This is a genomic window from Couchioplanes azureus (assembly GCF_014648355.1).
In the GTDB taxonomy this organism is placed as follows: Bacteria; Actinomycetota; Actinomycetes; order Mycobacteriales; family Micromonosporaceae; genus Actinoplanes; species Actinoplanes azureus.
Genome location: NZ_BMQY01000001.1, coordinates 1,258,255 through 1,314,574, shown reverse-complemented (window position 1 = coordinate 1,314,574; position 56,320 = coordinate 1,258,255). Strand labels below are relative to the sequence as shown.

Below are 56,320 nucleotides of genomic sequence, written 5' to 3'. Positions count from 1 at the left end.
CGTGTGACCCGGACGTGCCCAGGTGACGATCTTGGTGACGAATCGGATCAGGAAGACCGCACGACGGCGGACGAACCGGGCCGCGTCATGGTGGAGAGGCGGACGGCCGCCAGGTCAGTAGCGGATCGCGGAGAAGAAGGTCAGGGAGGCCACGACCCGGCCGTTCTCCACGATCGGCGTGGCGATGGCGTCGACCGTGACGTGCCGGTCCCGGGCCGGGGGCTGGATGCGCATCAGTCCCCGGGTGAGCTGCTCCGAGGTCAGCGCCAGCAGGGGCGGGATCTTCTCGATCTCCGGTTCGGTCAGGTCGCCGCCGCCGGCGGTGAAGTCGATCAGGCGGAGGGCGCCCTCGCCGCCGAGGAGGGGGCGGCCGACCACGTCCGCGCCCTTGCCGAGGCCGAGCAGGTCACTCGCGGAGGGGGAGACGGCGACGACGGTGGCGCTGACGTCGATCACCAGGCATGGCTCGACGGCCTGCCAGACCGTTGCCGCCCACCGGTCGATGTTCGAGACGAACTCCGATTCGTCCGGCGTACGCGCCTGGGGCACGAACGCTCCCGACAGTGAGAGCTCGACGTGCGCCACCCGCACCTCCCTGATATCCGTGCCGTCCGGCGGACCTGACTCCGGCCGGATCGGCGAGGCCCGGAGACCCGCGGTCTCACACCTCGCGCGTCCGGCCGGCGTCGCTCACGTCGACCCGCGACCGCGAGCGCTGCACTGGGAGGAACGTTACCGGTGGGCTGACCGCTTGTCAGCGGCCGTTTGGTCGCCTGTGTACCAGCGATAGTCCCCCGCCGGACCGTACGGAGCGTTGGCCCAGGTGCCCGGGTGTTGCGCCACGGCGGAGAGTTTGCCCGCGGTGGCGGGCGAGATGCGGGCGCCGCCGGCGATGAGCAGGCGGTCGAGCTCCTTGTGCGTGGCGACCAGGCAGTCCTTGGGCAGGCCGTGGACGCTGATCACGCCGGAGCCGACGAAGGCCAGCACGGGTGTCACCGGCACGGTCAGGCCGACGGCGGAGCTCATGGCGCGTCCGGCCCGGCGCGCGTCCCGGCGCGCCTCCGCGACGTACGCGGGACGCTTGCCGTTGATCTGCACCACGTCGCCGGCGATGAGGACGCGGGCGCGGCCGTGGTCGGCGACCGTCACGGCGTAGACGCCACCGGGGCCGATGGCGAGGAAGCCGGCGCGGTCGTCGCTGGGGTCGTGCTCGTAGCCCGGCGAGTCGGTACGCGGCCAGTCGACGATGTGCCAGGCGGGCCCGAGGCGGTCGAGGCGGGTCAGCGCGCGGGCGCCGGCGGCCTCGAGGCGGCGGGCCTCCCGTTCGGCACGTCGGCGGCGGGCCCATTCGACGGGGCTGGGGCGGACCGGTTCGAGAGCGGCGGGCGGGATGGTGTGGCGAGGGTCGAGGGCGGGGGGATGGGGGCGATGGGGCACGGGCAGGGCGGGGCGTGCGGGGAAGACAGTCACTGCGACCTCCGGCAAAAGGTCCATCGGGCTCTCTTTCCACTACGGTAAGTGTCTGACCCGGTACTCAAGCAAGCCATCGCACCGGAAAGAAAGCGGAATGAGTGGGGATGAATGCCGCATTCACGCACAAGCTCTTTTTCCGTATGGTGCATCACGCGACCTAGGACTCCCCTGGGATCCGAAACGTCCTCAATCAAGTTAGCGTGGCCTTAGCAGCGGCGCATCCATGTCTCGGATCTTGGCGCAATGTCACAGCATGGATGCGGACGGTAAGGACAAAAGGGTCTCGCCCCGCGCCTGCTCCTCGAAGGTCATAGGCTCGACCCGTGCCTCCTTACGTCGACAGTGAAGTCGCCCGGCTCGCCACCGTCATGCTGCACCGCCCCGGCGCGGAGCTCGCCCGGCTGACTCCCCGCAACAACGACTCCCTGCTCTTCGACGGGATCCCCTGGGTCGGGCGGGCGCAGGAGGAACATGACAAGTTCGCGCAGGCCCTGCGGGACCGCGGCGTCGAGGTGCTCTATCTCGGCAAGCTGCTGGAGGAGACCCTCGCGGTCGCCGAGGCGCGCGACGAGCTGACCCGGGGCGTGCTGGAGAGCCACCGGCTCGGCGACGCCCTCCGGGAACGCGTCGCGGCGCACCTGGCCGACCTCGGCCCCGTGGAGCTGGCCCACGTCCTCATGGCCGGGCTGGCGCACGAGGAGGTCAAGCCCGGCCCCGGCCGGACCGGCGGCCTGGTCTACGAGCTCATGGACCGGCACGACTTCGTCATCGACCCGCTGCCGAACCTGCTGTTCACCCGCGACTCGTCGGTGTGGGTACGCGACCGCGTGGCCGTCACCAGCCTCGCCATGCCCGCGCGCGGCCGGGAGACCACGCTGACCCGGGCCATCTACACCCACCATCCCCGGTTCGCCGGCACGGAGCTGCTCTACACCCCCGGCCTGGAACACGTCGAGGGCGGCGACGTGCTCCTGCTCGCCCCGAACGTGCTGGCGATCGGCGTGGGCGAACGGACGACCCCGGCCGGCGCCGAGCGGCTCGCCCGCCGGGTGTTCGCGGCCGGGCTGGCCCACACCATCCTGGCGGTCCCGATCGCGCAGGAACGGGCCACGATGCACCTCGACACGGTCTGCACGATGGTCGACGTGGATGCCGTCGTGATGTACCCGAACATCGCCGACACGCTGCAGGCGTACCCGGTGACGCCGGGCTCGGACGGTGAGCCCGTGGTGGGCCCGGCCCGTCCGTTCCTGGAGGCGGCGGCGGAGGCGATGGGCATCGACCGGTTGCGCATCATCGACACCGGCCTGGACCCGGTGACCGCCGAGCGCGAGCAGTGGGACGACGGCAACAACACCCTGGCGCTCGCGCCCCGGCTCTGCGTCGCGTACGAGCGCAACGTCGAGACGAACGCCCAGCTGGAGCGGGCCGGCATCGAGGTCGTCGCGATCAGCGGCTCGGAACTGGGCTCCGGCCGCGGCGGCCCCCGTTGCATGTCCTGCCCGGTAGAGCGGTCCCCGCTGTAGGAACCGACGGCAGGTGCGTCCCCAGGGAGACGCACCTGCCGAAAATCAGCGCAACGTCAGCTGGCGGCCGACGAGGCCCTGCTTGGCGCGGCGGGCCGCGCTGTCCAGCGGGCCGGTTTCGGCCAGGGTGTCCGTGTAGCGCTTGGCGAAGTCGGCGAGCGGAGCCTCCCAGTCGGCGCCCTCCGGCTCCCCCGGCACGTCCCAGACCGGGACCAGCAGGCCGTGCGCCCGGAACATGCCGGCGAACTTGGTGTCCTTGCCCAGCAGCAGGTCACCCGCGGCGGAGAGCCGGGCGAGCGCGTCCAGGGCCGCGTCCTCCGCCTCCGGCAGGACCCAGCGGACGTGTGCCTTGTCCGGCACCCGGCACCAGTACGCCGCGTGTGCCGCCGTCAGCCGCACGGTGGGGTAGATGGACGCGTTCGCGCGTTCGAGGGAGGCCTTCACGGTGGCGTCCTCGGCCTGCTCGGCGTCGAGCCAGTATTCGAAGCCCTCGTGCATCTCGATGTCGAGCGGCCCGTCCACGAGGATGTCCTGCAGTCGGGGGCCCTCGCCGGGCAGGGCCGGCACCGCGACGGTCGCGCCCGGCGGGGTGCGCAGCGCGCACAGCACCGCCTCGGCGATGTCCCGGGAGACGTCCCCGGACTGGATGTGGCGCTGGAGGCCGACGAAGACGCGGCCGTCCTGGCGGGTCATCGCGGGCCAGGCCATCGGCAGGACCGTGGAGAGGGTGACCGGGCGGTCGCCGTACTCCTCGATGATCTCGGGCTTGAGGGTCAGCGGCGCGGAGGCGGCCGGTACCAGCTCGCGCAGGGCGATCCATTCGGTCTCGTCGGCCAGGCCCTCGAACGGCCGGGCGACGAAGATGTCACGCACCTTCTGGCGCTTGGGCGCCGCGTCGGCGGCGGCTCGGGGGTTCTTTCGACGCTTGCTCACGGCGACCCAGCCTAGGCGGTGCCCGGCTGATCCGGCGTACGCGGCCCGCCGTGTTTCGATCGATCATGGGAAGTCGATGTCCCGAGCGCGCGGGGCGGCGGCGGCTCAGGCGCGCGGGAAGCGGACCTCCGCGACGGTGCCGCCGCCGGGGCGCGGGCGCAGCGACACCCAGCCGTGCTGCCGCTCCACGATCCGGCGGACGAGGTAGAGCCCCAGGCCCGCACCCGCACCGGCGGTGCCCTGCCAGTAGCGCTCGAACGCGCGCTCGACGTGCTCGGGCCGGATGCCGATGCCCCGGTCCGCGACCCGGAACGTCACCGTGCTCTCGTCGCCCGCCGCGGTCACCGTCACCTCGGTCTCGGCCGGCGAATACTTGTCGGCGTTCGTGGCGAGCTCGGTGAGGATCGTGGCGAGCGACTCCCGGTCGCCGAACGCCTTGGGCAGGTCGCCCGGCAGGTTCTCCAGGACCAGCCGCCGGCGCAGGCGGGCGGGGAGGGCGGCGGCCGCGGCGCGCAGCGCTTCCGCCAGGTCGAAGGGGCCGGGCGGCGCGCCGCCGACCTCGCCGTCGTCGCTGGTGGCCGAGAGCAGCCGATCCACCAGCCGGGCCAGCTCGCCGGCCCGGGCGCCGATCGCGCGGACGGCGTCCTGGCGGCCCTGGTCGCCCAGGGTGTCCCAGTGGTTCGTCAGCGTGTCGGCGTACCCCTTGATCACGGTGACCGGGGTACGCAGCTCGTGGCTGGTGACCGCGACGAAGAGGTCGCGGTCCTCGTGCCGGCGGTCCTGGTCGGTGGAGTCACGGAAGGTCACGACGCGCATGGCCGGGGTGCGCGGGAGGTCGCCCGCGGTGACCGTGAGCCGGCGCCCCGAGGGCAAATGATGGATGAGGACCTGGCCCGGCGGGGGCACCGGGAACGGCAGCTCGTGGTGCAGCGCCTCGGCGGCCGTGCGTCCGGTGAGCCGCTCGGCGGCCGGGTTCCAGAGCTGGACCACGCGGTCGCGGTCGACGACCGCCAGGCCGTCGGCAAGAGCGGCCACTACCGGGCCGTCGCCGTGCACGGGAAAGCCGGCCTGCCGGCCGTAGAGGTGGCCGGCGGTCGCGGCGAGGAGCTCGAGCACGGCGTGGTGCTCCGGGTCCGGTTCGCCGCCTTCGCCGTAGGAGACGTAGAGGGCGCCGACGACCGCGTCACCCACCGCGCAGGGGGTGCCGAGCACGTACCGTACGTCCGTGCCGTCGCCCCGGCCGGCGATCGCATCGTCGAGCGCGTCGAGCGGGAGGAACTGCGTGCGGTCGGCCTCCGGCACGGTGACCCGGCGGCCGAGCGCCCCGGCGCAGCGGCCGGCGCAGGCGATGACCCGGCCGTGGCCGGGGCCGTACTCGGCGAAGCCGGCGCCGAGCGCGCCGAGGACGTCCTGGGCGAGCCGGACGAGGCGCCCGAGCATGGCGAGGCCGGTGTCGCCCGTGCCGATCCGCTCGAGGAGCGCGATCTGCCCCCGCGTCAGCGCGGCGTAGTCGGGTCTATCCGGCATGTCTGCGAGTGTGCCTCGCTTATCGCCGTTTGGGCATACCGATAGGCGTGGATCCGGGCGATTATCGGGCCACAGTGGCTGGCGTCACACATCCGGTGCGTCGGCGAGCCGGTCGATCACGAAGCGTGGCCGGTCGGTAATGATCCCGTCCGCTCCCTGCGCCAGTACGGTTTCCAGATCATGACCGTCGTTGACGGTCCACACGTAGGTCTGCAGACCCGCGGCGCGCAGCGCGGGTATCAGGTGCGGCCGGGCGCGGACCAGGCCGATGCCGGGTCCGGCGATGCGGGCGCCGAAGGGCAGCCGGCCCCGGCCCACACCCGGAGGAAGGATCTCCAGCAGATAGACGGTCGGGATGCCGGGCGCGAGGTTGCGGATCCGGCGCAGAGCCAGTGCCGCGAAGGACATGACGGTCACCTGTACCGGCAGCTCCGGCGCCGGCTTGGCGAGCCCGTGCCGGTGCAGCGCCCGCACCAGCCGGCGCTCGACCTCGGCGCCGTACCGTGAGGGGTGTTTGGTTTCGATCAGCAGCCGGACCTGGCGTCCGCAGGCGCGCAGCGCCTCCAGCAACCCGTCGAGGGTGAGCAGCCGGGTGTGGTCCTCCAGCGGCTCCTCCAGCGTCGCCGCCGACGCGTGCCAGGAGCCGAAGTCGAGGGCGTCCAGCTCGGCGAGCGTCTTGGCGCTCACGCGCCCGGTGCCGTTGCTGGTCCGGTTCAGCCGGCGGTCGTGGACGCAGACCAGATGCCCGTCGCGGGTCAGCCGGACGTCGCATTCCACGCCGTCGGCACCCTCGTCGAGTGCCCGCAGGTACGCGGCGAGCGTGTGCTCGGGGAGCGCGTCGGCGCCGCCCCGATGCGCGAAGACCAACGGCCGCCCGGGTCTCACAGCACGCGGGCCGGCTGACCGTTCTCGCTGACGACCTCGCGCCCGGCCGCGGCCCAGGCCTGCATGCCGCCGTCGAGGTTGCGGACGTTGTCCCACCCGTTGCCCATGAGGTAGGAGACGACCTGGCCGGAACGCCCGCCGGAGCGGCAGACCACCACGACCTGGGCGTCGTTCGGGATCTCGGCGACCCGCGCCGGGACCTCCATCATCGGCATGTGGTGGGCGTCCGGCGCGTGGCCGGCCTGCCATTCGTCGGGCTCGCGCACGTCGAGCAGGAAGGCCGCCGGCTCGACCTGGGACGGCGTCACGCTGGGTACCTGTGGTCCGAACACGATCCCCAGGGTAGAACTACTTCTCGTTGGCCACGACGTCCGGGTTGGCGAGGATGAACTCGGCGAGCCTGTCCCGGCGGACCGCCTCGTACATCTCCATGCTCTTGGGCGTGATGGTCTCGCGGCCGTTGCCGTCGCCGGCGAAGGTGCCGTTGTTGGTGCGCAGCAGCACCATGTCGTTCGCCGCCACGCCCTTGAGGCCGAAGATGAACTCGGCGACCGGAATATTGCCGGTGTCCAGGACGAACGCCTTGCCGGCCGCCTTGATCAGGTTGTTGACCTTGACCGGGTTGGTCAGGATGCCGCTGCTGGCCGCCTTCTTGGCCATCGCCTTGATCAGCTGCTGCTGGTGGCGCTGGCGGTCGTAGTCGCCGTTCTTGAGGCCGTACCGCTGGCGGGCGAAGTCCAGGGCCTCCCAGCCCTCCATGTCGCGGCAGCCCTTCTCGTGCCAGACCTCCTTCTTCGTGCCGCCGGCCTTGCGCGCGTCGGCGAGGTACATCGGCTTGCCGTCGACCAGCATCATGTGGCGCGACTTCACCCGCTGGTCGACACACATGCGCACGCCGCCCAGCGCGTCGATGACGCTCTTGAAGCCGTTGAAGTCGATGATCGCCGCGCCGTCGAAGGTCATCCCGGTGTTGGCCTTGATGGTCTGCGCCATGAGCTGCGCGCCGCCGGTCCAGCCGCCGCCGTTCTGGGCGCCGTGGAAGAACACCTCCGTGGCCTTCGCGGTGCCGCCCGGGTAGTTCGACATGGGGAACGGCGGCACCTTCATCGCGGTGTCCCGGGGGATCGACACGAGGTAGGCCTGGTCGTGGCTGGCCGGGATGTGCAGGGCGATGATGGTGTCGGAGCGCAGGTCGTCCACGGCCCACCGCTTGCGGGCGTCGACGCCCATGAGCAGGATGTCGACCGGGCCCCGCAGGTCGCCGCCGCCGTCGCCCCTCGACTTCTGGTTCCCGCCGAGCAGGTTGCCCTCGGTGACGTTGCTGGTGGCGCTCCGGACCAGCCAGTTGGTGCCCGCGAGGCCGGCGCCGGCGGCCATCATCAGCACCGCGCCGAAGACGATCGTCATCTTGGCCCAGAGCGGGTCCCTGCGCCTCCTGGCCGGCAGGGCCGGGGCGATCGGTCGCGGAGCGGTGCGCTGGATGCTACGGCCGCCATCCCGTTCCGGCGACGAAGGACGCCGGGTGGTCTGGACGGTCATGCGTTCTCCAAGCGCTCGGGGCAGACGGCGGAAGTCACCTTACGTTCAACTTCGCTGTCGTGCGATATCCGTTCGGTGTCGAGGGATGCACGAACCGTCAAACCACCACGGCGCGGGTGGCGAAACCGCCGACCCGCGCCGTGTGACCGAATTACGAGGACTCAGCCACCCGCCTGGCTCGACGACTTCTTGCCGTTCGCCGCCATCCACTCATCCATCTTGTCGGCAGCCATCGCCTTGTACAAAGCGAGTGCGTTCTCCTTGTCCGAGACGACGACGCTCTGTCCCTCGATGACCTCGCTGCCCTTGTTGGGGCTGGTGAGGAACTTGAGGTTGTTGCCGCGCAGGTTGCGGAACTGCAGTGCCATGTCGGTCAGCGAGAAGTCCTTGTCGGCGGTGATCGCGTTGGTGACCGCCTTGAGGAAGCTGTTCAGCTTCGCCGGGTTGGTCAGCGTCCCGGTGCTGGCGGCCTTGTCCATCAGCGCCTTGAGGAACTCCTGCTGGTGCTGCATCCGGGCGAAGTCACCGCGGGCGAACTGCTTGCGCTGGCGGACCCAGTCGAGGGCCTGGGCGCCGTCCATGTGCATGGTGCCCTTGGTGAACTTCCGGTACGGCTTGTGGATCGAGGTGATGCTCTGCTCCACCTTGAGGTCCACGCCGCCCAGTGCGTCGGTGACCTCCTTGAAGCCGCCGAAGTCGATCGCGAGCACGTGGTCCAGGTGCACGTCGGTGAAGCACTCGACGGTCCGGACCGCCCGGGGCAGCCCGCCGAAGGCGAACGCTGCATTGATCTTGGCGCGGCTGCCGGTGTTGCAGTCGGCGTTGTTGGACTCGGGCACCTGCACCCACAGGTCCCGGGGGATCGAGACCAGCTGCGCCGACTGGTGGTTCGCCGGGATGTGCATGATGATCATGGTGTCCGCGCGCCAGCCGTTGGACGAGTCCTTGATGGCGTCCGGGTCCCGCGAGTCGCTGCCCACCAGGAGCATGTTGATCGCGCCGTCGACCGTCTTGGCGGGCCGGCCGTTGGTGAGCTCGGAGAACGCGTCCGTGCGCTTGAGGTCGCTGTTGAGCCCGTTGGCGTAGCCGTAGAGCGAGACGCCCGCGACCAGGCCGATCAGGATGACCGCCGCACCGGCCACCAGGGCGATCCGGCCCCAGCGCGGCTTGCGCCGGCCCTTGTACGGCCGCCCGCCCGGCCGGCCACCCGGTCCCCGCGGCGGTCCGCCCGGTCCGCCCGGTCCGCTTCCGCCGCCGGGGTAGTCGTCGAAGCCGTCGCCGTACGTCCGCCCGGCGGGCCGGGTGGTGCCGCCGTAGGCGCGACCGCCCCCGGACCACTGGCCGCCGGCGGGCCGCTCGCCATAGGTGCGGCCGCCGCCGGGACGACTGGTGCCCACGCGGCCGGAGGAGCCGGGTACCGAAGCGCGGTTCATGGCGCCCGGCATACCCGCCGGACCCGGCGCCCAGTCCCGGCCGGCGGGGCTACCCCAAGGGGACGAGATCGCAGACATACCTTCAGGTTACGTACCCGCATCCAGGCAAAGCGTGCATCGACACCGGCTCGGCACGAACGGAGGAGACAATTACCGTTCGTAAATCGTTCACTACTGCGACGAATTCCTCATTGTCCGAAGAACTCGATCGTGCGGCGGAGCCCCTCCTCCGGCGCGATCCGCGGCTCGTAGCCGAGCAGGGTACGGGCCAGGGTGAGGTCGGGGCGGCGCTTCTCCGGGTCGTCGGCCGTCCGCGGGACCAGCTCGATCCGGGACTCGCTGCCGGAGAGCTTCACGATCAGCTCGGCCAGCTCCAGCATGGTGACCTCGTGCTCGGTGCCGCAGTTGATCGGGCCGGTCTCGCCCGAGTCGAGCAGCAGCAGGATCCCGCGCACCAGGTCGTCGACGTAGGTGATGGACCGGGTCTGCGTGCCGGTGCCGTGCACGGTGATCGGCGCGCCGCGCAGGGCCTGGGAGATGAAGGTCGGGATGGCCCGGCCGTCGTCCGGCCGCATGCGGGGACCGTACGTGTTGAAGATCCGCACGATGGCCGTGTCGAGGCCGTGGAACCGGTGGTACGCCATGGTGGCGGCCTCGGAGAAGCGCTTGGCCTCGTCGTAGACGGCGCGGACGCCGATCGGGTTGACGTTGCCCCAGTAGCTCTCCGGCTGCGGGTGCACGGCCGGATCGCCGTACGCCTCGGAGGTGGAGGCCATCAGGAAGCGGGCCGAGTCGGCGACCGCGCGGTCGAGCAGCGCCAGCGTGCCGGCCGAGCCGACCTTCAGGATCTCCACCGGGAGCTTGGCGAAGTCGGTGGGGCTCGCCGGGGACGCCATGTGCAGGATCGCGTCGAAGCGCTCGGCCAGCGCGGGATGGGCCGGCAGGCCCTCGGAGACGTCCGCCTCGACCAGCGTGAACCGCGGCTCGGCGGCGAGGTGGGCGACGTTCTCCCTGGTGCCGGTGACGAAGTTGTCCAGCGCGACGACCGTGCAGCCCCGGGCCAGCAGCGCGTCCACGACGTGCGACGGCACGAAGCCGGCCCCACCGCTGACCAGAATCCGATGTCCCTCGCCGAACCGCTGCTGCACTGACATGAGGCCACTCTAGGCGAACGGGGCCGGCACGCCGTCGCGCGCCGGTCCCTTTTCGTGCCGTGCTGGCGTCAGTGCGCGCCGTGACCGGTCAGGGACCGGACCTCCAGCTCGGCGTACTTCTCGGCGTCACTCTCCTTCGAGAGCACCGTGCCGATCCAGCCGCACAGGAAACCGAACGGGATCGACATGATGCCCGGGTTGGAGAGCGGGAACCAGTGCCAGTCCGACGCCGGGAACATGGCCGTCGGCGAGCCCGAGACCACCGGCGAGAAGAACACCAGCACCACCGCGGCGCCCAGGCCGCCGTAGATCGACCACAGCGCTCCGGACGTGTTGAACCGCTTCCAGAAGAGGCTGTAGAGGATCGCCGGCAGGTTCGCCGACGCCGCGACCGCGAAGGCCAGCGCCACGAGGAACGCCACGTTGAGGCTCTGCGCGAAGATCGACAACACGATCGCGATCGCGCCGATCACGAAGGCGGAGATGCGGGCCACCCGTACCTCGTCGCGCTCCCCCGCCTGGCCCCGCTTGATCACACTGGCGTAGAAGTCGTGCGCCACGCTCGACGACGACGCCAGGGTCAGGCCGGCCACCACCGCGAGGATGGTGGCGAAGGCGACCGCCGCGATGATCGCCAGCAGCACCGCGCCGCCGGTCTCGCCGCCGAGGTAGTCGATGCCGAGCGCCTGAGCCAGCTGCGGCGCGGCCGTGTTGCCCGCCTTGTCCTGCGCGGTGATCGCCGAGCCGCCGACCAGGGCCGCCGCGCCGAAGCCCAGTGCCAGGGTGAACAGATAGAAGGTGCCGATGATGCCGATCGCCCAGAGCACGCTCTTGCGGGCGATGCGGCTGGTCGGCACCGTGTAGAAGCGGGTGAGGATGTGCGGCAGGCCGGCCGTGCCCAGCACCAGCGCGATACCCAGCGAGAGCAGGTCCATCTTGCTGTAGAAGGTGGTCGAGGCACTGGCCGTCTCGACGCCGTAGCGCAGGCCCGGCTCGAGGAACGCCGCGCCCTTGCCGGAGCGTTCGGCCGCGTCGCCGAGCAGCGCCGACAGGTTGAACTTGTAGTGCGCCAGCACCAGCAGGGTCATCACGAGGGCGCCGGTCATGAGCATGAACGCCTTGACGATCTGCACGTACGTGGTGCCCTTCATGCCGCCGACCACGACGTACACGATCATCAGCGCGCCCACCAGGATGATCGTGGCGACCTTGGCGGTGCCGGCGTCCATGCCGAGGAAGGTCGTGTCCGCCTTGATGCCCAGCAGCAGGCTCACCAGCGCGCCGGCGCCGACCATCTGGGCGATCAGGTAGAAGATCGACACGACGATGGTCGAGACGGACGCGGCCGTGCGGACCGGGCGCTGGCGCATCCGGAACGCCAGCACGTCGGCCATCGTGTAGCGGCCCGAGTTCCGCAGGAACTCCGCGACCAGCAGCAGCGCGACGAGCCACGCCACGAGGAAGCCGATCGAGTAGAGGAAGCCGTCGTAGCCGTAGAGGGCGATCAGGCCGGCGATGCCCAGGAAGGACGCCGCCGACATGTAGTCGCCGCCGATCGCCATGCCGTTCTGGAAGCCGGAGAACTGGCGGCCGCCGGCGTAGAAGTCGGTGGCCGTCTTGGTCTGGCGGCTGGCCCAGACCGTGATACCCAGCGTGATCGCGACGAAGACCAGGAAGAGCGTGATGGTGAGGGTGCGGCTCGTCGAGGTGGACGCCTCGGCCGCGAGTGGTACGTGGGACCCGATCACTTCGCCGCCTCCGTGTCCGTAGTGGTGCCCTCGGTCTCCCGAGCGGCAACGTCCTCCGGATCGCGGGTGGCGGGAACGTCCTCCGGCTCGCGGATGGCGGGGACGGCCGTGCCGGCGAGCTCGTTGCCGATCCGGTCGGCGATCGGGTCGAGTTCCCTCGCGGCGTAGCGCGAGTAGTACCAGGCGATCACGAAGGTCGAGACGAACTGCAGCAGGCCGAGCAGCAGCGCGACGTTCAGGTTGCCGAGGAGCTTGACGGACATGAAACCGCGGGCGTACGCGGACAGCAGCACGTACAGCGCGTACCAGAGAAAGAACGCGATCGTCATCGGGAAGACGAAGTTGCGCAGTTTCCGGCGCAGCGCGGAGAACTCGGCGGAGCGCTGGACCTCCAGGTATCTCTCGGCCGGGGTCGCATCGGTCGTCAACGGGCTCACCACCTCGGATGTGGGGGAACAGGTCTGCGAGCACCGTACGAACGGGAACCGGCCGAAAAAGGCCGCCGGTCGGCGGGGTGCGCCGAGCGGCGGCCGGGGTGCGCCTATCGGTCGAGCCGCCGGTAGCGGCCGCGGAAGTGCAGCAACGGCTCCGCGTCGGCCGTGCCGGAGAAGACGACGCTCTCGATGGTGGCCTCGACCAGCATCGCCCATCCGTACGGGCGCTCCGCGTCGAAGCGGCACGCCGCCCACGTCCCGGCCCGGGCGGGTACCGGGCCGAACGAGGTCTCGACCCAGTCGCCGCTCGCGAACAGGCCGCCCGGCGCCGGCATCAGCCCGGCGAACTTGTCGGCGAGCTGCTGGTCTCCGGGGCCCAGCGGGGTGACGGCGAACCGCTTGGCGGCCCGGACCGCCTCGAAGAGGTCGCTCTCCTCGTCGACCAGGCCGAGGACCCGTCCCGGGTCGCCGTCGGCGACGACCATGGAGGACACGGTGAGCCCGGCCGGCCCGGGAGCCGTCCAGAGGGTCACCGGAGCGGCGAGCCGTCCCCGCAGCCGCCGGATCGGCGACTTGTCCTGGTCCGGGGTGGCGAAGGGGTCGGTGGAGTGGATGCGGCCACCGGGCTCGGGATTCACGTGAAACATTCTGCCGCGGGGTACGCTGGCCGGCGTGAACACCGCGCGCGTACAGGGCTGGTGGTCGTCCTAGGGACGGCTACCCCTGCGCGCTCGGGCCGTCCGTTCGGACGGCCCGTTCTTCGTTTCCGCGGGGCCGTCCGGCAACCCCGAGGAGACAGAGATGACCACCATGACCGCCCCGCTCGAGGACCGGATCGCCGCGGCCCCGAGCGGGTTCCGCGTGCTCACCGGCGACCGGCCGACCGGCCCGCTGCACCTCGGCCACTACTTCGGCACCCTGCGCAACCGGGTCGAGCTGCAGCGATGCGGCGTCGACATGTTCGTGACCGTCGCGGACTACCAGGTGCTGACCGACCGGGACGTGGCCGACCGGCTCGTGGAGACCGTCGACGGACTGGTGCTGGACTATCTGGCCGCCGGGCTGGATCCGGAGCGGGCCACGATCTTCGCGCACAGCGCCGTGCCCGCCCTCAACCAGTTGCTGCTGCCGTTCCTCAGCCTGGTGACCGTGCCCGAGCTGCAGCGCAACCCGACCGTCAAGGACGAGATCCGGCACTCGCGGCAGCGCTCGGTCAGCGGACTGATGTTCACCTACCCGGTGCACCAGGCCGCGGACATCCTCTTCTGCAAGGGCAACCTCGTGCCGGTCGGGCAGGACCAGTTGCCGCACATCGAGGTCACGCGGACCGTCGCCCGGCGCTTCAACGAGCGGTACGGCCCGGTCTTCCCCGTGCCGGAGGGACTGCTGAGCGTTGCGCCGGTGCTGGCCGGCACCGACGGCCGCAAGATGAGCAAGAGCCGCGGCAACGCCATCGCGCTGTCCGCCACCCCGGACGAGACCGCGCGGCTGATCAGGGCGGCGACCACCGACGCCGACCGGCACATTACGTACGACCCGGAGCGCCGGCCGGGAGTCTCCGGGCTGGTGCACCTCGCCGCCCTGTGTCTGGGCCGCGACCCGCAGGACGTCGCGGCCGAGCTCGGTGGGGCCGGGGCGGCCGCCCTCAAGCGGATGGTCACCGAGGCGGTCAACGAGTTCCTGGCTCCGCTGCGGGAGCGGCGGGCGGCGTACGGGAAGGATCCGGGCTTCGTCCGCTCCGTCCTCCGTGCGGGCAACGCCCGCGCGAACGCGATCGCGGACCAGACCATGCGGGAGGTACGGGAGGCGATGGGCACGGTCTACTGAGCGGCGCTCACCGTGGCGAGCAGTTCGGGCATGCGCCGGTCCAGCATGGGGCCGGCCAGGCGCAGTCCGATCACGAAGGCCGCCGCGCCGTACGCCACTCCCACCGGGAGCCCGAGCCACAGCCAGGCGTCGCCGAGCATCGCCGAGCCCAGGTGCAGCGGCGCGGTCGCGAGCGCCGCGCCGAACAGCGCCGCGAGGCTCAGCAGGCCCTTCACCATGCCGCCGCCGGAGGACATGGCGAACGGGTTGGTGGTGTCCGGCAGTGCGTACGCCGCGCGTACCGACATGGGCAGGACGATCGCGAGCCCGACCCCGTAGGCGGCCACGAGCATCCCGAGCAGGGCCGGAACCTCCGCCGGCCGGCCGGTCACCGCGCCGACGACCAGGGTGATCGCGAGCAGGGACGGCCCGGCGTACGCGGAGAACCCGGCGGCCCGCGACGCCAGCTCGACGCGCCCGGGCACGCCGGCCACGACGTTGGCCGCGTAGGCGCTGCCCTCGAAGCCGAACTGGTTGGCCAGCGTGACCGCCGCGAGCGCGCCCACGAACGCCAGCGTGCCGGTCGGCGCCGACCTGGACTCGCTGGTCACCGTCACGAACACCGGCAGGAAGACGCCGACGACCAGGAAAGTGATCAGGCTGGCGCGCCGCCGCATCTCGCGCCACCAGTAGCGCACCTCGCGCGCCGTCAGCGCACCGAACCGGGTGGCGGGCAGCCAGCGCGGGAGGAGCTCCGCCACCGGCCCCCGCCGCGATGCCGACCGCTGCCGCGGCCGCGCGCCGTCCGCCGCGCCGAGCATGGCCCGCTCCACCGTCGCGGACCACCACCACAGCAGCAGGCCGATCGAGGCCGTCACCAGGACCGCCTTGACGGGTACGGCCCAGGCCCGGCCCGCCGCCACGTCCACACCCATGCTGTACGGCGCGCCCAGCGGCGTCCATGCGACCACGTCGGCGACCGCACCGACCCGGTCCCAGTCGGCGTACTGCGCCCCGCCGAGCGCGGCGAGCTGGAGCGGGCCGATCAGCGCCGCGAGGGCGGCGAGCAGCAGGGTCGCCAGGTCCCGGGCCCGGCGGCTGCGTAGCGCGGTGGCGAAGGCGCTGGTCACGGCCCGGCTGATCGCCGAGCACAGGAGCAGTCCGGCCGTCACCCCCGCCAGCTCGGTCAGCGCCGCGGCCGGGCCGCCGAGCCGGGCCGCCGTGTGCACCATGCCGAGGGTGGCGGCGAAGGTGCCCAGGGCGGGCACGCCGATCAGCGACGCCACCAGCAGGCCCCGGATCAGCACGGGGCGGCGCAGTGGCAGGAGCGCGAACCGGGCCGGGTCGAGCGACTCGTCCACGCCGAAGAACAGCAGCGGGAGGAACAACCAGCTCAGGACCAGCAGGGCACCGCCGAGCGGCAGGGCGATCTCGGCCGCGCGCTGTTCCTCGACCAGGCCGGGCAGGCTGAAGGCGGCGTACCCGAGCACCGCCCCGAAGACGGCGAACACGACGCCGAGCACGAACACGACCACTCGCCAGGACTGGGCGCGCAGGCCGTTGGCGGTCAGGCGCAGCTTCAGCCGGACGAAGTGGCGGACCTTCACAGCCACGCGAGTTCCGAGCCGGTCGCCGTACGCCCGCCGACCACCTCGACGAACACGTCCTCCAGCGAGCGCTCCCCGCGGACCTCGGCCAGCGTGCCGCGCACCCGGATGGCGCCCTCCGCCATGATCGCGACGTGGCTGCAGAGCCGCTCGACGACCGCCATGACGTGACTCGAGAAGACCACGGTGCCGCCGCCGGCCACGTACCGGTGCAGGATGTCGCGGATCAGGGCGGCGGAGACCGGGTCGACGGCCTCGAACGGCTCGTCCAGCACGAGCAGCCGCGGCGCGTGCAGCAGCGCGCAGGCGAGGCCGATCTTCTTCTTCATCCCGGCGGAATAGTCGACCACCAGCGTGCGGTTGCCGACGCCCAGCTCCAGGACGTCCATCAGCTCGGTGCTGCGCCGGTCGACCTCGTCGGCGTCCATGCCGCGCAGCATCCCGTGGTACGCGAGCAGCTCGGTGCCGGTGAGCCGGTCGAAGAGGCGGACGCCGTCGGGCAGCACGCCGATCCGGGCCTTGGCCGCGACCGGGTCGGCCCAGACGTCGTAGCCGAGGATCCGCACCTGGCCCGCGTCGGGCCGCAGCAGACCGACCGCCATGGACAGCGTCGTGGTCTTGCCGGCGCCGTTCGGACCGAGCAGGCCGAAGAAGGATCCGGCCGGGACCTCGACATCAATTCCGGCAACCGCGACCTTTGTGTCGAATCGCTTCATCAGGCCGTGCACCGCCAGCGCCGGTTCGGAGTTCGAGCGCTGATGGGGGACGGTCATAGCCGGAGAACCTAATAGGAGAAGGCGGGCCGGGCTACCCCTGCGGGTGGCCCGGGCCGATTCCTCACAGCGTTACCGCGTTCAGCCCACGCGTTCGATCACGGCGCGGCGAATGAGGAACTTGCCCGCCTCGCGAACCTGCTCGAAGGCGGCGTTGTTCAGCAGGACGCAGCTGCCGGAGGTGCTGGCGACCTTGACCGTGGTGCTCTTGTTGTTGTCCAGGTTGGTCACCTTGAGGGTGGTGCCGATCGGGAAGGTGCCGCTGGATGCGGCCGGGGCGCCGCCCTCGCCGGAGAGAGTGACCGTCGAGCCCTTGCAGACCACCTCGCCGGCGCCGCCCTGGCCCTGACCCTGGCCCTGGTTGCCGCCCTGGCCCTGGTTCTGGCCCTGGCCCTGGCCCTGGTTGCCGCCCTGGCCCTGGTTCTGACCCTGGCCCTGGTTACCGCCCTGGTTCTGACCCTGGCCCTGGGCGTTGCCGCCCACGCGCTCGATGACGGCGCGGCGAATGAGGTTCTTGCCCTGCTCGCGAACCTGCTCGAAGGCGGCGTTGTTCAGCAGGACGCAGCTGCCGGAGGTGCTGGCGACCTTGACCGTGGTGCTCTTGTTGTTGTCCAGGTTGGTCACCTTGAGGGTGGTGCCGATCGGGAAGGTGCCGCTGGATGCGGCCGGGGCGCCGCCCTCGCCGGAGAGGGTGACCGTCGAGCCCTTGCAGACGACCTCGCCGGCGCCGCCCTGACCCTGACCCTGCCCGTTGCCCTGGCCCTGGCCCTGGCCCTGGCCCTGGCCCTGGCCTTGGCCTTGGCCTTGACCCTGGCCCTGGCCTTGCCCGTTGCCCTGCTGGGGCTGGGCCTGCACGTCGCCGGTGCAGCCCGCGGTCGCGCGGCGCTGGTTGATCAGGTCGACCACCGCCTGCCGGTTCGCGATCCGCGCCTCGGACTGCGCGTCCGGGCTGGCCTTCTGCGCGGCGATGAAGTTGAGGTTGTTCTGCAGGGCGGTGTCGAGTCCGGCGCAGCTCTCTCCCGCGCTACTCAATCCCGTACTGACGGCGAAGGCGCCGCCGGCGAGGGCCGCGGCGGCGACACCGATCAGCACCTTGCGGGTCCGGCCGGTCATTCTGCTTCTCCGGTACATACACCGCTCCTTCTCGTTCGACGAACTGCCCCGTTGCAGCATCGTTATGTACGGAGGGTCGGCACCGAAGGGTTCAGAAAACTTTCCTAAAAAATCAGAGCCGCAACGACTCGGGGGCGTGCAGGCGCAGCATGGTCGCACCGACATCTGCCGGAATACGGCGCTTTGTCAGCAGTGAACCCCCCACCATGACCGCGAAAGCGAGTGGCACAGTCCACGCCGCGGGCTGTCCGATCAGCTCGCCCTGCCAGCCGCTCAGCGGCGGCCCCATCACTGTCAGTAGCACCGCCGCCATGGCCGCGCCGCCGCCGGCAACGATCCCGGCCGCCGCGCCGGCGTCGGTCAGCCCGCGCCACCAGATGCCGAGCACCAGCAGCGGGCAGAAGCTGGAGGCGGCCACGGCGAACGCCAGCCCCACGACCCGCGACACGTCCATGTCGGCCACATGGACCGAGAGCGCCAGCGGTACGACCGCCGCCAGCACCGTGGCGACGCGGAAGTCCCGCACCGACCCACCCCGCTCGGCGTGCAGGATGTCGGTGAAGACCACCCCGGCGACGCTGGTCAGCAGGCCCGACGACGTGGACAGGAACGCCGCCAGCGCACCCGCGGTCACCAGGGCGCCGAGGAACTGGCCCAGATGACCCCCGCCCAGCGCCGCTTCCGGCAGCACGAGCACCACGGCGTCCGTGCGCCCGGTCATCAGCAGCTGCGGCGTGTAGATGCGGCCGAGGACTCCGTACAGGGTCGGCAGCAGGTAGAAGAGCCCCACCAGAGCCAGTACGACCAGCGTCGTGCGGCGCGCCGACGCACCGTCCGGATTGGTGTAGAAGCGCACCAGCACGTGCGGCAGTCCCATCGTGCCCAGGAACGTCGCCAGGATCAGCGAGTACGTCGCGAAGAGACCGGCCTCGCCGCCCGGCAACAGCCAGGCCGCGCCGCGGTGGTCGTCGACCGAGCTGACCCGGGGCACCGGATCGCCCGGCGCGAAGGTCAGTTCGTCGCCTTTGTGCACCCGGACCGCGCCGTCCAGGAGCGCATCCTCCTCGATCACGACGGTCGTCACCGCCGAGAAGACCGGCCCGGCCGGCGGCGTGACCGCCGGGCGTCCGTCCGACTGCCACTGCAACGCCAGGAAGACGACCGGTACGGCCAGAGCCGTCAGCTTGAGCCAGTATTGGAACGCCTGCACGAACGTGATGGCCCGCATCCCGCCCAGGGCGACGTTGGCGGTGACCACCAGCCCGACCAGCAGCGCACCCCACTCGTACCGGCCGCCGGTGACCGTCGTGAACGTGAGGCCCGCGCCCTGCAGCTGCGGCACCAGGTAGAGGCAGCCGATGAAGACGACGAAGACGGTGGCCAGGCGGCGCAGCAGCGGCGAGCGCAGCCGAACCTGGCAGAAGTCGGGCAGGGTGAAGGCGCCGGACCGGCGCAGCGGTGCCGCGACGAACAGCAGCAGGGCCAGGTAGCCGGCCGCGAAACCGACCGGATACCAGAGAACATCGACGCCGTACCGCAGGACGAGCCCGGCGACGCCCAGGAAGGAGGCGGCGGAAAGGTACTCGCCACCGATGGCGGCGGCGTTCCAGGCCGGGCTCACCGACCGGGAGGCCACCAGGAAGTCCGAGGTGGTCCGGGCGAACCGCAGCCCGTACGCGCCGATGCCGACGGTGACCAGGACGACCACGACGAGGCCCGGAACGACGTACGGGTTCACGCCTCGGGCCTGCGGATGACGGCGGTGAAGTCCTGTTCGTTGCGTTCGGCCCAGCGCACGTACGCCCAGCCCACCGCCACCAGGAAGGGGAACGAGAGGAACCCGAGCAGCAGCCACGGCAGGTGCACGCCCAGGACCTTGACCTGGCCGACGGCGGGAGCCACCGCGAACAGCAGCGGCAAGGCACCCAGGCCGGCCACGACGACCAGGCTCAGCCGGACCGCCAGCGCGAGCTGGGCCCGGACCAGCCCCTTCACCAGGGCCTCGCCCACGGGCGTCTGCTCGGCCAGATCCGCGCGGGCCGGATCATAGGCGGACCGCCGCGCCGGCTCCGCTCCCCCGCGCCGGCCCGGGTCCGCCGCCGCGGACCGGACCCGCTCCGCCGCCGCGGGCCGGTTGGGGTCCGCCGCCGGCGGCCGGACCGACTCCGCTGTCCCGGACCGGCCCGGGTCCGCTGCCGTGGGCCGGCTCGGATTCGGTGGCCCGAGCCGACCCGGGTCCGTGAGGGGCCGCCGGGCTTGTCCGGCCGCGTGGCTCGCGTTGGCGGCCGCCGCATCCCTGCGCCCGCCCGCGTCCGGCTCCGGCACGGCGTTGCGGGAGTGGTCCGGGGATGTACGGCGGGCGGAAACGGCCGACTTACGGCGGGCCGCCTCGCCGAGCACGACCCGGGTGCGGGGCGGTTTGCCCGCTGCTCCCGGGTCGTCGTTCATGACCGGCAGTCTTGCCGCTCCGGCGGCAAAGTCAAGGCAATCTCACCAGTTCGCCGGGGTGGACCCGGTGCAGCCCCGGTTCACGGTTGCCGGTTTCTTCGCCAGCGTCTCGCGAGCCTGCTGGCGGCCCAGGTTCCAGCCCCGCCAGTCGTCCGGGTCGATGTCGAGGTCCACCGCGATCGGACCGAGGGCACAGTCGCGCGAGGAGGCGGGGAGGCGGTCGAGCGCCGGCACCGCGTCGGCGGAGAGCTGCGACAGGTACGACGTGTCGATCTTTCCGGTCTTCTCGTACCGGGTGACGTTGTGGTCCGCGATGAGGCGGTCGGGGTTGGCGGCGGCGAGGCCGAGCAGGGCCAGGACACCCGCGGCCACCACGGTGCGGGGCAGCCATGCCGCCCGCAGTCGCACACCGGCGCCGAGGACGAGCAGGAAGACGACGCCCAGCCACAGTTCGCAGAGGGCCACCAGGACGCGCAGCCGGGTCAGGCCGTACGTGTCGGCGTAGAGGTCCATGCGGTGCAACGCCGACGCCACGATGACGAGGGTGAGCGCGGCCAGCGTGCCGAGGACCGCGCGGATCAGCACCCGGTCGGTACGCGTGCCGCGCGGCGCCCACCGGGCCGCGCCGGCCAGTACGGGCAGGGTCAGGCCGGTGACGACGAGGAGCTGCCAGAAGCCGCTGCGGGCGTACTCGGCGTAGGTGAGGCCCTTGGCGAGGACGTGCCCGGCGCCTCCGAAGAGGACGGTGAGCTGCACCCCCACGAAGAGCGCGAAGAGCAGGACGAGCAGGGACAACGGGATGGCCCATTCCAGCCGGGTCACCCGGCGGGCCGCGCCGCCGGCCGATCCTAGGTCGGGCGGCGCGGCCCGCAGGAACGCGGCGCCGCCGAGGGCGAAGGTCGTCACCGCGAAGACGAAGATCCACCGGGTGACCGTCCCGGCGTCGACGTCGGGCACGACCGCCGTGACGATGCGGGCGAATGCCGCGTCCGCGGAGGCGAACAGCGACCCGAAGACGATGAGCAGGAGCACCGAGACGGCGGTGGTCGCGACGAGCCGCGACCGGCCCGCGCCGCGGCGTTGCGTGGTCAGGCCGCGCGTGAGCCAGGGCAGCGCTCGCAACCCGGCGAAGGGAGCGAGGAAGACGGCCAGCGCCATGCCCCGGGCGGACCGGCCGCCCGCGACGGCGAGGATGCCGGTGAAGCACGCCGTGAACAGGCAGAGCACGAACAGCCATCCGGCGGCGCGGAAGGTGCCGACGGCGAGCAGGGCGACCGTCGCGGCCGACCACAGGAAGCGGGCGTTGCCCAGGGCCCGGGGTTGCCAGCTCACCAGCGGCCGGGGTGCGGTGGGCCCGGGCTTCGCCGCCAGCATCCGCGCGACGATCAGGGCCAGGACACCCGCCACCGCGGCGACGGACCAGCCCACACCGGCGCGGTCCAGGGGCACGGCGAGCGCCGCGACGCCGGCGGCCGCCAGGACGGCGGCACCCGCCGCGGGCGAGGCGGAGCGGCCCGGGCCGGGCCAGCGCCTGCCGAAGAGGGAGGTGTCGGCCCACGGACCGAAGAGCGGCGCTACGGCCGGACCCGGCCGCACACCCCCGGCCGGACCCGGCCGCACACCCCCGGCCGGACCCGGCCGCACACCCCCGGCCGGACCCGGCCGCACACCGCCGGCCGAACCCGGCCGCCCATCCCCGGCCGGAAGCGCCCGCTGCTGGGCAACCGCCCCCGGCTGTGCCGGCGGCCCCGGTGGGGTCGCCGGGCGGGTCCCAGCCGTTTTGTCCGGCTCGGTGGTCGGATGGTCCGGAGCCGGCTGGTCCGTCGCGGCGCCGGGGTCGGCGGGGGCTGGTTGCTGCCGGGGTGAGGGGTTCGTGGGCATGCGTCGTCTCCTGCGGATCGAGCCGGGTGGAGGGGAAAGCGAAGAGTGGATGTGTCAGCCGGGCGCGCCCGTGGATCAAGCCGGGTGGAGGGGAAGCGAAACGTGGATGTGGCAGCCGGGGCGCGCCCTTCCGGCCGGCGGCTCCGCGACGGCGATCGTGCCGTTGTGCAGCTGCACCACCCAGTGGGCGATGGCCAGCCCCAGGCCGGTGCCGCCGTCCTGGGCTCGTTCGCCCCGGGTGAAGCGTTCGAAGACCCGTTCCCGGTCGGCGGGTGGGATGCCCTCGCCCTCGTCCGTCACGGCGATCAGGACGTGGTCGTCGTGGCGCTCCGCGCGGACGGTCACCGTGCCGCCCGGCGGGCTGTGCCGGGTGGCGTTGTCGAGCAGGTTGGCGAAGACCTGGTGGAGGCGCTCGCGGTCACCGGTGAGGCGGATCCGCGGGACGGCCAGCTCGAACCGGACGTCGTGGCCGGCCCCGCCGGCGTTCACCCGCGCCTCACGGACCACGTCGTCGAGGAACTCGCGCAGCTCGATCGGGTCGTGGGCCATCGGCACCACGCCCGCGTCCAGGCGGGACAGGTCGAGCAGCTCGGCGACGAGGCGGCCCAGGCGCTCGGTCTGGCTGAGCGCCGTTCTCATCGTCTCCGGCTCCGCGCGGGAGACGCCGTCGACGATGTTCTCCAGCAGGCCGCGCAGGGCGGTGATCGGCGTCCGCAGCTCATGGGAGACATTCGCGATGAGCTCGCGCCGCTGCCGGTCGGCGGCGGCCAGGTCGGCGGCCATCTGGTTGAACGCGGCGGCCAGCTCGCCGACCTCGTCCCGCGACGTCGCGCGCACCCGGCGGGTGTAGTCGCCGCGGGCCATCGCCCGGGCGGCGGCGGTCATCTCGCGCAGCGGCACGGTGGCGCCGTGCGCCATGACCTGCAGCGTCACCAGGCCGAGCGCGACCGCGATGGCGAACCAGGAGAGCTCCACCGGCATCCAGTCGATGCTCCACCAGAAGATCAGCAGTCCCACCCCGCCGGCGAGACCCAGCGCGAGGGACAGCTTCGCCTTGATGGAACGCACCGGGTCCAGCGGCCGGGGCAGCCAGCCGAGGACCCGTCTCAGCAGGTTCATCGGCCGATCTCCAGCGCGTACCCGACGCCGTGCACGGTGCGGATGAGGTCGGCGCCGAGCTTGCGGCGCAGGCCCTTGATGTGGCTGTCCACGGTCCTGGTGCCGGAGGCGTCCGCCCAGCCCCAGACGTCGGCGAGCAGGCGCTCGCGGGGCTGGACCGCCCGCGGCCGGCCGGCCAGGTGGACCAGCAGGTCGAACTCGGTCGGGGTGAGGTGGGCCTCGGCGCCGGCCCGGTGCACCCGGCGCTCGGCGAGATTGATCTCCAGGTCCCCGACGCGCAGCATCTCGGGCTCGGGTGCCGGGGCGGCCGCCCGGGTCGCCCGCCGCAGGAGCGCGTGCACCCGGGCGGTCAGCTCGCGCATGGAGAACGGTTTGGTCAGGTAGTCGTCCGCGCCGACCGCGAGGCCGACCAGCAGGTCCGTCTCGTCGTCGCGGGCGGTCAGCATCAGGACGGGCACGGGCTGCTCCGCCTGGATGCGGCGGCACACCTCGAGACCGTCGAAGCCGGGGAGCATGACGTCGAGGACGACGGCGTCGGGCCGGATCCGCCGGGCGGCCTCGACCGCGCCGGGACCGTCGCCCGCGAGATGGACGACGAAGCCCTCGGCGCGCAGCCGGGCGGCGACGGACTCGGCGATCGTCGGCTCGTCCTCGACGACGAGCACGCGCCGCTCGGCCTGCCTCGCCGTGCTCTCCATCCCGACACCCCCTGAACCCGGCCTGCCATGCATCCTGCTGAGCGGAGGCAAGCCCGGTGCACCCCCGTGGCGCACCGGACCGACCCGCGCCCAGCAGCCTATTGACCAGGCGTGCAGGGACGGGGGTGGAGTTGTGGATACCTTGTGAAGATCCGCTGCCTGTGGATAACTCTGGGGACAACGCGGCGGGGTCTGTGGATAACGCTGTGGATTCAGCGGGTCCAGTCGTTCTTCGCGGCGCGGATGAGCTTGTCCTTGAGCTCGCGGGTGTGGCGGCGGCTCACCGGCAGCTCCGCGCCGTCGACGATCACCACATAGCCCGACGGCGTCAGCCGCAGTTCGGCGACCAGCCGCAACTGCACCAGGTACGACCTGTGGATACGCACGAAACCGGCGTCCGCCCAGCGCTCGGCGAGCGTCGCCAGGGAGACCCGGACCAGGTGCGACGCGTCGGCGGTGTGCAGCCGGGCGTAGTCGCCCTGCGCCTCCACCCAGCGCACGGAAGACCGCGGCAGCATCCGGGTGGTGCCGGCCAGCTCGACCGGAATGCTGGGCTCGTCGTGCCGCTGGCCCGGGACCGGCCGGGCCGCGCGCAGGCCGGCGACCCGGCGCAGCGACTCACCGAGGCGTTCGGCGCGGACCGGCTTGCGGACGTAGTCGGTGACACCCAGGGCGAAGGCGTCCACCGCGCCGTCGTCGTACGCCGTCACGAACACGATCGCCGGCGGCCGGGCGAAGCGGCGCAGGACGCGGGCCAGCTCCATGCCGTCCAGGCCGGGCATGCGGATGTCCAGGAAGACGGCGTCGACCTCGACGTCCCGCAGGACCCGCAGGGCCTCGGTGGCGTCCCCGGCGCGGTGCACGTACGCCACCCGGCCGTCCGCATTGAGCAGGTATGCGAGCTCGTCGAGCGCGGGCGGCTCGTCGTCCACGGCCAGCACCACGAGACTCATGCCCGCACCTCCCGGGGCCGGGGCGCCCGGTGAATCACCGCGGCCGGCAGCGCGGGGCTCATGCCCGGACCCCCGGGTGGAACTTCGGCACCCGCATGCTCACCTTCGTCCCCGCACCCGGTGCCGTCTCCACCACCAGGCCGAAATGGTCGCCGAAGACCGAGCGCAGCCGCTCGTCCACGTTGGAGAGGCCCACGTGCCGGCCCGCGTCGTCGCCGTCGCCGTTCGCGGCCTCGGCCACCCCCTCGGCCAGCGCGACCGGGTCCATGCCGACGCCGTCGTCCTCCACCGTGATGTGGCACTCGGCCCCGGCGTCCCGCGCCTCGATGCTCACCATACCGACGCCCGGCTTGCGGGACAGGCCGTGCCGCACGGCGTTCTCGACCAGGGGTTGCAGGCACAGGAACGGCAGCCCGACCGGCAGCACCTCCGGCGCGATCTGGAGCCGGACCTGCAGCCGGTCGCCGAAGCGGGCGCGCTCGATGGTCAGGTACCGGTCGATCGAGCGCAGCTCCTCCGCGAGCGTGGTGAACTCGCCGTGCGCCCGGAACGAGTAGCGCGTGAACTCGGCGAACTCCAGGATCAACTCCCGGGCCCGCTCGGGGTCGGTACGCACGAACGACGCGATCGCGGTCAGCGCGTTGTAGATGAAGTGCGGGCTGATCTGGGCGCGCAGCGCGCGTACCTCGGCGCGGGCCAGCCGCTCCCGCGACGACTCCAGCTCGGCCAGGGCGACCTGCGAGCCGGCCCACCGGGCGGTCTCCATGGTGGCCTGCACGAGCCCGGGCGCCGGCTGGTCGTCGGCCACCGCCACCAGCGCGCCCAGCGCCTGCCCGTCGGTGCCGGTCAGCGGCGTCACGACGGCGCCGCGCACCACGCAGTCGATCCGGTCGCAGGGCAGGTCCTTGGTCGCCAGGACGATGGACCGGTTGGCGGTGACCGCCCGGGCGGCCGCGGCCACGAACTGGCCGGTGTGGTGGCTTCCGCGGCCATCGAAGGCCAGGCAGCCGTCGCCGTCGCTGACGACCAGCCCCGGTGCGCCGACGAGCCGGCGCAGGTGCCGTACGGCCTTTCCGGCCGACGCGGCGGTGAGGCCGCTGCGCAGGGGTTCGGCGGCGAGGGAGGCGGCGTGGAGCACCTCGTACGTGGCCCGCTGCCCGGCCGTGGCGATCCCCCGCCGGGCCCGCAGCCGCAGCACCGCCGCGACGGCGCCGATCAGGGCGGCGAGCACGACGACGACCGCGAGGATGCTTCCGGCCTGACCGCTCACGCACGCATCCTGACCGCAACCGAGGCGGAACGCCAGGTGAGGGCGTGACTAATAGGCGCCCTTGCGCTTGAGGACCACGCCGATCGTGCGCCACAGGATGCTCAGGTCGTAGGTGAGCGACCAGTTGTCGACGTAGTAGAGGTCGAGCCGCACCGCCTCGTCCCACGACAGGTCGGAGCGCCCCGACACCTGCCAGAGGCCGGTTATCCCGGGCCGGACCAGCAGCCGGCGGCGGACGTCGCCGAGGTAGTCGCCGTCGTCGGCGGGCAGCGGCCGCGGCCCGACGAGCGACATCTCGCCCTTCAGCACGTTGATCAGCTGGGGCAGCTCGTCCAGCGACGTGGCGCGCAGCTTGTTGCCGAAGGAGAAGATGCGCGGGTCGTTCTTCATCTTGAAGAGCATGCCGTCGGAGTCGTTCAGCTCCTCCAGGCTGGCCTTGCGCTCCTCGGCGTCGACGTACATCGTGCGGAACTTCCAGACCCGGAACGTGCGGCCCTCGTGGCCGACCCGCGGCTGGCGGAAGAACACCGGACCGGGATCGGACATCCGGATGCCGATCGCGATCACGGCCAGCACCGGGGAGAGCAGCAGCAGGCCGAAGAACGCGGCCACGCGGTCCAGCAGGTTCTTCGCCAGCCAGCCCGGGCCGGAGAGGGTGGGCTCCTCCACGTGCAGCAGCGGCAGGCCCTCGATCGGGCGGATGTGCACGCGCGGACCGGCGATGTCGGTGAGCTGCGGCGCGACGACCAGGTCGACGCCGGTGCCCTCGAGCTGCCAGGCCAGGCGGCGCAGCTCGCCGGGCTCCGCGCTGGCCGAGCCGCAGACCGCGATCGTGTCCGCACCGACCTCCCGCACGAGGGTGAGCACGTCGCGGGCGGCGTACACGGGGACCGGGGTCTCGATCCCCCGGCTGGCCGCGAAGCCGTCGGTGATGTGGATGGCGACCGGGATCAGGCCGGCGGCGGGGCTGCGGGTGACCGCGGTGTAGACCTCGAGGGCCTCGGGCAGGGTGCCCATCAGGATCATCCGGTGCGCGCCGTGGCCGGTCTTGCGCCGGGCCACGTGCAGGATCTGCCGGGCCGAGTAGCGGCAGAACAGGATGAAGATCAGCGACGCGGTGGTGACGTACGCGATGGTGACGCGGGAAAGCTCGGTCTTCGTGCCGAAGGCCAGCAGCGACACGCTGGCCACCACCGTGACGAAGGCGCGGACGACCCGCTTGAACTCCTCGCTGCCCAGCCCGAGGTAACGGCGGTCGTAGCTGCCGTGGCCCCAGAGGATGACCAGCCAGCCGAGCGGCAGGGCGGCGAAGGCGACGGCGTAGAAGACTTCCTCCCGGCCCTGGAAACCGGAGCCGGCCTGCTCGATGAAGGTGACGGCGAGCGAGCTGGCGAGCATCGCCGAGAGAAGATCGAGCACGACCAGGATCGCCGTGTACGGCCGATGCCAGCGCGACAGCCTGCGGTGCGTGCGGGTCCACACGGACCGGGGCACGCCGTTGTTCGGCGGCTCCTGCTGCCACTCAAAGCTGTCGTACGGCATGCCGCTCCGGCTCTTGCTGGGGCTTGTCGCCGGGCGTTGGAGGCTCGTGGTCACCTCGCTTCTGTCCTCCCGCATCACGTACCGCCCACACCGAGAACATTACGCACCGCCACGGCCCCGTGGGAATTCCGGCGGGCCGGTCCCCGTCGCATCGCGGACGAAGCGTGGGACCGGGCCACTATACCGATGGAACGACGGAGCAGAAGGGGACGTTGTGGTCGCTTTCCCCCTGGAAACCATCCGCTTACGGTGCGTTACTACCGAATCAACCTGGAGAGCCGGCGATCGGCCAGTGGCTTACCACCCGTCTGGCAGGTGGGGCAGTACTGAAGGCTCTTGTCCGCGAAGGAGACCTCCCGCACCGTGTCGCCGCAGACCGGGCAGGGCAGACCGGTGCGGGCGTGCACCCGCATCCCCGCCCGCTTCTCGCCCTTCAGCTCGGCCGCCTTCTGCCCCACCGACCGCGCCACGGCGTCGGTCTCGACCTGCCGGGTCGCCTCGTACAGCGTGGTGATCTGCTCGTCGGTCAGCTTGCCGGTCAGCGCGAACGGCGACATCTTCGCCACGTGCAGGATCTCGTCGGAGTAGGCGTTGCCGATCCCGGCGAGCACCTCCTGGTCGGTGAGCACGCCCTTGATCTGCCCGTTGCGCCCGCGGATGCGCTCGGCGAACTCGTCGCGGCTCACCGCCAGGGCGTCCGGGCCCAGCCGCGCCACGCCGGGCACCTCGGCCGGGTCGCGCACGAGATAGGCGGCCAGCGACTTCTGCGTGCCGGCCTCGGTCAGGTCGAAGCCGGAACCGTCGTCGAGGCGCACCCGCAGCGCGATCGGCCCGCTGCCGGGCTTGAGCGGCGCGGGCGACTTGAAGGAGTCGCGGTAGTGCAACCACCCCGCCCGGGCGAGGTGCACGACCAGATGCAGGTCGGCGCCGAGCGACACGTCGAGGAACTTGCCGTGCCGGCCGGCGCCGGTGACCGGCAGACCCGCGACCGCGCCCGGCGCCGGGTCGTACGTCTTCAGAGCGCTGAACGAGGAGACCTCGAAGCGCTCCACGATATGGCCGACCGCACGCTCCCGCAGGTATGCGGCGAGCGCCTCGACCTCGGGCAACTCAGGCACGTCACCACGGTAGCGTTTGTCGCCGTGAAGGTCGTCGTTGCGCACAACCGGTATCGCGAGGCCATCCCCTCGGGGGAGAACGTCATCGTCGACACCGAGATCGCCCAGCTCACCGCGGCGGGCGTCGACGTGCTGCCGTTCCAGCGCGCCTCCGACTCGATCGGCGACCTGCCGGCCCTGAAGAAGGCGCTGCTGCCGGTGTCGCCCATCTACGGCCGGGCGGCGCAGCGGGACCTTGCCGAGCTGCTGCGGCGGGAGAAGCCGGACCTGATCCACCTGCACAATCCGTACCCCCTGCTGTCGCCCTGGGTGGTGCGCACCGCCCACGCGCACGGCGTTCCCGTCGTGCAGACCGTCCACAACTACCGGCAGGTCTGCGCCTCGGGGCTGTACTTCCGCGACGGGCACAACTGCACCGACTGCCGGGGCAAGGCGCTCGGCTGGCCGGCGATCCGGCACCGGTGCTACCGGGGGTCGGCGGCGCAGAGCGCGCTGATGGCGACCACGCTGGCGGTGCACCGCCCGACGTGGAAATCCGTGGACCGCTACATCGCGCTCACCGGGCGGATAGCCGCGCACCTGGTCGACTACGGCATTCCGGACGAGCGCATCGTGGTCAAGCCCAACGGCCTGCCGGACCCGGGCGAGCCGGCACCGCTGGGCGACGGTTTCCTGTACGCCGCCCGGCTGTCGCCGGAGAAGGGTCTCGCCCTGCTCCTCGACGCCTGGCGGCGGCATCCCGACGGCGCTCTGGGCCCGCTGCGCATCGCCGGCGACGGCGACCTGCGGCCGCTGGCGGAACGCGCCGCCGCCGAGCGCGCCGACGTGACCTACCTCGGCGCCCTCGACGCCGGCGGCATGGCGGCCGCCCGGCGCGACGCCGCGGTGATCGTGGCCGTGCCCACCTGGAACGACGTGCTGCCCACGGTCATCCTCGAGGCGATGGCGGCCGGCCGCCCGGTGCTCGGCACCGAGGTCGGCGGCATCCCCTACCTGCTCGGCCTCGCCGGCGTCGGTGGCGGGCTTCCTGGCGGCGAGGGCCCGATGGCTCCTGCCGGGTGGGCGGTGCGGCCGGAGCCCGAGGCGCTGGCCGCGGCGCTGCCGGTCGCGAGGGCGCAGGCGAGGTCCTTCGCCGCGGCGGCCCGGGAGCGCTACCTGCGAGCCTTCCACCCCGATGTGGTCACCCAGCAGCTCATCGCCGTCTACCAGGGCGTGGTCCGGTAGCGAAATGCTCCGGTGGCGAGTGTGCTCAGCCGCGCAGGGACTCGCGGCCGGAGAAGGCGATGCTGGCCGCCAGGAAGGCCCCGTTGACCAGGGTGAAGGCGCCGACGACCCAGATGCTCGCCTGGGGCGCGACGGTGAGGACCACCCCGGCCAGGGCGATCACGGCGCCGTAGTCGCGGACCAGCTTGACCAGGCGTACGGGCAGCGACCGGCTGGTGACCATGCTGGCCGCCTGCGACCCGGTCTGCATGACCGAGGTGACCAGGTTGACCATCCAGGTGCCCGCGAACGCCGCGAGGAGCCACGCCGGGGTCGCCGGCACCTGCGCCTCGGCGGTCGCGGACAGGGCCGCTACCAGGGCGACCTGCGCCGCCACGTCGCAGAGCACGTCGACCCTTCCACCGGCCGGGCTGGCCTGCCCGGTGACGCGGGCCAGCTGGCCGTCCGCGCAGTCCAGGGCGTAGGCGAACTGCCAGCCCACCAGGGCGAGCAGGCCGACCGGCCAGGCCCACACCCGGTCCTCGGCCACCGGGCCCGCCGCCGCGACGACGACGAACGACACGAGGCAGCTCAACCCGAGGTTGGCCACCGTGAGCACGGTGGGCGCGAGCCGGCGCTTGTGGGCGAAGACGGCGATCCGGGCGCCGATGCGCTGGCTGATCGCCTCACTGAACAGCCCGCCGCCGCGGTTGACGGCGTAGTAGTCCGCGGCGGTCGGCGTCGCGCCCGGCGCCGTGGTCGCATGCGGACCGTCCCCGGTCGGGACGGGACCCGCGCCGCCCGCGAGACGCGTCGGGTCTGCGCCACCCGCCACCCGGGTCGCGTCCGGGCCGCCCGGTGGTGCGCCGCCGGCTCCGGCGGATCCTCCGGTGGCGCCGGGACCGCCGGCCCCGCCGGGGCGGCCGGAATGCTGGCGGCTGACCCCGGATCCGCCCGCGGCCGGTCCCTGGCCGGGGAACGGCGCGGAGCCCGGGGGGTCAGCGGTCGGCGACGGCGTCGACATATTCGGCCAGCTTCCTGCTGATCTCGTCCGCGGACAGGGCGAGGTGCTCCAGAATCGTGTACCGGTCCGGCCTGGTCTTCGGGGCGAACTGCACGACCTCGACGAACTGCCGGGCCTCCAGGCCCACGTCGGCCGGGACGCGGGGCAGCTGGTGTCGAGCCAGGCAGTCCGACATCTGCGCGAAGCGCCGCTCGTCCCCCCGCAGGAACGTGCAGAACAGCGCCCCCAACCCGGCCAGCTCCCCATGCGACGCAGTACCCGGGAACAGGGTGTCCGTGGCGTGGATGATCTCGTGGCATCCGCCGCTGCACGGCCGGCTGCTGCCGCACACCGCCATGGCCAGGCCGCTCGAGATCAGGGTCTCCGCGAGAACCGTGACGAACGCGTCGTCCTGCATGTCGCCCGGCATGGTCAGGATCGCCTCGGCGCCGACGCGGGACAGCGAGGCCGCCAGGCCGTCGACCGGCTCGCCGCGCACCTCGCGGCCCAGGTCCCAGTCGGCCAGGGCGCTGATGTTGCTGATCACGTCGCCGATGCCGGCGCGGTTGACGCGTTCCGGTCCGTTGTCGACGAAGTCCAGGTCGACGATGACGGCGTAGGGGATGTGCACCCCGTAGGAGCCCTTGATGCCGTCGTTGATCAGGCTCGCGACCGGGGACGCGATGCCGTCGTGCGCGAGGCTGGTCCCCACCGAGACCATCGGCATGCCCCAGCGGTTCGCCGCGTACTTCGCCGCGTCGATCGTCTTGCCGCCGCCGATGCCGACGACCGCGTCGTAGGAGCGGCTCCGCAGCTTGGCGCTCAGCTCCAGCGCGGCGTCCAACGTTCCGCCGCTGGTGGTGAAGACGTCGGCCGAGCCCAGCGACGGCCGGATCAGGTCGGCGATCTTCTCGCCCTGGCCGGGCCCGACCACCACCGCGACGTCGCCGCCGGAGGAGATGCGCCCGTCGGCCAGGATGGTGCCCAGATCCGCGACGGCTCCCCGGCGTACGTCGATGTGCAGGGGGGTCTGGACGCTGCGGGCTAGTAACGGCATGCGATGTCCCGGGCCTTGGCCAGGTCCTCGTGGTTGTCCACCTCGACCCACGGGACGTCGCCGATGGTGGCCGCGCGGATCTCGCCGCCGCGGTTGGCGTACTCCTGGTAGCCGTCCTCGTAGTAGAGGTCGGGGTCGCGCTCCCAGGTGGCCTTGAGCGAGTCGGCCAGCTCGGCGGCCGCGGAGGCCTCGATGACCGTGGCGCCGATGTACTCGCCGAAGGCGTCGGCCGGGTCCATCAGCTTCGTGATCTTCGTGAGCCGGCCGTCGGCCGAGAAGACCGTCTTCATCTCCTCGTCGGCCAGCTTCTTGACGTTGTCGACGGCCAGCAGGATGCCGGGACCACGCTGGGCCAGCAGGGTGTGCTCGACGCTCACCGGGTGCACGGTGTCGCCGTTGACCAGCAGCGCGCCCTGGGCGAAGTGGTCACGCGCCAGCCACAGCGAGTAGGCGTTGTTCCACTCCTCGGCCTTGTCGTTGTGCACGAGGCTGATCTTGACGCCGTACTTCCGCTCGAAGGCGTCCTTGCGCTCCTCGACCGCGCCGGCGCAGTAGCCGACGACGACGGTCACGTCGGTGAGCCCCGCGGCCGCGAGGTTGCGCAGCGATATGTCCATGATCGTGGTCTCCCCGTCCACGGGGACGAGCGCCTTCGGCAGCGTGTCGGTGTACGGACGCAGCCTGCGTCCGGCGCCGGCGGCGAGTACCAGACCGATCATTGGTGGTCCTTCCGGGTCGAGGGGGTGCCTGCCGAGGATAGCCGTGCGCTCATCTACCGAGAGTGTGCAGGACGGCGAAGCCGTCCTCGGCGATCCGGCGGATCATCCCGTCGTCGAGCTCGCGGTTCTCGTCCAGCACCGCCAGCTCGCCCGGGCCGAGCCAGCGGAACTCCGTGTGTTTGCCCTCCTCCAGTCTCGGCTGGGAGAGGTCTCCGTCGACGCGGACGAGGAAATCCGTTTCGTGGCGGTCGAGCCCGTCGTCGCCGGTCCACGTGTGTTCGCCGGCGACACCCAGTACGGCGGCGAGGCGCCACCCGGTTTCCTCGTGCACCTCCCGCGCCAGCGCCTCCGTGACCGTTTCGCCCGGTTCCACGTGGCCGCCGACGATGTCCCAGGTGTTCGGGAAAAGCTTGCGTTCAGCGGACCGCCGCTGAAAGAACATGCGGCCGTCGGCGTCCACGACGAGAGCACCGGCGACCCGCAACGGCTCATGGGACATGGCAAAAGATGATATAGAGCCTGCTCGTAAGCTGGTGGGCATGACCGCTGAGCAGCTGATCTCATTCGCCCGGGGTGCCCCCTCGCTGGACATCGTCGACGTGGCCGGACTGAAGGCCGCCGCCGCGCGGGCCTTCGACGCCGATCCGGCCGGGGTGACCGCCTACGGCACGTCCGTCGGTTACGTGCCGCTGCGGAAGTGGATCGCGGAGAAGCACGGGGTCGCCCCGGAACAGGTCATCGTCACCAACGGCTCGCTGCAGGCCGACGCCTTCCTCTTCACCCACCTGGTCCAGGCCGGTGACGACGTGGTGGTCGAGAAGCCGACGTACGACCGCACTCTGCTGAACCTGCAGAACCTCGGCGGCAAGGTGCACCAGGTGACCATCCAGCCGGACGGCATCGACGTGGACGAGCTGCGCGGCCTGCTGGAGAACGGCCTGCGCCCCAAGCTCGCGCACATCATTCCGAACTACCAGAACCCCGCGGGTGTCACCCTTTCGCTGGACAAGCGGCGCGCGTTGCTCGCCCTCGCCGCCGAGTACGGCTTCGTGATCTTCGAGGACGACCCGTACGTGGACATCCGGTTCCGTGGCGAGGCGCTGCCCTCGATGCTCTCGATGGACGAGAACAACTCCGTCGTGCACGCGTCGAGCTTCACCAAGACCGTGTGCCCGGGGGTGCGCGTCGGCTACCTGGTCGGCCCGGCCGCGCTCATCGACGCGATCGCCAAGAAGGCCACCAACCTGTACATCTCGCCCGGCATGGTCTCCGAGGCGATCGTGCACCAGTTCTGCGTCTCCGGCGACATCGACCGCTCGATCCAGACGGTTAGCGCGGCCCTCGCCGAGCGGGCGCAGGTGCTGGCCGCCTCGATCCGCACGCACATCCCGGGCGCGACCTTCACCGAGCCGGACGGCGGCTACTTCCTCTGGGTGGATCTGCCCGAGGACGTGGACGTGGACGCGCTGTTCCCGGTGGCCATGAAGAAGGGCGTGGCCATCGTCAAGGGCAGCGACTTCCTGCTCGACGGCGGCAAGCACTCCGTACGCCTGGCCTTCTCCGCGGTGACCGTCGACCAGATCGACGAGGGTGTCCGGCGGCTGGCCGAGGCGATCGCCGAGGTCCGCGCCTGATACCTGCCTCACTGTCGGCTTTCCGACAGTTGGGCCTTTCTGCCGGTTCCGGGTTTCCCCCGGGACCGGCATTCGGCCCACAATGCTTGCGGCGTCAAACGCGTGAGCTGCGGTGTGACGCGATGACCTCCACCCCGCCCCCGGCGCCGGGCGGGCCGCTCGCACCCTCACCCCCCGGAATGCGGCCGGTCCGCCCGGCGCCATCGTCCGCCCGCCGGTCCTTGCGGCGGATTCCGCGAAGCGGCCCATCGGGCCACCGCGACCTACCGGTCGGCCGGCGGCCCGCCGCTCGACCAGCCCGAGCGGCCCGCGGCCTGCCGGGCGGCCCGTTCGGACGCGCGGCGTAAGCGGGCGGAGAACTGGGCACGTTCGCGGCGTAACCTCGGGCGGGCCCGTCGCCGAGGTTCGGGCCGATCACCCTGGGGGAGGCAGTCATGAGCGAGAGCAACCTGCGCCGTATCCGGACGAACGGCGTGAACAGGTCGCTGTCGCGGGCATGGACCGCACCCGTCAGGGCGATGAACCGCTTCCTCGGCACGACCGACGAGCCGGACACCACCCCGGGCGAGCAATTCCCCGGCAGCGCGGTGGTCGACTGCGGCGTGTACGTCGACGGCAAGCGCGAGCCCGGCGAGTTCTCCCCCGACGAGGCCCTGCGCGAGGCCTGCAGCCGCGACAACGCGTTCGTCTGGCTCGGGCTGCACGAGCCCACGCAGGCCGAGATGTCCGCGATCGCCCGCACCTACAACCTGCACGAGCTCGCCGTCGAGGACGCGGTCAAGGCCGAGCAGCGGCCGAAGCTGGAGCAGTTCGGCGCGGTGCAGTTCCTCGTCCTGCGCACCGCCCGCTACGTGCCGCACGGCGAGCTGACCGAGACGTCGCAGGTGGTCGAGACCGGCCAAATGATGATCTTTGTCGGGGACCGGTTCGTGATCACCGTCCGGCACGGCGACGCCACCCGGCTCGCGCCGGTGCGCGCCGACATGGAGGCGCGGGGCGATCTGCTCGCGCAGGGGCCGTGGGCGGTGGCGTACGCGGTCACCGACCGGGTCGTGGACGCGTACGTCGAGGTGGCCGACCAGGTCGAGGCGGACCTCGACATCCTCGAGGAGGGCGCCTTCTCGCGCGACGCCGGCAGCCCGGTGCAGGCGATCTACCAGATGAAGCGGGAGATCGTGGAGTTCCGCCGGGCGGTCGTCCCGCTGCAGCGCCCGCTCGCGACCATCACCGCACCGCAGAGCCGGCTGGTGCCCAAGGAGATACGGCGCTACTTCCGGGACGTGCAGGACCATCTGACGCGTACGGTCGAGCAGGTCTCCTCCTACGACGACCTGCTGAACTCGATCCTGCAGGCGCGCCTGGCCCAGGTGACCGTCGACCAGAACAACGACATGCGCAAGATCGCCGCCTGGGCCGGCATCTCCGCCATCTGGACCGCGTTCGCCGGCGTCTACGGGATGAACTTCGCGCACATGCCGGAGCTCGGCTGGCAGTACGGCTATCCGGGCGTGATCACGGTCATGCTGCTGATCTCGGTCCTGCTCTATCGTGCCTTCCGCCGCAACGGTTGGTTGTAGCCGGTGCCCGGCCTCTAGAGTGTCGAGGTCACCGCGGGGAGGGAAGTCGCGTGCCGTCTCGGCAGGATCAGCTGCACTCGTACCAGTACGCGCAGCAGCGGGTGGTGGCCGCGCTGGTCACCCATGACCCCGATCCGCACCGCTCCCCGCTGCGCAAGGCCGGCACCACCGTGCTCGTCGGCATCGTCGTCGCCGCGCTCGCGGTTGCCGGCGCCGCCGTCTACGGCCTGCTGACCGGCCGGGGCTCGGTGGACCCCAGGAACGAGGCGGTGGTCTTCCTGGAGAAGGGCACCGGCGCGCGGTACGTCTATCTCAAGTCCGACGACAAGATGCACCCGGTGCTCAACTACGTGTCCGGGATCCTGATCGCCAACTCGGCCACCCCCGAGCTGAAGAACGCCTCCCGGGAGAGCCTCGCGCGGGTACCGCTCGGCGAGCCGCTGGGCATCCCGGACGCGCCCGACTCCCTGCCGCCGGCCAAGGGCGGCCTGCTGGAGAACGTCTGGACGGTGTGCTCGCAGGCCCCGCAGGCGCAGGCCGGCTCCGCCCCGCCGCAGAGCGTGCTGTCGATCGGCGCCGGCGTCGGCGGCGGCACCGAGCTGCCCGTGCCACGCGCGGACACCCCGCCCGACCAGCTCCGGGGCCTGCTGGTCACGGACACCTCCGACCGGACTTTCCTGGTCTACAACAACAAGCGCTTCCGGATCCCGCCCGAGCGCCTGCAGCAGGTCCGCGTCCGGTTCCGGTGGAACCAGACGGCCCTGCCGGTCGCCGCGGCCTGGATCAACGCGGTCCCGATCGGCCCCGACCTCGGGCCGCCGGCGCTCGCCGACCCGGGCGCCCGCTCCCGCGCGCTGCCCGATCTCGAGGTGGGGCAGCTCCTGCGCATCGAGGGCGAGGGCAACACGCCCGACCAGTGGGGCATCGTGCTCGCGGACGGCGTGGCCGACCTCACCGACGTGCAGGCCAGCCTGATCCAGGCCGAGCCCGGCGCGCCGGCGGTCTCGGTGGTGACGACCACCGACTACGGCAACATGGCCCGGTCCGGATCGGGAACCCAGCTCGTCGACGCGGCCAACGAGGCCGGCCTGCCCCCGGCCGTACCCGTGCTGCTCAACGGCCCGGACAGCGTCTGCCTGACCTACGACGGCGCGGCGAACGGCCGCGTCACGGTCCGGATCGGCCCGGTCCTTCCGGTGGGCACCGCGGTGGCGGGCGAGCCGGCCGTGCCCGGCGGCGTCCGCGTCGACCGGGTGCACGTGCCGCGCGGCAAGGGGGCCGTGGTCGCCTCCGTCTCCTCGCCGAACGCCCCCGCCGGCAGCGGCACGGTCAGCATCGTCACCGACACCGGGCGCCGCTATCCGCTGGCCGGGCGCGACGTGCTGGCCAAGCTGGGGTACGGCGGCATCTCACCGCAGACGGTCCCGGGCCAGTTGGCGGCCCTGCTGCCGCAGGGTCCCTCGCTGGATCCGGTGCGCGCCCGCGAGGCCAACGCCGGGCAGCGGGACTGACGCCGAACGCACCACGGCGGGCGGGCTCCCGTGCCGGGGAGCCCGCCCGCCGTACGGCGCGAACCGAGGGGTCAGCTCTTCTTGCTGTCGGGAAGCAGCGCGGGGTCGGAGTTGACCGCACCGACGGCCGGCGTGGAGCTGCCCGCCGGCGTCACGAAGCCCGACTGGCCGGAGAGGTCGGCCGGCTCGAACGCCGCGTCGTCGGCTCCGGTGGTGCTGGTGGTGGCGCTCAGCGGGCGGCTGGGGTCGTACTCGTCCCACTGGTCGGTGCGGCGCTTGCGCATCGCGTACGCCCCGGCCGCGCCGATCGCGGCGCCGGCCAGCGCGAGCTTCACCAGCCTGCCGCCGGTGCTCTTCTTGCGGCCGGTCGCCTTGCTGGCCCGCTTCTCCAGCTTCTTGGCGTTCTTCATGCTCGCCTTGGCGGCCTTCTTGTTGGCCTTGGCCGACTTCTTGCCGGTCTCCTTGGCGTTGCTGCTCGCCGCCGCCACCAGCGGTCCGAGCGTCGCGATGGCGGCGTCCCAGCCGCTGGTCGCCGCGCCCTTCGCCTTGCTGGCCGCCGGCTGCACGCGGTCACGTGCGGCGGCGAACTTGGGCCCCACGGTTGCGCTGGTCTCCTGGGCGGCGAGCGAGGCCGCACGCTTGAAGTGATCCATGCTCTGGCCGAGCTCGCTCTTCATCTTCGCGTTGCGGTTCTTCCGTCGCATTGTTGCGAACACCAGTGCACCTCCTGTGGTTCTCTCCCGGGTCCATGCTGCCCCCTTGGGTACCCCCGCGTACCCGGTTCTGACACATGCGGCAGGATCCGAACTGCAAAGAACTGTCCAGCGCCGGTCGGCGAGGCAGCGGACCGGCGACCGCGACACCCGTTAGGAGTACCCGTGGCTGAGAAGCTTTACGCCACCCTGCACACCAACCACGGTCCGATCCGGCTCCAGCTCTTCCCGGACCACGCGCCGGCCACCGTGCGCAACTTCGTGGAGCTTGCGGAGGGCACCAAGGACTACACCGACCCGCGGACCGGCCAGAAGGGCAGCGGCCCGTACTACGACGGGACCATCTCGCACCGGGTCATCGCCAACTTCATGATCCAGATGGGCGACCCGACCGGCACCGGTCGCGGCGGCCCGGGCTACCAGTTCGCCGACGAGTTCCACCCCGAGCTGCAGTTCGACCGTCCGTACCTGCTGGCCATGGCCAACGCCGGCCCGGGCACGAACGGCTCGCAGTTCTTCATCACGGTCAGCCCGACCCCGCACCTCAACCGGCGGCACACCATCTTCGGCCAGGTCGCCGACGAGCAGTCCGCCAAGGTCGTGGACTCCATCGCCACCACGCCGACCGGTCCCGGCGACCGTCCCCGCGAGGACGTCGTCATCGAGCGCGTCGAGATCGATCGGGTCGCCGGATAGTCTTTGACCCATGAGTGAGTCTCCGGTGACGGTTCCGGTCTGCTACCGACACCCGTCGAAGGAGACCTATGTCCGGTGCACCCGCTGCGAGCGGCCGATCTGCCCGGACTGCATGAACGAGGCCTCGGTCGGCCACCAGTGCCCGGAGTGCGTCGCCGAGGGGCGGCGCACTCAGCGGTCGGCCCGCACCGCCTTCGGCGGCAGCGCGGCCGGCCGTGCCGGCACGGTCACCAAGGTCCTCATCGGCGTCAATGTGTTCGTGATGATCGCCTCCATCATGTCCGGCGGCGCGAACGCCGTCGCCGGCGGCGGCTGGGGTGGCCTGCTCGGCAGCGACACCCCGCTGACCCGGTGGGGCGCCGTGCTGGGCGGCGCGGTCTACGGCCCGGCCGGCGAGCTGGCGGTGCACGGCATCGCCGGCAACGGCGAGTGGTATCGCCTGATCACGGCCATGTTCCTGCACTACGGCGTGCTGCACCTGCTGATGAACATGTACGCCCTGTGGATCCTCGGCCGCGATCTCGAACGGGCGCTCGGTCCGCTGCGCTTCGTCGCCCTCTACGCGCTCGCCGGCCTGGGCGGCAACGTCGCGGCGTACGTCTTCTCCGCGCCCAACCAGAGCACGGCCGGCGCCTCCACCGCCGTCTTCGGCCTGATGGCGGCCATCTTCGTGCTGCTCAAGCGCCTCAACCTGAGCGTCGCCCCGATCCTCCCGGTGATCGTCATCAACGTGATCTTCACCTTCGCGGTCACCGGAATCTCGGTCGCGGGCCACCTCGGCGGCCTGGTCACCGGCGGCGTCGTCGCGGCGATCCTGGCGTACGCCCCGCGGGCGCGGCGCAACCTCGTGCAGGGCGCCGGACTGGCGGCGGTGTTCGTCTTCCTAATGGTGATCGCGATCTACCGCACCCTGACACTGCTCTGACAGCCGCTGCAAAGCGAGTGCCACGTCCTCCGGTGCCACGCCCAGCTCCGGTGCGCCGAACAGGTGCAGGCTCTCCCCCGCGTCGATCTCCAGCAGCTCGCTGCGGATGCCGCGGCGTGCGCGGCGGTCCACCCGGATCCGCTCGATCTGCGACCACGGCAGGTGGCGCCGCCCGGCGAAGCCCACGGCCACGGTGACGCCGGTGGTGTCCGCCGCCAGCCGTACCGGGTGAAGCAAGTCACGCACCCCCCAGACGACCAGGCCGAGTCCGGCCGTCACCGCCAGCACCCACTGCACCGGATCGCGCCTGCCGACCGCGACCACCAGGACGACCAGGGCCGCCGCGCCGAGAAGTTTGACGGCGGGTAGGGCGAGCTTCACGCGCCACTGGAGAGGTGCCATGGTCACAACTATCGCAGTCTCGCGTAACGTCGGCGGTATGCGAGATGCGGTGATCGTCGGGGCGGTGCGGACCCCCGTGGGACGGCGGAACGGCGGGCTTGCGGGAGTGCACCCGGTCGATCTTTCGGCCGGGGTGCTGCGCGCCCTGGCGGAACGGTCCGGGCTCGACCCGGCCGATGTCGAGGACGTGTTCTGGGGCTGCGTCTCCCAGGTCGGCGAGCAGTCGTGGAACATCGGCCGGCACGCCGTGCTCGGGGCCGGCTGGCCGGAGTCGGTGCCCGCCACGACCATGGACCGGCAGTGCGGCTCCAGCCAGCAGGCGCTGCACTTCGCGGCCGCGACCGTGCTCTCCGGCCAGGCCGACCTGGTGGTGGCCGGCGGCGTGGAGTCGATGAGCCGGGTGCCGATGGGCTCCAGCGCCGCCGGTGCGGATCCCTACGGCGAGACGGTCCGCCGGCGCTACGACAACGCCGTCTTCAACCAGGGCGTCGGCGCCGAGATGATCGCCGAGCGCTGGGGCTTCTCCCGCCAGCAGCTCGACGAGTACGCGCTGGCCAGCCACGCCGCCGCGGGCAAGGCGCAGGACGCGGGCGAGTTCGACGCCGAGATCGCCCCGGTCGGCGACGTCGGCCGCGACGAGGGCATCCGCCGGGACACCACGCTGGAGAAGCTCGCCGGGCTGAAGACCCCGTTCAAGCCCGACGGCGTCGTCACGGCGGGCTCCGCCTCGCAGATCTCCGACGGTGCCGCCGCGCTCGCCGTCACCACCTCACGCTGGGCGGCCGCGCACGGCCTGCGGCCGCTGGCGCGCATCCACACCGCCGTGGTCGCCGCGGACGATCCGGTGATCATGCTGACGGCGCCCATCCCGGCCACCGCGAAGGCGCTCGCCAAGTCGGGCCTCAGCCTCGACGACATCGGGGTGTACGAGGTGAACGAGGCGTTCGCGCCCGTACCGCTGGCCTGGCTGGCGGAGACCGGCGCCGACGCGTCCCGGCTCAACCCGCGCGGTGGCGCGATCGCTCTCGGTCATCCGCTCGGCGCGTCCGGCGCCCGCATCATGACCACGATGCTGCACCACATGCGGCAGAACGACATCCGCTACGGCCTGCAGACCATGTGCGAGGGAGGCGGAATGGCGAACGCGACGGTGGTGGAGATTCTGTAATTCGATATTCATCGTGACGACCCCGCGCCTTCCACTTCCGGTCATGCGTTAACGGCACATGGACGTGTTCTCCCGTACGTTCCTTCCCGCCGCGGCCGAGGCCGGGGTCGCCATTCCCACCGTGAGCCGGCACATGCCGATCTTCCGCCGCTGTGTGGAACCCGACGACGCGACGGTGCTGGTCACCCGCTGCGTCAACCCGGACCGTCCGCTGGCCGGCGACTTCCTGCTGCTGCTCACGTACCGCCGGCTGGTGATCACCCAGGAGACCCGGGTGCTGCACCGGCTGCGGCTGCACCTCAACGCGAACCTGCGCCACCTCAGCGACGTGACCTGGAATCCGGACCTGCGCCAGGCCGTCGTCGAGGTCGCGGCCACGGCCGTCGACGGGGTCCGGGAGCGGTTCCGCATGCGCGTCGGCGAGCCGGACCGCGTCTGGCACTTCGACGCTCTGCTCAAGCACGTCTTCCGCGACCGCCGCGGTCTCCCGGTCGCCGTCTAGTCCCGGCCCAGGAAGGCGCTGATCGAAGCGCGCAGGCCGGCCGGGTCGAGGCCGTGCCAGCGGGCGTGGTCGGCCGGGGTGCCGTAGCGGCGCTCCTCGGTCCGGGCCACTCCCAGGTGCAGTTCCCGATGCGGCACGGTGGAGAGCGCCGCGGAGACGATCCGGCTGGACGTTCCGGAGAGGTACGGCTCCACGACGACGATCTCGCCGGTGACCAGTTCGCGCAGCCGGCCGGTGTCCAGCGGGCGCGGCGTGTTCGTGTAGGCCACGGTGACGTCCAGGCCGGTGGCGAGGACGGCGTCGAGCATCGGTCCGACGGCCAGCACCACCGCGCCGCCCGCCGGGCCGCGGCGGATCACCTTGAGGTCGACTCCCGGATAGGCGTGCCGGTTCTGCTGGGTGGAGAGGCGGACGTACACCCGGTCGTCGTGCCGCGCGGCCGCCCGGAGCAGCTCCGGCACCTCGTCCGGGTGACCGGGCACGTGCACCGTCCAGCCCTCGAGGGTGTCGAGCAGCGCGACGTCTCCCGGCGACTGGTGCGTGTAGCCCTCGGCCGACGCGTCGTAGGAGGCGCCGATGCTCACCAGCACCGCGCCCGCGTCCTGGTGGCCGAGGTCGAGCTTGATCTGCTCGTAGGCCCGGTCCACGACGAACGGTGCGTACGAGTGCACGTACGGTCGCATGCCGGTGAGCGCGAGCCCGCCCGCGACGCCGGTCATGAGCTGTTCGCGGATCCCGACGTTGATCACCCGGTCGGGGTGGCGCCGCAGCGCCGGCGCGAAGGCGGCGGCGGAGATGTCGGCGAGGACGAGGGCGGTCCGCGGGTCCTCCTGCAGGAGCGCGGTCGTGGTGGCGACGAACGTCTCGCGCATGGTCAGAATCCCTTCGGTGCGACGGTGGCGACGACGACGTGCGGCCGGCGCCGCCGCCGGTCCGGTCGCAGCGCTACTTCCAGCGCGTCGCGGTCGTGTCCGTCCACGGAGGACACGCTCCAGTCGACGAAGTGGCTCGCGATCCCGCCCGGCCAGCCGTGGGTGGCGGACCGGTTGTCGACGACGATCGCGGTCAGCGGCAGCCCGGTCGCGGCCGCGTACGCGATGGCCTCGTGGTTGGAGCCCTCGTCCAGCTCGGCGTCGCCGAGGAGGACGAACGTGTGCGCGTCGTCGTACCCCTGAGCCCGCAGGCCCAGCGCGGTGCCGACGGCGAGCCCGAGACCGTGACCCAGCGATCCGGTCCCGATCTCCACCCCGGGGATCAGCACGCGGTCGGGGTGGTGACCGAGGCGGCTGGTGCTGCTCGCGAGGTCGTCGAGCCACTCCGCGGGGATGAAGCCCTTGGCGGCGAGGACGGCGTAGTAGGCGGCGGGACCGTGCCCCTTGGAGAGCAGGAACCGGTCGCGGTCGGGCTCGTCGGCAGTCTCGGGTGAGACGCGCAGGATACGGTCGTAGAGCACCCACAGGACGTCGAGCGTCGAGTACGCGCTGGGCTCGTGCTTGCGGTCGCCGGTGATCCGGGTGAGCAGCGGTCCGAGCGGATCTGGTCTTACGGCAGTCGCGGTCATATCCTCACCCTGCAACTTGAACTTCACTTCAACTCAAGGAAGGGCGCCCGTGGAACTGCTCACCATCGGCGACATGGCGGCCCGCAGCGGCGTGGCCCCGTCGGCACTGCGCTACTACGAGCGCGAGGGTCTGATCCGCTCGACCCGTACGGGCGGCAACCAGCGCCGCTACGAGCGCCACGAGCTGCGCCGGGTGGCGTTCATCAAGATCGCGCAGCAGGTCGGGGTGTCGCTGGAGGAGATCCGCACGGCGCTGGCCGCACTGCCGGAGAACCGGACCCCCACCAAGGCGGACTGGGCCCGGCTGTCCGCGCGGTGGCGGCGCAAGCTGGAAGAGCGCATCGCCGTGATGCAGCGGCTGCGCGACGAGCTGACCGGGTGCATCGGCTGCGGCTGCCTCTCGCTGCAGCGCTGCAAGCTGATCAACCCTCAGGACCGGCTCGCGGCACGCGGCGAAGGCGCCCAAATGATCATCAATCCGCCGTAAACCGCTGCGGCGGATGCGTTGTTCCTTCCGCCGAACCGTGGCCAGGCGCCGGTCTCGGTGTGATACTCGCCGGTAGCAACCGAGGGCCGCGGTGCCGCGGCCGGAAGGCTGGTGGCTCGTGACGGACGACACGACGCGTACGGCGTACCGGACCTGCCCGCTCTGCGAGGCCGCCTGCGGCCTCGAGCTCACCGTGACCGGCGACCGGATCGTGTCCGCCCGCGGCGACCGGCGGCACGTCTTCAGCGGCGGCTTCATCTGCCCGAAGGGCGCCACCCTGGGGCAGCTGACCGCCGATCCGGACCGGCTGCGCCGCCCCCTCGTGCGGCGCGGCGACCGCCACGAGGAGGTCGGCTGGGACGAGGCGTTCGCGGCCGTCGAGGCGGGGCTGCGCCCGGTCCTGGACCGGCACGGCCCCGACGCCGTCGCGCTGTATCTGGGCAATCCCAACGTGCACACGATGGCGGGCAGTCTCTACGTGTCGCCGTTGCTCCGTGCCGTAGGCAGCCGCAACATCTTCACCGCCAGCACCGTCGACCAGATGCCGAAGCACGTGGCGTGCGGCTACCTGTACGGCAGCCCGCTGGCCATCCCGGTGCCCGATGTGGACCGTACCGACCTGCTGCTGATGCTCGGCGCCAACCCGTGGGAGTCCAACGGCAGCCTCGCCACCGCGGCCGACTTCCCCGGCCGGCTCAAGGCGATCCAGGCCCGCGGCGGCCGGTTCGTGGTGGTCGACCCGCGGCGCACCCGCACCGCCGAACACGCCGACGAGCACCTGTTCATCCGGCCGGGCACCGATGCGTACCTGCTCTTCGGGATCGTGCACACGCTGTTCGAGGAGGGGCTGACCGACCTCGGGCGGCTCGCCGGCCACGTGACGGGCGTCGAGGAGGTCCGGGAACTGGCCCGCGCCTTCGCCCCCGAGGTGGTGACCGCGGCCTGCGCCGTACCGGCGGATCGCATCCGCGGCCTCGCGCGAGAGCTCGCGGCCGCGCCCACGGCGGCCGTGTACGGACGGATCGGCACCTGCACGGTCGAGTTCGGCACGCTGACCAGCTGGCTCGTCGACGTCGTCAACGTGCTCACCGGAAACCTGGACCGTCCCGGTGGTGCGATGTTCCCGCTCGCCGCCCACCTGCGTACGCGGCCACAGCCGGGCGGGAAGGGCTTCCGCACCGGGCGGTGGCACAGCCGGGTCCGCGGGCTGCCCGAGGTCAAGGGCGAGCTGCCGGTCGCCACCCTCGCGGACGAGATCGAGACGCCGGGTGACGGGCAGGTCCGCGCGTTCGTCACCGTGGCCGGCAACCCCGTGCTGTCGACGCCGAACAGCGGGCGGCTGGACCGGGCGCTCGGCGGGCTCGACTTCATGGTGAGCGTCGACCCGTACCTCAACGAGACGACCCGGCACGCCGACGTCGTCCTGCCGCCCACCGACGCCGCCCGCAAGGGACACTACGACTTCTCGTTCCTGGCGCTCGCGGTGCGCAACTTCGCGGCGTACTCGCCGCCCGTGCTGCCGCCGGATCCCGCAGAGATGGACGAGTGCGACATCCTCGCGCGGCTCACGCTCATCGTCACCGGCAAGGGCGCCGGTGCCGACCCTGCGGAGCTGCACGAGCACATGCTGCAGGAAGCGCTGACCAAGGCGGGGGCAGCCGAGCTCCGGGCGGTGGTCGACGGAGACCATCCGGCCGAGCGCCTGCTCGACGTCGCGCTGCGCACCGGCGCGTACGGGGACCGGTTCGGCGCCCGGCCCGACGGCCTGTCCCTGGCCCGGCTGCTGGCCAACCCGCACGGCGTCGACCTCGGACCGCTGCAGCCGAGGATCCCGGAGATCCTGCAGACGCCGAGCGGCACGATCGAGCTGTGCCCGCCGCCGATCGCGGCAGACGTGGCCCGGCTGAGCGAGGCGCTCCCCCGCCGGCGCGACGACCTCGTCCTCGTCGGCCGCCGCCACCTGCGTTCCAACAACAGCTGGATGCACAACGTCCCGGCGCTGGTGAAGGGCCGGGACCGGTGCACCCTCCACATGCACCCGGAGGACGCGGATCGGCTCGCGCTCGCCGACGGCGACGAGGCGGAGCTGCGGTCGCGCGCGGGCACGGTGGCGGCACGGGTGGAGGTCACCGACAAGGTGATGCCCGGCGTCGTGAGCCTGCCGCACGGCTGGGGACACGGCATGCCGGGAACCCGCATGTCGGTCGCCGCGGAGCGGCCGGGTGTGAACAGCAACGTGCTGACCGACGAGTACGCCACCGACCCGCTGTCGGGAAACAGCGTGCTGAACGGCATCCCGGTCGAGATCAAGGCGCTCCCGTGACCGGGTAGTTGTCCATCTGCAACAGTCGCGTTCCGGTCCACCCGTTCGAGGGAACTCACCCGGGCTGAATCGGTTACCCGTGGGGACGGATGCGGACCGCCGTACCGTGGCGCGAGCGCGGTGGACACACTTGGGGTGGGTGCGGATGGCGGTCGTGGTGGTTGCGGAAGACGATGATGACCTGCGAGCGATCGCTGTGCGGTTGCTGAGTCGCGGCGGTCACCGCGTGACTGCCGCTCCCAACGGCGCCGAGGCGTTGCGGCTGGTGGGCGAGGAGCGCCCCGACGTCGTGGTGTCCGATATCGACATGCCGGTCATGTCCGGAGTGGACCTTTGTCTCGCCATCCGGGCCGATCCGGCCCTTCGTGAGCTGCCGGTGGTGTTCATCAGCGGGAGCCTCGTGCCGGGTGACGATCGTCCCGTCCGGGCTCAGGCCACGACCATGCTGCGCAAACCGTTCACCGCGCAGGAGCTGCTGGGCTGCGTGGAGAAGGCCCTGCACAGCGGCCACCAGCCGGGTCAGGAGCCGTTCGACTGCCCGTAGCACCCCGCTGCGGCATCGGCTCGCCGGCCGCGGGCCGGGCTCAGGCGACGGCCATGTCCGCGTCGAGCGTCAGGCCGGTCAGTTCGCCGACGGTACGGGCCATCTCGGCGAGTCCGTCGGCGGTGCCGGTCTTGTCGGCGATGGCGATGACCTTGCCGCTGAGGCGGTTCTTGTCGGTCGCGCTGAGGGTGTGCGCCGTGAGCACGACCACCGGGATGCCCCGGGTGGCCGGGTCGTTGTGCAGGGCGGCGATGACGTCGAAGCCGTCCAGGCCCGGCATGAGCAGGTCGCAGATGATCAGGTCGAAGTGCCGGGAACGGGCCGCCGCGAGACCGTCGACGCCGTTGCCGGCGGTGGTGACCTGGATGCCTTCCGCGCTGAGCGTGGCGTCGATGAGATCCAGGCTCTGCGCGTCGTCGTCGATCGCCAGCACGGACAGGTGCTCGTCGCCGCCGGGCGGGACCAGACCGTGGCGGGCCATCCAGGTGAGCAGGGTGCTCCGGTCGACGGGTTTGACGAAGTAGTCGACGGCGCCGAGAGCCACTCCGATCGCGGCGTCGTCATGGACGCTCACGATGAGCACGGGTACGTGCCGCAGCCGTGCATCGCGCTTCAGCTCGGCCAGCACTTGCCACCCGTCGATGTCGGGAAGCTCGATGTCGAGCAGGATGGCCTCGGGGTCGTTGGCGCGCGCGGTGGCCAGTCCCTGTTCGCCGGTTGCCGCGACGGCGACGTCATAGCCGGCGCGCCGCAGGTGGGTGGAGAGCAGTTCCGCCGCGGCCGGATCGTCCTCGATGACCAGCACCCCGCCGCCGGACCCGGCGTCGGCGGCGCCGGCCTCGGTGGCCGCGGGGTCGGCGGTCGGCAGGTAGACGGTGAACTTCGCGCCGTGACCCGGTTGCGAGACCAGGTCGATGCGCCCGCCGTGCGCGTGCACCAGACGGCGGGTCAGCGCGAGCCCCAGGCCGGTCCCGCCGGCCCGCTGGTGTTCCTCGCCGACCTGCTGGAATTCCTCGAAGGCGCGCTGCTGGTCCTCGGCGGCGATGCCGGGGCCGGTGTCCGCCACGCTGATCGCGACGTCATGGCCGACGCGGCGGGCGGTGACGAAGACCTTGCCCCGCTCGGGGGTGAACTTGATCGCGTTGGACAGCAGGTTCGTCACGATCTGGCGCAACCGCGTCGGATCCGCATGGGCCCGCAGCGGCGACGCGGCCACGGTGACGTCCAGTTGTTTGCGCTGGGAGAGCGCGTCCAGGGTGGTGATCACCTCGTTGATCGCCTGCTGCACGTCCACCGGCTGACAGCGCAGCTGGACGTTGCCGGACTCGATCTTGGCGAGGTCGAGGACCTCGTTGATCAGGTTGAGCAGATGCTTGCCGCTGGAATGGATGTGGCCGATCCACTCCGTCGGCACGCTGGTCTGCCCGTCCGCGGCCGGCTCCGTGCGCATCAGGTCGCTGAAACCGATGATCGCGTTCAGCGGGGTCCGCAGCTCGTGGCTCATGTTCGCCATGAAGTCGCTCTTGGCCTTGCTCGCGACCGTCAGGGCGGCGACCGAGGCGGACAGTTCGCCGGTGAGCCGGTCACGGTCGCTGAGCAGCTCCGCGCGTTGCCCCAGCGCGGCGGCCTGGCCGGCGAGCTCCCCGAGCAGCTGCACGTCGTCGTCGGTGAACAGGCTGCGGTGGGTGTTGAACAGCAGCAGGACCGCGGCGCCGCCCGGCAGCCGCAGCGGCGCCACGGTGACGAAGCGCAACCCGCCGGCCCGCGCGTATTCCAGTGCCTCCGCCGGCGGCGGCCGCCGGCGGTCGTCGACGCTGGTGCTGCCGCTGAACCCGAGCAGTTCGGCGCAGGCGGCCGCCGTGCGGGCCGTGGCCGGCCGGCTCGGTACGCCGACCAGGGCGGCCTCGTCGAGTGACCCGTCGCCGGCGGGCGTGAGCACGACCACGCCGCCCGAGGACGTGGCCCGGCGCACCGCCTCGGCATAGCACTGCCAGATCTGCGAGGCGGGGGCGTCCGGCGGCGCCTGCAGCAGCTGACGCACGACGTCGTACGCGGCCCGGTTCGACCATGCCCGCCGGGCCCATGCCGGGGGTGCGAACGCCATCAGGTAACCGGCCGCGGACACCAGGGCGATGAGCCGGGCCGCCTGCCGTGCCCGCTGGGCGGCCTCCGGGTCACCGGAGCCGGCCCCGGCGAGCAGGATGGCCACCGCGAACAACGCGGTGGCCGCCGCCGCCAGCCACAACCGGGTCCGCGCCGCCCCGGCGCGCGCCACCGCCAGGCGGGCCAGGAACCACGCGGCGACGACCTCCGTGACCACGAACACGGCCACCACGACCAGCACGGCCGGGGGGCTGAGGACCTCGCCACCGAGGATGAGCAGCACGCCGCTGACCAGCCAGCCCGCGAACGCCGACCAGTACACCGCGGCCGGGACCGGACCGACCCGCCGGGCCACCCGCAGGGTCAGGAACGGCTGCCCGAGCAGCAGCACGGACGCCGCCACCGCGACCAGCCGCGGCGGCTCACCCACCACCTGGCTCAGCACGGCGAGAACGAACAGCACCGCCATGGCCGAGAACATCACCACCACGTCGCGGTGCAACGGGTCACGCCGGCGCAGATATCCGACCAGGAGGCGAAGGAACACGGCGGTGAACAGGGCCTCCGCCACCAGCGTCAACCACAGGGCTCCGACGCTCTCCTCTGCCATAGCCAGAACGTACAACTCGGGCCTATTGCCTCAATGGTGAACGCGCCTTTTCGCTGGTGCCTCCCACTGGCCGGACAGGGACCCGGTCAAGCACGAAGCGCACGCACCGCCGTGGAGGACACCGCCGCCAATCCGGGGCGCGCCGGCACCAGAAACGTCGTGATCCCCAGCTGCTCGTTCATCGCCGCCAGCCGGTACTCGTGGCGCATGTCGGTGTGGTTCCGGATGCCGCGGACGATCACGCCGGACTGGTGCTCATGACAGAACGCGGCCGTCAGGCCCTCCCAGGCCGTCACCGTCACATTGCTCCAGCCCTCGGGAAGCTGGCTGCGAAGAGCCACCAACCGCTGCTCCTGCGTCGTAGCCGGCTGCTTCTCACCATTCACCGCTATGAGCACTGTGACCCGAGGGAACAGGTGCCTGATCCGATCGACGACATCAAGGTGCCCGGCGGTGAAGGGATCGAAGGTTCCCGGGTAGACCGCATGCGAGCCGCGCCGGCTGTTCCGCGTGGGGTCGGACATCGATCGAGGTTAGCCGTGCGCCGGGACGGTACGGGCACGGAGCGTGCAACGTCACACGACGAAGGTTGCCGGGAGACCAAGCGGTTCGTCCCGGGTGAGACGCGCCGCTGACCGGGAGCCTACCCAGGTCAGCGGCGGTCTCTCCTCCTCATCAGGCGGAGGGCGTGGGATTCGAACCCACGGAGACGCGGAACGCCTCACCGGTTTTCAAGACCGGCGCCATCGGCCACTAGGCGAGCCCTCCCGAGTGACGGCACTCAGTTTGCCAGATCGACGCACGTGCCGCGGAACGGACACCGGCCGGGCGCCCGGCCGGCTTCCCGTTTCTTGTCGGACCCCTCGGGCAAGCTGTCAGGCATGCACGCCATCGTGATCGAAGAGCCGGGTGGGCCGGAGGCGCTCGTCTGGGCCGAGGTGCCGGATCCCGAGCCGGGGCCGGGCGAGGTCGTCGTCGAGGTCACGGCCGCGGCCGTCAACCGGGCGGACGTCATGCAGCGGCAGGGTCACTATCCGCCGCCGCCGGGGGCACCGCCCTATCCCGGGCTCGAATGTTCCGGCGTCGTCGCCGCGGTCGGACCCGGGGTGACCGGGCACCACCTCGGCGAGCGGGTGTGCGCACTGCTGGCCGGTGGTGGCTACGCCGAGCGGGTCGCCGTGCCGGCCGGTCAGTTGCTACCGGTTCCGCAGGGCCTGTCGCTCCAGGAGGCCGCGGCGTTGCCGGAGGTGGCCTGCACCGTCTGGTCGAACGTGGTCGACATCGCCCGCCTGCGCAAGGGTCAGACGCTGCTCGTGCACGGCGGCGGCGGTGGCATCGGCACGTTCGCGATCCAGCTGGGCAAGGCGCTGGGTGCGACGGTCGTCGTGACCGCGCGCGAGCCGAAGCACGAGCAGCTCCGGGCACTCGGCGCCGACCTCGCCGTCGACTACACGGCCACCGACTTCGTCGAGGCGACCCGCGACTTCACCGGGGGCCGCGGCGCCGACGTGATCCTCGACATCATCGGCGCGAAATACCTGTCCAGAAACATCGCCGCGCTCGCCACCGGCGGCCGCATCGTGACCATCGGCCTGCAGGGCGGCCGCAAGGGCGAGCTCGACTTCGGCGCCCTGATGGCGAAGCGTGCGGCGATCACGGCGACGACCCTGCGCGCCCGCCCGGTCGAGGACAAGTCCCGCATCGTCCGGGGCGTCCACGACATGGTCTGGCCCCTCGTCGAGGCCGGCGCGATCCGCCCGATCATCGACCGCACGGTCGCCCTGCGCGAGGCGGCGGAGGCTCACCGACTGATGGAGGCCAGCGACCACCTGGGCAAGATCGTCCTGCTCCCCTGACCCGCGGCGACGCAGGGGGCGACGTCGCCGCAGGTCAGCCTTCCTCTAGGTGTGGGTGCAGACCGTGTCTCAGACCGGCACGGTGGTGACTCCGGAGAAGACGCGCAGATTCCAGGAGCAGCCGGAGGCGGTGCTGATCTCGAAGAAGCCGAGACGTCCGCCCTCGTGGCCGTTCAATGTCACCGAGCCCGACTGCTTCTCCGAACCCACGTACTCGTATCCGCTCGTCTTGCCCTCCCACGTCAGATAGAGGAAGGGGAAGTTGGTGTCGGGGCAGTTCCACGAGGCGACGGCCTTGTAGTCCACCGTCGGCACGTTGATCGTGCGGCTCTTCCAGGGCGTCGCGGTGCCGTGCCAGTTGGCGATCTCGCGGGACCGGGTCTGCACCACCTGCACCGCGTCGAGCCGTGCGGCGTTCCTCCGGGCCGCCGTACCCGCGAAGACCGCCTTCCACGTGCCCGTCGTCTCGGCGGTGAAGCGGCGGGTGAAGTTTCCCGCGTCCGTGGCGGTGGCGAAGCCTTTGTAGACGTACGCGTTCGCCGCGGTGCCCGCCTTGCGGAAGTAGAAGCTGATCCGGCTCCGGTTGCCCGTCGCGCCCACCCACACGCGCCCGGACAGGGTCACGGGCTTGCCCTTGACCACCGGCTCCGGCGCGGCGTTGAAGGTCATCTTCACCGCTGCGGGGGCGGCCTGCGCGGGCGTCCCCGGCGCCGCGACGATGGCCGCCGCCGCGGTCAGGAGGGTCAGGAACAGGGAGGGCTTGCGACGCATCGGCCGGAACCTTTCGGGCGTTAAGTGGCTTATGTCCGAAGTCTGGCAGCCGTGCTGTCGACAGTCGAGGGTTGCCGGGAAGACCACCGGGTCCGGTTAGTCCGAATGGCGCCGGTGATAACCCGTTCGCCTCGGGCCACCGCCGACCGGGGAAGCAAACGGCGACCGGCTACCGCCCGGCGGAATCCCGGGAAAGCCGTGGCGCCGTGCCGCGCCGGGCTCTGCGTTGACTTCAACCGAGGTTGAGATTTTAGCGTCGCCGGCATGGATATCACGCCGCTCCGTGTCGCAGTCATCATCGGCAGTGCCCGCGAGGGCCGCTTCGGTCCCACCGTGGCCGCCTGGGTCGCCGCCGAGACAGCGAGGCGCCGCGACATGGAAGCCGAGACCGTGGATGTGGCCGAGGCCGGGAGCGGCACCGTCACCAAGCAGCTGGGGTGGGCCGACGCCTTCGTCGTCGTCACCCCCGAGTACAACCACAGCTTTCCCGCACCGCTCAAGGCCACGATCGACGATCACTACAGCGAGTGGACGGCCAAGCCGGTCGCCTTCGTCTCGTACGGCGGACTGTCGGGCGGCCTGCGCGCGGTCGAACAGCTGCGCCCGATCTTCGCCGAGCTGCACGCCGTCACGGTGCGCGACACGGTGAGCTTCCACGGCGGCCGCCGCTGCTTCGACGCGGACGGCCGTCCCACCGATGCGGAGAGCGTCGTCGCGGCGGGACGGATGCTGGACCGGCTTGCCTGGTGGGCCCACGCCCTGCGGGACGCCCGCTCGATCCGGCCCTACGCGAGCTGAGCTCCACGGAACGCCGCCGCACCGTTCCGGGCCGCTCCGCGGGGGGAGAGGCCGGGTACGGAGGCGGCGTTCCGTGTCGCTCCCGGGAAGGCGGTTCGGCCGCCGGACCGCCCGGCGGCGCAAACGTCCGAGGTCATAGGCGCGCGGTCGGCACCGAATCGGCGAGGCCGAGCAGGACCGCGCCCGCCGCTTCCGTGACGTCGCCGGAGACCATGGCGTGCTGGGTGGCCACGTGGACGTCCCGGAAGTGCCGTTGCAGCGGGCTGGAGTCGTACACGGCGCTTCCTCCGGCGGCGTGGTAGAGGAGGTCGACCGCTCGCGCCGCGTTGCGGGTGGCGGTGGAGATCGCGAGTCGCAGCCTGGCCCGGCGCAAAGCGTCCGTCTCCGGCGTGGCCGCCGGCACCACCGCGGTGACCGAGTGCCGCAGGTAGGCCAGCCCGGCCCCGTGCAGCGCCGTGGCCTCCGCGACCGCGGCCCGGACGGCCGGCTTCGCCGCGATCGCCTCGCCGGTGAGCGGATTGCGCTTGGTCCGGGCCAGCTCGCCGAAGTCCTCGATCGCCGCCCGCGCGATGCCCAGTGACACCGCGCCGATGCCGAGAGCCAGCAACGACAGGGCCGGGAAGGCGTACAACGGTCCTTTCTGGACCGGCGCCTCGGCCAGGCTGAACGTGCGGTCGGCGGGCACGAGAACGTCGTCGGCGGTGAAGTCGTGGCTGCCGGTGCCGCGCAGGCCGGCGACCTCCCAGGTGTCGTGAATGGTCAGTGCGGCGGGATCCAGCACGGCGAGGCGTACGCCCTCGGGCGTGAGCATGCCGCCGACCAGGTGGGTCGCGTGCCGGCAGGCGCTCGCGAACGCCCATCGGCCGCGCACCCGGTATCCGCCCTCGACCGGCGTCGCCCGGCCCGTGGGTGCGGCGACGCCGGCGATGAGGAACCGGGGATCGCGCACCAGGTCCATGGCCGTGGCGGGCGGCAGGTAGGCCAGCGTCATCCCGGTCGCGGCGCCGACCATCGCGCACCAGCCCGTCGAACCGTCGGCCCGTCCGAGCTCCTCGAGGACGTCCACGAGCAGGCTCGGCTCCGCCTCCGAGCCGCCGTACTGTTCCGGGACCGCGAGCTTGAAGACACCGAGGCCGGCGAGCTGGTCGACGACTGCCGGGGGGAGGTTGCGGTCCTGTTCGATCTGGGGCGCCAGCTTGCGGATGGCCGGGGTCAGGGCCCGGATGTCGTCGAGCAGTGAGATCGCCATGATGCCGAGTATTCCGGATGATCGATATCGCCGGCATGGCCTACGTGGACCCGGGTTGCTTCCGCGCTGCGCGCAGGGCCGGCCGGGCGGGTCGTGAGCCGCTCGGAACGGCATTGTGGACCCGTTTCCGCCGGGGCGAAAATCGTTGACGTCGGTGTAAATGAGCTGGTAGAGCGCGGTGGAGGGCGGGAATCGACGGTGGAGCCGGATGGAATTTCCCGGTTCCGCCGATGACCGCGCCGAATGTGTGTTGGCATGGTCGGAGGAATTACCAATAACGCCCGGGTTCCCATTGTCGCCGTTCTCCGGCCGACACCGGCACGGCGGAGGTTCCGTCGTGCTTCGGGATTCGCGTGAGTGCCCCGGGCCTATTTCGGAGGCTCTACTGTCCCGTCCGTCCACCGGCCGCGTGCTGGCCGCCGGCGCCCTGGCGCTGGCCGTGACCGCACCGGCCCTCGAAACCGCCGTGCCTGCTGAAACGCAGAATCCGCTCCATCCGATCGCGTCCGCCGCCGCAGCGGTGACGCCATTGCTGGAGGCCCGCGACCGAGACCGCGCGGCCTCCCGGGACGCGATCCGCCCTGCCGCCCTCACGCCGGGTGCGGTTCAGGCTCAGATTCCGACGGTACGGACGGAGGAGCCGGGTCCCCTCGTGGCGGCGACGATGGGGATCGCCGACCGCATGGCCGAGGCGGAACGCCGCCTCGCCGCCCGGCGAGCTGTCCAGCGCGTGGCCGCCCAGCGCGTGGCCGCCCAGCGAGCCGCCGCCCAGCGAGCCGCCGCCCGGCGGGCGGCGGCCCAGCGAGCCGCCGCGCGTAAAGCCGCGGCCGTCGCCCGGCGAGCCGCCGTCCGGCAGCGCGCCGCGCGGGGCTCGTCCGCGCGGATGGCGTCGGTCGTCAGCTTCGCCCGGGCCCAGATCGGCAAGCGCTATGCCCGCGGCGGCGAGGGCCCGCGCGCGTTCGACTGCTCCGGCTTCACGAAGACCGCGTACGCCCGGGCCGGCCTGCGCCTGCCACACTCCTCGGGCGGACAGGCCGCGCGGGCACGCATCGTCTCGCGGGCCGCGGCGCGCCCCGGTGACCTGGTCGTCGGCCCCGGCCATGTGGGCGTGTACATGGGGCGCGGAATGATGATCGACGCCGGGAACCCGCAGACCGGGGTGGTGTATCGCAGGCTCTACGCCGGGCTGCACATCGAGCGGTTCTGAATCGTTCGTACGGTATCGCCCCGGGAGCGAGAATCGCTCGCATGATTGCCGACCACTGGCCCCTCTTCGGCCTGCGCCTGCGGACGCCGCGGCTCGAACTGCGGGTGCCGGACCTCGCCGACCTCGGCCGGCTCGCCGACCTGGCGGCGGCCGGGGTGCACGACCCGGCGGCGATGCCGTTCGTCACGGCCTGGACCGACACCACCGGCGAGCGGCGGGCCCGCAGCGTCCTGCAGTGGGCCTGGACCCAGTGGGGGCGGTGGTCGCCCGCCGACTGGTCGCTGCAGCTCGTGGCGGTCGCCGACGGGCAGGTGATCGGCACGCAGGACGTCAACGCCAAGGACTTCGCCACCGTACGGGTGGTCGGCACCGGGTCCTGGCTGGGGCGGGAGCACCAGGGCCGGGGCTTCGGTACGGAGATGCGGGCCGCCGTGCTCGACCTCGCGTTCACCGGGCTCGGCGCCGAGGCCGCCACCTCGGAGGCGTTCGAGGACAACGACGCCTCGTACGGTGTCTCGCGCAAGCTCGGCTACGCCGACGACGGCACGGACTGGCACGCGGTTCGGGGGCGCCGGGTCCGGGGCCGGCGGCTGCTGCTGGACCGGCCGCGGTGGCAGGCGGCGCGCACGATCGACGTGGAGATCACCGGCCTGGAGCCGTGCCTGCCGCTGTTCGGGCTGGCCGGCGACTAGGACCTGGGCCCGTACAGCAGTCGGCACCT

At 72.0% G+C, this 56,320-nt stretch carries 51 protein-coding genes, 1 tRNA gene and 2 pseudogenes; 17 read left to right on the top strand and 37 right to left on the bottom strand.

Features of this window, described 5'->3' with window-relative positions:
• Window positions 1-114: 114 nt before the first annotated feature.
• Window positions 115-585, bottom strand: coding sequence for a transcriptional regulator (locus IEY99_RS06065; protein WP_189200021.1), 471 nt, complete (start codon window positions 583-585; stop codon window positions 115-117).
• Between the two features lie 147 nt (window positions 586-732).
• Window positions 733-1,470: a hypothetical protein gene (locus IEY99_RS06060; protein WP_189200019.1), complete on the bottom strand. Its 738-nt coding sequence runs from the start codon at window positions 1,468-1,470 to the stop codon at window positions 733-735.
• 326 nt (window positions 1,471-1,796) lie between these two features.
• On the opposite strand from IEY99_RS06060, the gene IEY99_RS06055 reads away from it, so the two are divergent.
• Window positions 1,797-2,999, top strand: coding sequence for an arginine deiminase (locus IEY99_RS06055; protein WP_189200017.1), 1,203 nt, complete (start codon window positions 1,797-1,799; stop codon window positions 2,997-2,999).
• A 45-nt stretch (window positions 3,000-3,044) separates the two neighbouring features.
• Here the strand turns inward: IEY99_RS06055 and IEY99_RS06050 are convergent, their stop codons facing one another.
• The 10 genes and pseudogenes from IEY99_RS06050 to IEY99_RS06005 form a co-directional block, all read right to left on the bottom strand.
• Window positions 3,045-3,932, bottom strand: a complete 888-nt coding sequence (locus IEY99_RS06050; protein WP_189200015.1) for a DUF5926 family protein — start codon at window positions 3,930-3,932, stop codon at window positions 3,045-3,047.
• 105 nt (window positions 3,933-4,037) lie between these two features.
• Window positions 4,038-5,459: a sensor histidine kinase gene (locus tag IEY99_RS06045; protein WP_189200013.1), complete on the bottom strand. Its 1,422-nt coding sequence runs from the start codon at window positions 5,457-5,459 to the stop codon at window positions 4,038-4,040.
• 84 nt (window positions 5,460-5,543) lie between these two features.
• Window positions 5,544-6,344: a glycerophosphodiester phosphodiesterase gene (locus IEY99_RS06040; RefSeq protein WP_189200011.1), complete on the bottom strand. Its 801-nt coding sequence runs from the start codon at window positions 6,342-6,344 to the stop codon at window positions 5,544-5,546.
• Window positions 6,341-6,676 carry a rhodanese-like domain-containing protein gene (locus IEY99_RS06035; protein WP_189200009.1) on the bottom strand — a complete coding sequence of 112 codons (336 nt, stop codon included), beginning with the start codon at window positions 6,674-6,676 and terminating at the stop codon, window positions 6,341-6,343. Before IEY99_RS06035 ends, IEY99_RS06040 begins: the two co-directional genes overlap by 4 nt.
• Before the next feature lie 16 nt (window positions 6,677-6,692).
• Window positions 6,693-7,751, bottom strand: a complete 1,059-nt coding sequence (locus tag IEY99_RS06030; protein ID WP_308427013.1) for an LCP family protein — start codon at window positions 7,749-7,751, stop codon at window positions 6,693-6,695.
• A gap of 293 nt (window positions 7,752-8,044) precedes the next feature.
• Window positions 8,045-9,394, bottom strand: a complete 1,350-nt coding sequence (locus IEY99_RS06025) for an LCP family glycopolymer transferase (RefSeq protein ID WP_189200005.1) — start codon at window positions 9,392-9,394, stop codon at window positions 8,045-8,047.
• Window positions 9,395-9,504: 110 nt separating this feature from the next.
• Entirely contained in the window at window positions 9,505-10,470 is a 966-nt protein-coding gene (locus IEY99_RS06020; RefSeq protein ID WP_189200003.1) for a UDP-glucuronic acid decarboxylase family protein, read from the bottom strand.
• Between the two features lie 68 nt (window positions 10,471-10,538).
• Window positions 10,539-12,215, bottom strand: a complete 1,677-nt coding sequence (locus IEY99_RS06015; RefSeq protein ID WP_189200693.1) for a monocarboxylic acid transporter — start codon at window positions 12,213-12,215, stop codon at window positions 10,539-10,541.
• Window positions 12,216-12,334: 119 nt separating this feature from the next.
• A pseudogene (locus IEY99_RS06010) lies at window positions 12,335-12,646 on the bottom strand (DUF485 domain-containing protein); the annotation flags it as partial.
• A 113-nt stretch (window positions 12,647-12,759) separates the two neighbouring features.
• Window positions 12,760-13,332: a flavin reductase family protein gene (locus IEY99_RS06005; RefSeq protein WP_373293288.1), complete on the bottom strand. Its 573-nt coding sequence runs from the start codon at window positions 13,330-13,332 to the stop codon at window positions 12,760-12,762.
• Window positions 13,333-13,453: 121 nt separating this feature from the next.
• Here IEY99_RS06005 and trpS point away from each other — a divergent pair, with 121 nt between their 5' ends.
• Window positions 13,454-14,479, top strand: a complete 1,026-nt coding sequence (trpS, locus tag IEY99_RS06000) for a tryptophan--tRNA ligase (protein ID WP_189199997.1) — start codon at window positions 13,454-13,456, stop codon at window positions 14,477-14,479.
• Here trpS and IEY99_RS05995 read toward each other — a convergent pair.
• From IEY99_RS05995 to IEY99_RS05940, 12 genes are all read right to left on the bottom strand, one after another.
• Entirely contained in the window at window positions 14,473-16,065 is a 1,593-nt protein-coding gene (locus IEY99_RS05995) for a MotA/TolQ/ExbB proton channel family protein (RefSeq protein WP_189200691.1), read from the bottom strand. The genes trpS and IEY99_RS05995 overlap by 7 nt on opposite strands.
• Window positions 16,062-16,838 carry an ABC transporter ATP-binding protein gene (locus IEY99_RS05990; protein WP_189199995.1) on the bottom strand — a complete coding sequence of 259 codons (777 nt, stop codon included), beginning with the start codon at window positions 16,836-16,838 and terminating at the stop codon, window positions 16,062-16,064. The genes IEY99_RS05995 and IEY99_RS05990 overlap by 4 nt, the downstream gene beginning before the upstream one ends.
• Before the next feature lie 81 nt (window positions 16,839-16,919).
• Entirely contained in the window at window positions 16,920-17,951 is a 1,032-nt protein-coding gene (locus tag IEY99_RS05985; protein ID WP_229798158.1) for an SCO2207 family protein, read from the bottom strand.
• A 112-nt stretch (window positions 17,952-18,063) separates the two neighbouring features.
• Window positions 18,064-19,689, bottom strand: coding sequence for a sodium/solute symporter (locus tag IEY99_RS05980; protein WP_189199991.1), 1,626 nt, complete (start codon window positions 19,687-19,689; stop codon window positions 18,064-18,066).
• Complete coding sequence (locus tag IEY99_RS05975) at window positions 19,686-19,979, bottom strand: DUF485 domain-containing protein (RefSeq protein ID WP_189200689.1); 294 nt, start codon at window positions 19,977-19,979, stop codon at window positions 19,686-19,688. The genes IEY99_RS05980 and IEY99_RS05975 overlap by 4 nt, the downstream gene beginning before the upstream one ends.
• 462 nt (window positions 19,980-20,441) lie before the next feature.
• Entirely contained in the window at window positions 20,442-21,995 is a 1,554-nt protein-coding gene (locus tag IEY99_RS05970; RefSeq protein WP_229798156.1) for a DUF4153 domain-containing protein, read from the bottom strand.
• 360 nt (window positions 21,996-22,355) lie between these two features.
• Window positions 22,356-23,399: a sensor histidine kinase gene (locus tag IEY99_RS05965; RefSeq protein ID WP_189199987.1), complete on the bottom strand. Its 1,044-nt coding sequence runs from the start codon at window positions 23,397-23,399 to the stop codon at window positions 22,356-22,358.
• On the bottom strand, window positions 23,396-24,097 hold the full coding sequence (locus tag IEY99_RS05960; protein ID WP_189199985.1) for a response regulator: 702 nt from the start codon (window positions 24,095-24,097) through the stop codon (window positions 23,396-23,398). Before IEY99_RS05960 ends, IEY99_RS05965 begins: the two co-directional genes overlap by 4 nt.
• A gap of 212 nt (window positions 24,098-24,309) precedes the next feature.
• Complete coding sequence (locus IEY99_RS05955) at window positions 24,310-25,050, bottom strand: LytR/AlgR family response regulator transcription factor (RefSeq protein ID WP_189199983.1); 741 nt, start codon at window positions 25,048-25,050, stop codon at window positions 24,310-24,312.
• Window positions 25,051-25,108: 58 nt separating this feature from the next.
• Window positions 25,109-26,320: a sensor histidine kinase gene (locus tag IEY99_RS05950; protein WP_189199981.1), complete on the bottom strand. Its 1,212-nt coding sequence runs from the start codon at window positions 26,318-26,320 to the stop codon at window positions 25,109-25,111.
• Between the two features lie 48 nt (window positions 26,321-26,368).
• Window positions 26,369-27,862 carry a sugar transferase gene (locus IEY99_RS05945; protein ID WP_229798249.1) on the bottom strand — a complete coding sequence of 498 codons (1,494 nt, stop codon included), beginning with the start codon at window positions 27,860-27,862 and terminating at the stop codon, window positions 26,369-26,371.
• Between the two features lie 257 nt (window positions 27,863-28,119).
• Entirely contained in the window at window positions 28,120-28,980 is an 861-nt protein-coding gene (locus IEY99_RS05940; protein WP_189199977.1) for an Fpg/Nei family DNA glycosylase, read from the bottom strand.
• Window positions 28,981-29,004: 24 nt separating this feature from the next.
• Here IEY99_RS05940 and IEY99_RS05935 point away from each other — a divergent pair, with 24 nt between their 5' ends.
• On the top strand, window positions 29,005-30,204 hold the full coding sequence (locus tag IEY99_RS05935; RefSeq protein WP_189199976.1) for a glycosyltransferase family 4 protein: 1,200 nt from the start codon (window positions 29,005-29,007) through the stop codon (window positions 30,202-30,204).
• 25 nt (window positions 30,205-30,229) lie between these two features.
• Here IEY99_RS05935 and IEY99_RS34850 read toward each other — a convergent pair.
• The 4 genes and pseudogenes from IEY99_RS34850 to IEY99_RS05915 form a co-directional block, all read right to left on the bottom strand.
• Window positions 30,230-30,943 (bottom strand): annotated as a pseudogene (locus tag IEY99_RS34850) (CDP-alcohol phosphatidyltransferase family protein); the annotation flags it as partial.
• Window positions 30,944-31,181: 238 nt separating this feature from the next.
• Window positions 31,182-32,243, bottom strand: coding sequence for an iron-containing alcohol dehydrogenase family protein (locus IEY99_RS05925; RefSeq protein ID WP_189199974.1), 1,062 nt, complete (start codon window positions 32,241-32,243; stop codon window positions 31,182-31,184).
• Window positions 32,231-32,962: a phosphocholine cytidylyltransferase family protein gene (locus IEY99_RS05920; protein WP_189199971.1), complete on the bottom strand. Its 732-nt coding sequence runs from the start codon at window positions 32,960-32,962 to the stop codon at window positions 32,231-32,233. The genes IEY99_RS05925 and IEY99_RS05920 overlap by 13 nt, the downstream gene beginning before the upstream one ends.
• 49 nt (window positions 32,963-33,011) lie before the next feature.
• Complete coding sequence (locus IEY99_RS05915) at window positions 33,012-33,461, bottom strand: NUDIX hydrolase (protein WP_189199969.1); 450 nt, start codon at window positions 33,459-33,461, stop codon at window positions 33,012-33,014.
• Window positions 33,462-33,501: 40 nt separating this feature from the next.
• Between IEY99_RS05915 and IEY99_RS05910 the strand changes: the two genes are divergently transcribed.
• From IEY99_RS05910 to eccB, 3 genes are all read left to right on the top strand, one after another.
• A complete protein-coding gene (locus tag IEY99_RS05910) occupies window positions 33,502-34,596 on the top strand; it encodes an aminotransferase-like domain-containing protein (protein WP_189199967.1) in 1,095 nt (364 codons plus the stop codon).
• Window positions 34,597-35,030: 434 nt separating this feature from the next.
• Window positions 35,031-36,173 (top strand): magnesium and cobalt transport protein CorA, encoded by a 1,143-nt coding sequence (locus IEY99_RS05905; protein WP_189199965.1) that lies wholly within the window; start codon window positions 35,031-35,033, stop codon window positions 36,171-36,173.
• 50 nt (window positions 36,174-36,223) lie between these two features.
• Entirely contained in the window at window positions 36,224-37,684 is a 1,461-nt protein-coding gene (gene eccB / locus IEY99_RS05900; protein WP_189199963.1) for a type VII secretion protein EccB, read from the top strand.
• A gap of 71 nt (window positions 37,685-37,755) precedes the next feature.
• Here eccB and IEY99_RS05895 read toward each other — a convergent pair whose 3' ends face one another.
• Entirely contained in the window at window positions 37,756-38,400 is a 645-nt protein-coding gene (locus IEY99_RS05895) for a hypothetical protein (protein ID WP_229798152.1), read from the bottom strand.
• A 162-nt stretch (window positions 38,401-38,562) separates the two neighbouring features.
• Between IEY99_RS05895 and IEY99_RS05890 the strand changes: the two genes are divergently transcribed.
• Both IEY99_RS05890 and IEY99_RS05885 read left to right on the top strand, forming a co-directional pair.
• Window positions 38,563-39,093 (top strand): peptidylprolyl isomerase, encoded by a 531-nt coding sequence (locus IEY99_RS05890; protein ID WP_189199961.1) that lies wholly within the window; start codon window positions 38,563-38,565, stop codon window positions 39,091-39,093.
• 10 nt (window positions 39,094-39,103) lie between these two features.
• Window positions 39,104-40,018: a rhomboid family intramembrane serine protease gene (locus tag IEY99_RS05885; RefSeq protein ID WP_189199959.1), complete on the top strand. Its 915-nt coding sequence runs from the start codon at window positions 39,104-39,106 to the stop codon at window positions 40,016-40,018.
• On the opposite strand, the gene IEY99_RS05880 is transcribed toward IEY99_RS05885, so the two are convergent.
• Entirely contained in the window at window positions 39,977-40,420 is a 444-nt protein-coding gene (locus tag IEY99_RS05880) for a PH domain-containing protein (RefSeq protein ID WP_189199957.1), read from the bottom strand. The genes IEY99_RS05885 and IEY99_RS05880 overlap by 42 nt on opposite strands.
• Window positions 40,421-40,457: 37 nt before the next feature.
• On the opposite strand from IEY99_RS05880, the gene IEY99_RS05875 reads away from it, so the two are divergent.
• Window positions 40,458-41,588: a thiolase family protein gene (locus tag IEY99_RS05875; RefSeq protein ID WP_189199955.1), complete on the top strand. Its 1,131-nt coding sequence runs from the start codon at window positions 40,458-40,460 to the stop codon at window positions 41,586-41,588.
• Window positions 41,589-41,646: 58 nt separating this feature from the next.
• Entirely contained in the window at window positions 41,647-42,090 is a 444-nt protein-coding gene (locus IEY99_RS05870; RefSeq protein WP_189199954.1) for a hypothetical protein, read from the top strand.
• Here the strand turns inward: IEY99_RS05870 and IEY99_RS05865 are convergent.
• Window positions 42,087-42,962: a transketolase family protein gene (locus IEY99_RS05865; protein ID WP_189199952.1), complete on the bottom strand. Its 876-nt coding sequence runs from the start codon at window positions 42,960-42,962 to the stop codon at window positions 42,087-42,089. The two genes, IEY99_RS05870 and IEY99_RS05865, sit on opposite strands and share 4 nt — an antisense overlap.
• 2 nt (window positions 42,963-42,964) lie before the next feature.
• The gene (locus IEY99_RS05860) at window positions 42,965-43,651 is read right to left on the bottom strand and encodes a thiamine pyrophosphate-binding protein (RefSeq protein WP_189199950.1); all 687 of its coding nucleotides are present in this window, start codon (window positions 43,649-43,651) and stop codon (window positions 42,965-42,967) included.
• Between the two features lie 49 nt (window positions 43,652-43,700).
• On the opposite strand from IEY99_RS05860, the gene soxR reads away from it, so the two are divergent.
• From soxR to IEY99_RS05845, 3 genes are all read left to right on the top strand, one after another.
• Complete coding sequence (gene soxR / locus IEY99_RS05855) at window positions 43,701-44,138, top strand: redox-sensitive transcriptional activator SoxR (protein WP_268245093.1); 438 nt, start codon at window positions 43,701-43,703, stop codon at window positions 44,136-44,138.
• Between the two features lie 118 nt (window positions 44,139-44,256).
• Window positions 44,257-46,461 carry a molybdopterin oxidoreductase family protein gene (locus IEY99_RS05850; RefSeq protein ID WP_189199948.1) on the top strand — a complete coding sequence of 735 codons (2,205 nt, stop codon included), beginning with the start codon at window positions 44,257-44,259 and terminating at the stop codon, window positions 46,459-46,461.
• Window positions 46,462-46,606: 145 nt separating this feature from the next.
• Window positions 46,607-47,005, top strand: coding sequence for a response regulator (locus IEY99_RS05845; RefSeq protein WP_189199946.1), 399 nt, complete (start codon window positions 46,607-46,609; stop codon window positions 47,003-47,005).
• Window positions 47,006-47,045: 40 nt separating this feature from the next.
• Here IEY99_RS05845 and IEY99_RS05840 read toward each other — a convergent pair whose 3' ends face one another.
• From IEY99_RS05840 to IEY99_RS05830, 3 genes are all read right to left on the bottom strand, one after another.
• Window positions 47,046-49,718 (bottom strand): response regulator, encoded by a 2,673-nt coding sequence (locus IEY99_RS05840; RefSeq protein WP_189199944.1) that lies wholly within the window; start codon window positions 49,716-49,718, stop codon window positions 47,046-47,048.
• A gap of 86 nt (window positions 49,719-49,804) precedes the next feature.
• Window positions 49,805-50,242 carry a pantetheine-phosphate adenylyltransferase gene (gene coaD, locus IEY99_RS05835; protein WP_189199942.1) on the bottom strand — a complete coding sequence of 146 codons (438 nt, stop codon included), beginning with the start codon at window positions 50,240-50,242 and terminating at the stop codon, window positions 49,805-49,807.
• Window positions 50,243-50,398: 156 nt separating this feature from the next.
• Window positions 50,399-50,486 (bottom strand) — tRNA-Ser (locus tag IEY99_RS05830).
• A gap of 113 nt (window positions 50,487-50,599) precedes the next feature.
• On the opposite strand from IEY99_RS05830, the gene IEY99_RS05825 reads away from it, so the two are divergent.
• Window positions 50,600-51,574, top strand: coding sequence for an NAD(P)H-quinone oxidoreductase (locus IEY99_RS05825; protein ID WP_189199940.1), 975 nt, complete (start codon window positions 50,600-50,602; stop codon window positions 51,572-51,574).
• A gap of 69 nt (window positions 51,575-51,643) precedes the next feature.
• On the opposite strand, the gene IEY99_RS05820 is transcribed toward IEY99_RS05825, so the two are convergent.
• On the bottom strand, window positions 51,644-52,345 hold the full coding sequence (locus tag IEY99_RS05820; RefSeq protein ID WP_189199938.1) for a hypothetical protein: 702 nt from the start codon (window positions 52,343-52,345) through the stop codon (window positions 51,644-51,646).
• A 264-nt stretch (window positions 52,346-52,609) separates the two neighbouring features.
• Here IEY99_RS05820 and IEY99_RS05815 point away from each other — a divergent pair, with 264 nt between their 5' ends.
• A complete protein-coding gene (locus tag IEY99_RS05815; RefSeq protein WP_189199936.1) occupies window positions 52,610-53,143 on the top strand; it encodes an NADPH-dependent FMN reductase in 534 nt (177 codons plus the stop codon).
• Between the two features lie 133 nt (window positions 53,144-53,276).
• Here the strand turns inward: IEY99_RS05815 and IEY99_RS05810 are convergent, their stop codons facing one another.
• Window positions 53,277-54,392, bottom strand: a complete 1,116-nt coding sequence (locus tag IEY99_RS05810) for an acyl-CoA dehydrogenase family protein (RefSeq protein WP_189199934.1) — start codon at window positions 54,390-54,392, stop codon at window positions 53,277-53,279.
• 652 nt (window positions 54,393-55,044) lie between these two features.
• Here IEY99_RS05810 and IEY99_RS34005 point away from each other — a divergent pair.
• Together IEY99_RS34005 and IEY99_RS05800 are read left to right on the top strand one after the other, a co-directional pair.
• The gene (locus IEY99_RS34005) at window positions 55,045-55,599 is read left to right on the top strand and encodes a C40 family peptidase (protein WP_229798150.1); all 555 of its coding nucleotides are present in this window, start codon (window positions 55,045-55,047) and stop codon (window positions 55,597-55,599) included.
• 41 nt (window positions 55,600-55,640) lie between these two features.
• Window positions 55,641-56,291, top strand: a complete 651-nt coding sequence (locus IEY99_RS05800) for a GNAT family N-acetyltransferase (protein WP_189199932.1) — start codon at window positions 55,641-55,643, stop codon at window positions 56,289-56,291.
• Window positions 56,292-56,320 lie beyond the last annotated feature (29 nt).

Bases quoted from the DNA above. Each gene is read 5' to 3' on its own strand.
- IEY99_RS06025 (WP_189200005.1), bottom strand. From the start codon at position 9,394: ATGTCTGCGATCTCGTCCCCTTGGGGTAGCCCCGCCGGCCGGGACTGG.
- IEY99_RS05880 (WP_189199957.1), bottom strand. From the start codon at position 40,420: ATGGCACCTCTCCAGTGGCGCGTGAAGCTCGCCCTACCCGCCGTCAAA.
- IEY99_RS05820 (WP_189199938.1), bottom strand. From the start codon at position 52,345: ATGCGTCGCAAGCCCTCCCTGTTCCTGACCCTCCTGACCGCGGCGGCG.
- IEY99_RS06045 (WP_189200013.1), bottom strand. From the start codon at position 5,459: ATGCCGGATAGACCCGACTACGCCGCGCTGACGCGGGGGCAGATCGCG.
- IEY99_RS05985 (WP_229798158.1), bottom strand. From the start codon at position 17,951: ATGACCGGCCGGACCCGCAAGGTGCTGATCGGTGTCGCCGCCGCGGCC.
- IEY99_RS05910 (WP_189199967.1), top strand. From the start codon at position 33,502: ATGACCGCTGAGCAGCTGATCTCATTCGCCCGGGGTGCCCCCTCGCTG.
- trpS (WP_189199997.1), top strand. From the start codon at position 13,454: ATGACCACCATGACCGCCCCGCTCGAGGACCGGATCGCCGCGGCCCCG.
- IEY99_RS05810 (WP_189199934.1), bottom strand. From the start codon at position 54,392: ATGGCGATCTCACTGCTCGACGACATCCGGGCCCTGACCCCGGCCATC.
- IEY99_RS05840 (WP_189199944.1), bottom strand. From the start codon at position 49,718: ATGGCAGAGGAGAGCGTCGGAGCCCTGTGGTTGACGCTGGTGGCGGAG.
- coaD (WP_189199942.1), bottom strand. From the start codon at position 50,242: ATGTCCGACCCCACGCGGAACAGCCGGCGCGGCTCGCATGCGGTCTAC.
- IEY99_RS05965 (WP_189199987.1), bottom strand. From the start codon at position 23,399: ATGAACCTGCTGAGACGGGTCCTCGGCTGGCTGCCCCGGCCGCTGGAC.
- IEY99_RS05865 (WP_189199952.1), bottom strand. From the start codon at position 42,962: ATGCGCGAGACGTTCGTCGCCACCACGACCGCGCTCCTGCAGGAGGAC.
- IEY99_RS05990 (WP_189199995.1), bottom strand. From the start codon at position 16,838: ATGACCGTCCCCCATCAGCGCTCGAACTCCGAACCGGCGCTGGCGGTG.
- IEY99_RS05885 (WP_189199959.1), top strand. From the start codon at position 39,104: ATGAGTGAGTCTCCGGTGACGGTTCCGGTCTGCTACCGACACCCGTCG.
- IEY99_RS05825 (WP_189199940.1), top strand. From the start codon at position 50,600: ATGCACGCCATCGTGATCGAAGAGCCGGGTGGGCCGGAGGCGCTCGTC.
- IEY99_RS05920 (WP_189199971.1), bottom strand. From the start codon at position 32,962: ATGATCGGTCTGGTACTCGCCGCCGGCGCCGGACGCAGGCTGCGTCCG.
- IEY99_RS05815 (WP_189199936.1), top strand. From the start codon at position 52,610: ATGGATATCACGCCGCTCCGTGTCGCAGTCATCATCGGCAGTGCCCGC.
- IEY99_RS05960 (WP_189199985.1), bottom strand. From the start codon at position 24,097: ATGGAGAGCACGGCGAGGCAGGCCGAGCGGCGCGTGCTCGTCGTCGAG.
- IEY99_RS05800 (WP_189199932.1), top strand. From the start codon at position 55,641: ATGATTGCCGACCACTGGCCCCTCTTCGGCCTGCGCCTGCGGACGCCG.
- IEY99_RS05875 (WP_189199955.1), top strand. From the start codon at position 40,458: ATGCGAGATGCGGTGATCGTCGGGGCGGTGCGGACCCCCGTGGGACGG.
- IEY99_RS05845 (WP_189199946.1), top strand. From the start codon at position 46,607: ATGGCGGTCGTGGTGGTTGCGGAAGACGATGATGACCTGCGAGCGATC.
- IEY99_RS06020 (WP_189200003.1), bottom strand. From the start codon at position 10,470: ATGTCAGTGCAGCAGCGGTTCGGCGAGGGACATCGGATTCTGGTCAGC.
- IEY99_RS05925 (WP_189199974.1), bottom strand. From the start codon at position 32,243: ATGCCGTTACTAGCCCGCAGCGTCCAGACCCCCCTGCACATCGACGTA.
- IEY99_RS05955 (WP_189199983.1), bottom strand. From the start codon at position 25,050: ATGAGTCTCGTGGTGCTGGCCGTGGACGACGAGCCGCCCGCGCTCGAC.
- IEY99_RS05860 (WP_189199950.1), bottom strand. From the start codon at position 43,651: ATGACCGCGACTGCCGTAAGACCAGATCCGCTCGGACCGCTGCTCACC.
- IEY99_RS05945 (WP_229798249.1), bottom strand. From the start codon at position 27,862: ATGCCGTACGACAGCTTTGAGTGGCAGCAGGAGCCGCCGAACAACGGC.
- IEY99_RS05915 (WP_189199969.1), bottom strand. From the start codon at position 33,461: ATGTCCCATGAGCCGTTGCGGGTCGCCGGTGCTCTCGTCGTGGACGCC.
- IEY99_RS05870 (WP_189199954.1), top strand. From the start codon at position 41,647: ATGGACGTGTTCTCCCGTACGTTCCTTCCCGCCGCGGCCGAGGCCGGG.
- IEY99_RS05905 (WP_189199965.1), top strand. From the start codon at position 35,031: ATGAGCGAGAGCAACCTGCGCCGTATCCGGACGAACGGCGTGAACAGG.
- IEY99_RS06030 (WP_308427013.1), bottom strand. From the start codon at position 7,751: ATGACGATCGTCTTCGGCGCGGTGCTGATGATGGCCGCCGGCGCCGGC.